At 73.3% G+C, this 56,486-nt stretch carries 49 protein-coding genes, 1 pseudogene and 2 riboswitches (1 of these 52 only partly in view); of the genes and pseudogenes, 15 read left to right on the top strand and 35 right to left on the bottom strand.

The window, feature by feature from the left end; genetic code table 11:
• A protein-coding gene (locus tag ACL02R_RS17605; RefSeq protein WP_412797871.1) for a fibronectin type III domain-containing protein crosses the window boundary here: on the bottom strand, positions 1-1,796 show its 5' end (the start). Its footprint begins 2,122 nt before the window's first position; the window shows 1,796 of its 3,918 coding nt (coding positions 1-1,796); its start codon is at positions 1,794-1,796; its stop codon lies off the left edge, out of view.
• Between the two features lie 108 nt (positions 1,797-1,904).
• A riboswitch (cobalamin riboswitch) is annotated at positions 1,905-2,034 on the bottom strand.
• Between the two features lie 240 nt (positions 2,035-2,274).
• A riboswitch (cobalamin riboswitch) is annotated at positions 2,275-2,422 on the top strand.
• Between the two features lie 190 nt (positions 2,423-2,612).
• Between ACL02R_RS17605 and metE the strand changes: the two genes are divergently transcribed.
• Positions 2,613-4,937: a 5-methyltetrahydropteroyltriglutamate--homocysteine S-methyltransferase gene (gene metE / locus ACL02R_RS17600; protein ID WP_412797870.1), complete on the top strand. Its 2,325-nt coding sequence runs from the start codon at positions 2,613-2,615 to the stop codon at positions 4,935-4,937.
• Between the two features lie 148 nt (positions 4,938-5,085).
• Positions 5,086-6,291: an MFS transporter gene (locus ACL02R_RS17595; RefSeq protein WP_412797869.1), complete on the top strand. Its 1,206-nt coding sequence runs from the start codon at positions 5,086-5,088 to the stop codon at positions 6,289-6,291.
• On the opposite strand, the gene ACL02R_RS17590 is transcribed toward ACL02R_RS17595, so the two are convergent.
• The 7 genes from ACL02R_RS17590 to ACL02R_RS17560 all read right to left on the bottom strand — a co-directional run bounded on the left by ACL02R_RS17590 (position 6,258) and on the right by ACL02R_RS17560 (position 14,145).
• Complete coding sequence (locus ACL02R_RS17590; RefSeq protein ID WP_412797868.1) at positions 6,258-7,016, bottom strand: class I SAM-dependent DNA methyltransferase; 759 nt, start codon at positions 7,014-7,016, stop codon at positions 6,258-6,260. The two genes, ACL02R_RS17595 and ACL02R_RS17590, sit on opposite strands and share 34 nt — an antisense overlap.
• Positions 7,017-7,108: 92 nt before the next feature.
• Positions 7,109-7,570 carry a PPC domain-containing DNA-binding protein gene (locus tag ACL02R_RS17585; protein ID WP_412797867.1) on the bottom strand — a complete coding sequence of 154 codons (462 nt, stop codon included), beginning with the start codon at positions 7,568-7,570 and terminating at the stop codon, positions 7,109-7,111.
• A 108-nt stretch (positions 7,571-7,678) separates the two neighbouring features.
• The gene (locus ACL02R_RS17580) at positions 7,679-9,697 is read right to left on the bottom strand and encodes a TIM-barrel domain-containing protein (RefSeq protein WP_412797866.1); all 2,019 of its coding nucleotides are present in this window, start codon (positions 9,695-9,697) and stop codon (positions 7,679-7,681) included.
• A gap of 82 nt (positions 9,698-9,779) precedes the next feature.
• On the bottom strand, positions 9,780-10,604 hold the full coding sequence (locus ACL02R_RS17575) for a carbohydrate ABC transporter permease (protein WP_412797865.1): 825 nt from the start codon (positions 10,602-10,604) through the stop codon (positions 9,780-9,782).
• Positions 10,598-11,545 (bottom strand): carbohydrate ABC transporter permease, encoded by a 948-nt coding sequence (locus ACL02R_RS17570; RefSeq protein ID WP_412797864.1) that lies wholly within the window; start codon positions 11,543-11,545, stop codon positions 10,598-10,600. The genes ACL02R_RS17575 and ACL02R_RS17570 overlap by 7 nt, the downstream gene beginning before the upstream one ends.
• A 216-nt stretch (positions 11,546-11,761) precedes the next feature.
• Positions 11,762-13,015 carry an extracellular solute-binding protein gene (locus ACL02R_RS17565; protein WP_412797863.1) on the bottom strand — a complete coding sequence of 418 codons (1,254 nt, stop codon included), beginning with the start codon at positions 13,013-13,015 and terminating at the stop codon, positions 11,762-11,764.
• A 119-nt stretch (positions 13,016-13,134) separates the two neighbouring features.
• Positions 13,135-14,145 carry a LacI family DNA-binding transcriptional regulator gene (locus ACL02R_RS17560; RefSeq protein ID WP_412797862.1) on the bottom strand — a complete coding sequence of 337 codons (1,011 nt, stop codon included), beginning with the start codon at positions 14,143-14,145 and terminating at the stop codon, positions 13,135-13,137.
• Positions 14,146-14,497: 352 nt separating this feature from the next.
• Here ACL02R_RS17560 and ACL02R_RS17555 point away from each other — a divergent pair, with 352 nt between their 5' ends.
• Positions 14,498-16,282, top strand: coding sequence for a beta-xylosidase (locus ACL02R_RS17555; protein WP_412797861.1), 1,785 nt, complete (start codon positions 14,498-14,500; stop codon positions 16,280-16,282).
• 44 nt (positions 16,283-16,326) lie between these two features.
• On the opposite strand, the pseudogene ACL02R_RS17550 reads toward ACL02R_RS17555, so the two are convergent.
• A pseudogene (locus ACL02R_RS17550) lies at positions 16,327-17,085 on the bottom strand (tetratricopeptide repeat protein); the annotation flags it as partial.
• Between ACL02R_RS17550 and ACL02R_RS17545 the strand changes: the two are divergent.
• On the top strand, positions 17,057-17,575 hold the full coding sequence (locus ACL02R_RS17545; protein WP_412797860.1) for a TetR/AcrR family transcriptional regulator: 519 nt from the start codon (positions 17,057-17,059) through the stop codon (positions 17,573-17,575). The pseudogene ACL02R_RS17550 and the gene ACL02R_RS17545 sit on opposite strands and share 29 nt — an antisense overlap.
• Before the next feature lie 10 nt (positions 17,576-17,585).
• Here ACL02R_RS17545 and ACL02R_RS17540 read toward each other — a convergent pair whose 3' ends face one another.
• The 3 genes from ACL02R_RS17540 to ACL02R_RS17530 form a co-directional block, all read right to left on the bottom strand.
• Positions 17,586-18,917, bottom strand: a complete 1,332-nt coding sequence (locus tag ACL02R_RS17540) for an MATE family efflux transporter (RefSeq protein ID WP_412797859.1) — start codon at positions 18,915-18,917, stop codon at positions 17,586-17,588.
• Entirely contained in the window at positions 18,914-19,900 is a 987-nt protein-coding gene (locus ACL02R_RS17535; RefSeq protein ID WP_412797858.1) for a phosphotransferase family protein, read from the bottom strand. The genes ACL02R_RS17540 and ACL02R_RS17535 overlap by 4 nt, the downstream gene beginning before the upstream one ends.
• An 84-nt stretch (positions 19,901-19,984) precedes the next feature.
• Entirely contained in the window at positions 19,985-20,356 is a 372-nt protein-coding gene (locus tag ACL02R_RS17530) for a hypothetical protein (protein WP_412797857.1), read from the bottom strand.
• Positions 20,357-20,565: 209 nt separating this feature from the next.
• Between ACL02R_RS17530 and ACL02R_RS17525 the strand changes: the two genes are divergently transcribed.
• Complete coding sequence (locus ACL02R_RS17525; RefSeq protein WP_412797856.1) at positions 20,566-21,777, top strand: MFS transporter; 1,212 nt, start codon at positions 20,566-20,568, stop codon at positions 21,775-21,777.
• Positions 21,778-21,951: 174 nt separating this feature from the next.
• Positions 21,952-22,503 carry an NADPH-dependent FMN reductase gene (ssuE, locus tag ACL02R_RS17520; RefSeq protein WP_362959091.1) on the top strand — a complete coding sequence of 184 codons (552 nt, stop codon included), beginning with the start codon at positions 21,952-21,954 and terminating at the stop codon, positions 22,501-22,503.
• A gap of 74 nt (positions 22,504-22,577) precedes the next feature.
• Here ssuE and ACL02R_RS17515 read toward each other — a convergent pair whose 3' ends face one another.
• The 8 genes from ACL02R_RS17515 to ACL02R_RS17480 form a co-directional block, all read right to left on the bottom strand.
• The gene (locus tag ACL02R_RS17515) at positions 22,578-23,942 is read right to left on the bottom strand and encodes an LLM class flavin-dependent oxidoreductase (RefSeq protein ID WP_412797855.1); all 1,365 of its coding nucleotides are present in this window, start codon (positions 23,940-23,942) and stop codon (positions 22,578-22,580) included.
• On the bottom strand, positions 23,939-24,712 hold the full coding sequence (locus tag ACL02R_RS17510; RefSeq protein WP_412797854.1) for an ABC transporter ATP-binding protein: 774 nt from the start codon (positions 24,710-24,712) through the stop codon (positions 23,939-23,941). The genes ACL02R_RS17515 and ACL02R_RS17510 overlap by 4 nt, the downstream gene beginning before the upstream one ends.
• Positions 24,688-25,542 (bottom strand): ABC transporter permease, encoded by an 855-nt coding sequence (locus ACL02R_RS17505; protein ID WP_412797853.1) that lies wholly within the window; start codon positions 25,540-25,542, stop codon positions 24,688-24,690. The genes ACL02R_RS17510 and ACL02R_RS17505 overlap by 25 nt, the downstream gene beginning before the upstream one ends.
• Positions 25,539-26,609: an ABC transporter substrate-binding protein gene (locus tag ACL02R_RS17500; RefSeq protein WP_412797852.1), complete on the bottom strand. Its 1,071-nt coding sequence runs from the start codon at positions 26,607-26,609 to the stop codon at positions 25,539-25,541. Before ACL02R_RS17500 ends, ACL02R_RS17505 begins: the two co-directional genes overlap by 4 nt.
• A gap of 445 nt (positions 26,610-27,054) precedes the next feature.
• Positions 27,055-28,305 carry a tyrosine-protein phosphatase gene (locus ACL02R_RS17495; RefSeq protein ID WP_412797851.1) on the bottom strand — a complete coding sequence of 417 codons (1,251 nt, stop codon included), beginning with the start codon at positions 28,303-28,305 and terminating at the stop codon, positions 27,055-27,057.
• A gap of 54 nt (positions 28,306-28,359) precedes the next feature.
• Complete coding sequence (locus ACL02R_RS17490) at positions 28,360-29,547, bottom strand: glycoside hydrolase family 64 protein (protein ID WP_412797850.1); 1,188 nt, start codon at positions 29,545-29,547, stop codon at positions 28,360-28,362.
• 101 nt (positions 29,548-29,648) lie between these two features.
• Positions 29,649-30,260, bottom strand: a complete 612-nt coding sequence (locus tag ACL02R_RS17485; RefSeq protein ID WP_412797849.1) for an SMI1/KNR4 family protein — start codon at positions 30,258-30,260, stop codon at positions 29,649-29,651.
• Positions 30,261-30,289: 29 nt separating this feature from the next.
• Positions 30,290-32,512, bottom strand: coding sequence for a DNRLRE domain-containing protein (locus ACL02R_RS17480; RefSeq protein ID WP_412797848.1), 2,223 nt, complete (start codon positions 32,510-32,512; stop codon positions 30,290-30,292).
• A gap of 297 nt (positions 32,513-32,809) precedes the next feature.
• Here ACL02R_RS17480 and ACL02R_RS17475 point away from each other — a divergent pair, with 297 nt between their 5' ends.
• Together ACL02R_RS17475 and ACL02R_RS17470 are read left to right on the top strand one after the other, a co-directional pair.
• Positions 32,810-33,394, top strand: coding sequence for a TetR family transcriptional regulator (locus ACL02R_RS17475; RefSeq protein ID WP_412797847.1), 585 nt, complete (start codon positions 32,810-32,812; stop codon positions 33,392-33,394).
• Between the two features lie 62 nt (positions 33,395-33,456).
• Positions 33,457-35,037 carry an MDR family MFS transporter gene (locus tag ACL02R_RS17470; protein WP_412797846.1) on the top strand — a complete coding sequence of 527 codons (1,581 nt, stop codon included), beginning with the start codon at positions 33,457-33,459 and terminating at the stop codon, positions 35,035-35,037.
• 66 nt (positions 35,038-35,103) lie between these two features.
• Here the strand turns inward: ACL02R_RS17470 and ACL02R_RS17465 are convergent, their stop codons facing one another.
• Positions 35,104-35,934 (bottom strand): arylamine N-acetyltransferase family protein, encoded by an 831-nt coding sequence (locus ACL02R_RS17465; protein WP_412797845.1) that lies wholly within the window; start codon positions 35,932-35,934, stop codon positions 35,104-35,106.
• A gap of 45 nt (positions 35,935-35,979) precedes the next feature.
• Between ACL02R_RS17465 and ACL02R_RS17460 the strand changes: the two genes are divergently transcribed.
• From ACL02R_RS17460 to ACL02R_RS17450, 3 genes are read left to right on the top strand one after another with little or no spacing between them, the layout of a single operon-like run.
• Positions 35,980-36,171 (top strand): hypothetical protein, encoded by a 192-nt coding sequence (locus ACL02R_RS17460; protein ID WP_412797844.1) that lies wholly within the window; start codon positions 35,980-35,982, stop codon positions 36,169-36,171.
• Between the two features lie 35 nt (positions 36,172-36,206).
• The gene (locus ACL02R_RS17455; protein ID WP_412797843.1) at positions 36,207-37,448 is read left to right on the top strand and encodes a sensor histidine kinase; all 1,242 of its coding nucleotides are present in this window, start codon (positions 36,207-36,209) and stop codon (positions 37,446-37,448) included.
• Positions 37,436-38,077: a response regulator gene (locus ACL02R_RS17450; protein ID WP_412797842.1), complete on the top strand. Its 642-nt coding sequence runs from the start codon at positions 37,436-37,438 to the stop codon at positions 38,075-38,077. The genes ACL02R_RS17455 and ACL02R_RS17450 overlap by 13 nt, the downstream gene beginning before the upstream one ends.
• 19 nt (positions 38,078-38,096) lie before the next feature.
• On the opposite strand, the gene ACL02R_RS17445 is transcribed toward ACL02R_RS17450, so the two are convergent.
• From ACL02R_RS17445 to ACL02R_RS17435, 3 genes are all read right to left on the bottom strand, one after another.
• Complete coding sequence (locus ACL02R_RS17445; protein WP_412797841.1) at positions 38,097-38,894, bottom strand: SDR family NAD(P)-dependent oxidoreductase; 798 nt, start codon at positions 38,892-38,894, stop codon at positions 38,097-38,099.
• Positions 38,895-38,992: 98 nt separating this feature from the next.
• Positions 38,993-39,547 (bottom strand): YbaK/EbsC family protein, encoded by a 555-nt coding sequence (locus ACL02R_RS17440; RefSeq protein ID WP_412797840.1) that lies wholly within the window; start codon positions 39,545-39,547, stop codon positions 38,993-38,995.
• 31 nt (positions 39,548-39,578) lie between these two features.
• A complete protein-coding gene (locus tag ACL02R_RS17435) occupies positions 39,579-40,154 on the bottom strand; it encodes a helix-turn-helix domain-containing protein (protein ID WP_412797839.1) in 576 nt (191 codons plus the stop codon).
• A gap of 143 nt (positions 40,155-40,297) precedes the next feature.
• Here ACL02R_RS17435 and ACL02R_RS17430 point away from each other — a divergent pair, with 143 nt between their 5' ends.
• Entirely contained in the window at positions 40,298-41,158 is an 861-nt protein-coding gene (locus ACL02R_RS17430; protein WP_412797838.1) for an EamA family transporter, read from the top strand.
• Positions 41,159-41,171: 13 nt separating this feature from the next.
• Here the strand turns inward: ACL02R_RS17430 and ACL02R_RS17425 are convergent, their stop codons facing one another.
• Both ACL02R_RS17425 and ACL02R_RS17420 read right to left on the bottom strand, forming a co-directional pair.
• Positions 41,172-41,840 carry a hypothetical protein gene (locus ACL02R_RS17425; protein WP_412797837.1) on the bottom strand — a complete coding sequence of 223 codons (669 nt, stop codon included), beginning with the start codon at positions 41,838-41,840 and terminating at the stop codon, positions 41,172-41,174.
• 62 nt (positions 41,841-41,902) lie between these two features.
• On the bottom strand, positions 41,903-42,358 hold the full coding sequence (locus tag ACL02R_RS17420; protein ID WP_412797836.1) for a DUF4442 domain-containing protein: 456 nt from the start codon (positions 42,356-42,358) through the stop codon (positions 41,903-41,905).
• A gap of 149 nt (positions 42,359-42,507) precedes the next feature.
• Between ACL02R_RS17420 and ACL02R_RS17415 the strand changes: the two genes are divergently transcribed.
• On the top strand, positions 42,508-43,521 hold the full coding sequence (locus tag ACL02R_RS17415) for a hypothetical protein (RefSeq protein WP_412797835.1): 1,014 nt from the start codon (positions 42,508-42,510) through the stop codon (positions 43,519-43,521).
• Here the strand turns inward: ACL02R_RS17415 and ACL02R_RS17410 are convergent.
• Complete coding sequence (locus ACL02R_RS17410; RefSeq protein WP_412797834.1) at positions 43,506-44,390, bottom strand: spermidine synthase; 885 nt, start codon at positions 44,388-44,390, stop codon at positions 43,506-43,508. The two genes, ACL02R_RS17415 and ACL02R_RS17410, sit on opposite strands and share 16 nt — an antisense overlap.
• A 191-nt stretch (positions 44,391-44,581) precedes the next feature.
• Between ACL02R_RS17410 and ACL02R_RS17405 the strand changes: the two genes are divergently transcribed.
• Positions 44,582-45,490 carry an undecaprenyl-diphosphate phosphatase gene (locus ACL02R_RS17405; protein WP_412797833.1) on the top strand — a complete coding sequence of 303 codons (909 nt, stop codon included), beginning with the start codon at positions 44,582-44,584 and terminating at the stop codon, positions 45,488-45,490.
• 207 nt (positions 45,491-45,697) lie between these two features.
• Here ACL02R_RS17405 and ACL02R_RS17400 read toward each other — a convergent pair whose 3' ends face one another.
• The 5 genes from ACL02R_RS17400 to ACL02R_RS17380 form a co-directional block, all read right to left on the bottom strand.
• Positions 45,698-46,600 (bottom strand): Gfo/Idh/MocA family protein, encoded by a 903-nt coding sequence (locus ACL02R_RS17400; RefSeq protein ID WP_412797832.1) that lies wholly within the window; start codon positions 46,598-46,600, stop codon positions 45,698-45,700.
• 139 nt (positions 46,601-46,739) lie between these two features.
• Positions 46,740-47,411 carry a uracil-DNA glycosylase gene (gene ung, locus ACL02R_RS17395; RefSeq protein ID WP_412797831.1) on the bottom strand — a complete coding sequence of 224 codons (672 nt, stop codon included), beginning with the start codon at positions 47,409-47,411 and terminating at the stop codon, positions 46,740-46,742.
• A gap of 102 nt (positions 47,412-47,513) precedes the next feature.
• On the bottom strand, positions 47,514-48,275 hold the full coding sequence (gene fabG, locus ACL02R_RS17390; protein ID WP_412797830.1) for a 3-oxoacyl-ACP reductase FabG: 762 nt from the start codon (positions 48,273-48,275) through the stop codon (positions 47,514-47,516).
• A gap of 89 nt (positions 48,276-48,364) precedes the next feature.
• The gene (locus ACL02R_RS17385; protein WP_412797829.1) at positions 48,365-48,751 is read right to left on the bottom strand and encodes a DUF3037 domain-containing protein; all 387 of its coding nucleotides are present in this window, start codon (positions 48,749-48,751) and stop codon (positions 48,365-48,367) included.
• Positions 48,748-49,581, bottom strand: coding sequence for a HipA family kinase (locus tag ACL02R_RS17380; protein WP_412797828.1), 834 nt, complete (start codon positions 49,579-49,581; stop codon positions 48,748-48,750). Before ACL02R_RS17380 ends, ACL02R_RS17385 begins: the two co-directional genes overlap by 4 nt.
• A 346-nt stretch (positions 49,582-49,927) precedes the next feature.
• Here ACL02R_RS17380 and ACL02R_RS17375 point away from each other — a divergent pair, with 346 nt between their 5' ends.
• Entirely contained in the window at positions 49,928-50,773 is an 846-nt protein-coding gene (locus ACL02R_RS17375; RefSeq protein WP_412797827.1) for a class I SAM-dependent methyltransferase, read from the top strand.
• Between the two features lie 514 nt (positions 50,774-51,287).
• Here ACL02R_RS17375 and alaS read toward each other — a convergent pair.
• From alaS to tsaD, 3 genes are read right to left on the bottom strand one after another with little or no spacing between them, the layout of a single operon-like run.
• Positions 51,288-53,933 (bottom strand): alanine--tRNA ligase, encoded by a 2,646-nt coding sequence (gene alaS / locus ACL02R_RS17370; protein WP_412797826.1) that lies wholly within the window; start codon positions 53,931-53,933, stop codon positions 51,288-51,290.
• A gap of 16 nt (positions 53,934-53,949) precedes the next feature.
• On the bottom strand, positions 53,950-54,498 hold the full coding sequence (locus ACL02R_RS17365) for a GNAT family N-acetyltransferase (RefSeq protein WP_412797825.1): 549 nt from the start codon (positions 54,496-54,498) through the stop codon (positions 53,950-53,952).
• A complete protein-coding gene (gene tsaD / locus ACL02R_RS17360) occupies positions 54,495-55,565 on the bottom strand; it encodes a tRNA (adenosine(37)-N6)-threonylcarbamoyltransferase complex transferase subunit TsaD (RefSeq protein WP_412797824.1) in 1,071 nt (356 codons plus the stop codon). The genes ACL02R_RS17365 and tsaD overlap by 4 nt, the downstream gene beginning before the upstream one ends.
• Between the last annotated feature and the right edge of the window lie 921 nt (positions 55,566-56,486).

Here is a 56,486-nt window from a genome sequence, read left to right as displayed (position 1 = left end):
TCGACGGCCAGTGCGGCGGCCGAGCTGAACGAGAACGCGGCCTCCGTCGCGGGCCCGCCGTCGCCGGAGAACCCGGCGCGGCCCGTACCGGCGAACGCGGTGACGACGCCGGTGTCCGGCGCGAGGGCGCGGACGCGCGACGCGTTGGTGTCGCTGACGTACGCCGTCCCGTCCGGGGCGACGGCGATGCCGCTGGGGGAGCCGATCCTGGCCTCGGTGCCGGGGCCGCCGTCGCCGGTGTCGCCGCGCGATCCGGTGCCGAGGACGGTGGTGACGGTGCCGGTGGCGGCGTCCACGCGGCGGACGCGGCGGTTGCCGGTGTCGGCGATCCACAGGTCGCCGTCGGGGCCGATCGCGACGGCGTTCGGGTCGCGCAGGGACGCGTCGGTGGCGGGGCCGCCGTCGCCGCCGTAGCCGCGTGTGCCGTTGCCCGCGACGGTGGTGACGGTGCCGGTGGCGGCGTCCACGCGGCGGACGCGCTGGTTGCCGGTGTCGGCGATCCAGATGTCGCCCGAGGCGTCGGTGGCGACGCCGAACGGGTTGCTGAGCGCCGCGTCGGCCGCCGGGCCGCCGTCGCCGGAGAAGTCCTGGGCGCCGGTCCCGGCGAGGGTGGTGATCCGGCCGGGCACGAGGCGGGGGTCAGCCGCCGTGACGGCGACGGGCGCGGAGGGCGCCGAGGGCGCGGACGCCCCGGCGGCGTTCACCGCCAGGACGGTGAAGGTGTACGCGTCCGCCGGGTCGAGGCCGGTGACGGTGGCCGTGGTGCCGGTGGCCGTGGCGGTGGCGCCGCCGGGGTCGGCCCGGACGGTGTACGAGGTGACGGGCGCGCCGCCGTCGTCGCCCGGCGCGCGCCAGGTGACGGTCGCCTCGCGGACGCCGCCGCGCGCCCGTACCTGGTCGGGGGCGGCGGGGGCGGTCGTGCCCGGCGCGGCGGGGACGACCGGGTCGCTGGGGGCGGAAGCGGCGGACTCGCCCGCGCCGTTCTGGGCGCGGACGCGGAAGGTGTACGGGGTGCCGGGGGTGAGCCTGGGCACGGTGGCGGTGGTCGTGTCGCCGGGCACCTCCACGCGCGCGCCGCCGGGTGCGGCCTCGACGGAGTAGCCCGTCACGGGCGCGGGGCCCGCCGGGGGTTCCCAGGTGACGGTGGCGGCGGCGATCCCGGCGGTGGCGCGGACGTCCGTGGGGGCGGCGGGGACGCTCGCGGGCGGAGCCTGGCAGCACAGGACGTCCCAGTCGGGGGCCTGCCGGGGCTGCGGGGCCTGGGCCTCGGCGCCGCGCGTCTCGACGTAACGCCAGCCGTCCACCGAGCCGTTGGCGAGGCGGCGGGTGCCGGGGCCGACGCCGGAGTAGGCCCAGCCGGGGCCGCGGGAGGCGTCGTGCGCCCAGTAGGACCAGTAGCGGGTGGTGCCGTCCGGGCGGGTCTCGCCGCAGCCGGTGGCGGGGTAGCCGTCGATGGCGCAGACGAGGCCGTTGGTGTGGAAGCGCACGGTGTGGCCGGTCAGCGGGAACATCTCGGCGCCGGTGGGCGGCCGGCCGGTGCCCCCGGCCGCGGTGCCGGCGCAGGACCAGGTGACGGCGGGGGCGGGGCGTTCGCCGGCCAGGGGGTCGGCGACGGTGCCGAAGTCGATCACGAGCCCGGCGCTGCCGGAGGGCGCGCACTCGGCGGCGGTGCCCGTGTCGGCCGTGGCGGGGACGGCCTGCGCGAGGAGGCCGAGCAGCAGCAGGAGGAGGACGGCCGGGAGGGCCCGTCGCCGCGCCGGGGCGCGGTCGAGTCTTCGTGCGGCCGGTCCGTCCATGGGGGTCCCCTCCCGAGTGCGCCGCGCGTGTCCCGGGGAGGAGGGAAGGCATCCGGCGCGGGGGCGGCCGGGCGTCTTCGCTGTCCGCAGTCCACGACGGATGTCGACGAAGCATCACCGCGCCGAGGGCGATCCGACTCGCACCCCGCCGGGACGGCGGGATGCCCACGGTTGCGGGACAGTGCCGGAATTCGACCGGCTTCTCCCACGGCATGGCACCACATGTCCGTTCCGATGGCCGGGCGGCGCCCGGGGGCGACCGTGAACTGACCGTCCCGCGCGCTGTCTTGCGCGGGTCCGATCGTCAACCGACCGTCGAATCGAACGGATGTCACTGTGGCACACTCCGATTCGCAGGACAACCGGCCCTGGCGCCGGGCGGTGTCCGCGATGCGAGCGGTGTGGTGCGCGGCCCCCGGCGGCCCTCTAGGCTGACGGCAGCAGCTGGTCCGCCCTGCCCGCCAGGCAGGCGCGTCGCAAGAGGGAACCCGGTGGGAATCCGGGACTGCCCCGCAGCGGTGAACGGGAACGACCGCCGTCATACAGCACTGGGCCCCCGCGGGCCCGGGAAGCGACGGCCAGTAGGTGTCCTCCCCGTGAGGACGCGCCCGTGAGTCCGAAGACCTGCCCGCTGCCCGTGCGCGGCCCGCCGCGCGCGGACATCCCGGTGACCCCGAGGGCGGGTCGGCGTGCACACCAGGCGGACGGCCGTGCCACGGCGATGGCACGCGGTACACCGTCGCCGCCAGGTCGTCACCCCTTCGCGCCCCTCCCCCGCCGGGATGGTCAGGACACACACTCGCGAAGGAGAGTTCCGTGACATCCGAGTCCGCAGCCGCGGCACCGCAGGCCACCGTCCACGGCTACCCCAGGCAGGGGCAGAACCGGGAACTGAAGAAGGCGATCGAGGGCTACTGGAAGGGCCGCGTCACCGCCGGGGCCCTCCGCGCCACCGCCGGAGAACTGCGCCGTGCCAACTGGCGGCAGCTCGCCGACGCAGGCATCCACGAGGTGCCCACCGGCGACTTCTCGTACTACGACCACGTCCTCGACACCACCGTCATGGTCGGCGCGATCCCCGAACGCCACCGCGCCGCCTTCGAGGCGGACGCGCTGGACGGCTACTTCGCCATGGCGCGCGGCACGCAGGACGTGGCGCCGCTGGAGATGACCAAGTGGTTCGACACCAACTACCACTACCTCGTCCCCGAACTCGCCCCCGGCACCGCGTTCACCGCCGACTCCGCCAAGCAGGTCGCCGAGCTGAAGGAAGCCTCCGCCCAGGGCCTCACCGCCCGGCCCGTGCTGGTCGGCCCCGTCACGTACCTCCTGCTCGCCAAGCCCGCGCCCGGGGTGGCCGACGGCTTCGAGCCGCTGTCCCTGCTGGACCGGCTGCTGCCCGTCTACGCCGAGGTGCTGGCCGACCTGCGGGCGGCGGGCGCCGCGTGGGTGCAGCTGGACGAGCCGGCGCTCGCCGCCGACCGCACGCCCGCCGAACTGGCGGCCGCCGCCCGCGCCTACCAGGTGCTCGGCGGCGCCGCCGACCGGCCGAAGCTGCTCGTCGCCTCCTACTTCGACCGCCTCGGCGAGGCGCTGCCCGTGCTCGCGAAGGCGCCCGTCGAGGGCCTGGCACTGGACTTCACCGGACGGGCCGCCGCGAACCTGGAGGCGCTCGCCGCCGCGGGCGGCCTGCCGGGCAAGCGCCTCGTCGCGGGCGTCGTGGACGGCCGCAACATCTGGATCAACGACCTGGAGAAGTCCCTCACCACGCTCGGCACCCTCCTGGGCCTGGCCGACCGCGTGGACGTCGCCCCTTCCTGCTCCCTGCTGCACGTCCCGCTGGACACGTCGGCCGAGCGCGCCATCGACCCGCAGCTGCTGCGCTGGCTCGCGTTCGCCCGGCAGAAGACGGCCGAGACCGTCACGCTCGCCCGCGCCCTGGCGCACGGCACGGACGCCATCGCCGCCGAACTGGCCGCCAACCGCGCCGACCTGGCCTCCCGCGCCACCTCCCCCCTCACGCGCGACCCGGCGGTACGGGCCCGTGCCGCCGCCGTGACCGAGGCGGACGCGCGCCGCTCCGCGCCGTACGCCGAGCGGGCCGCCGCGCAGCGCGCCGCGCTCGGCCTGCCGCTGCTGCCGACCACGACCATCGGCTCGTTCCCCCAGACCACGGCCCTGCGCACGGCCCGCGCCGACCTGCGCGCCGGGCGGATCGGCACCGCCGCGTACGAGGAGCGCGTCGAGGCGGAGATCCGCGACGTGCTGGCCTTCCAGGAGGAGGCGGGGCTCGACGTCCTCGTGCACGGCGAGCCGGAACGCAACGACATGGTCCAGTACTTCGCCGAACAGCTCACCGGCTACCTGGCCACCGACCACGGCTGGGTCCAGTCGTACGGCACCCGGTACGTCCGCCCGCCGATCCTGGCGGGCGACATCTCCCGGCCCGAGCCGATGACCGTCCGCTGGACGCGCTACGCGCAGTCCCTCACCGCCCGCCCGGTCAAGGGGATGCTGACCGGGCCCGTGACGATGCTGGCGTGGTCGTTCGTCCGCGACGACCAGCCGCTCGCCGAGACCGCGCGGCAGGTCGCCCTCGCGCTGCGGGACGAGGTGGCCGACCTGGAGGCGGGCGGCGCGGCGGTGATCCAGGTGGACGAGCCCGCGCTGCGCGAGACGCTGCCGCTGCGCGCCGCCGACCGCCCGGCGTACCTCGCCTGGGCCACCGAGGCGTTCCGCCTGGCCACCTCGGGGGTCGCGGCGGCCACGCAGATCCACACGCACATGTGCTACGCCGAGTTCGGCGACATCGTGGGGGCCATCGACGACCTGGACGCCGACGTCATCAGCCTGGAGGCCGCCCGTTCCCACATGCAGGTGGCCCGCGAGCTGGCCTCGCACGGCTACCCGCGCGAGGCGGGGCCGGGCGTGTACGACATCCACTCGCCGCGCGTCCCCGGCGTCGAGGAGGCGGCGGCGCTGCTGCGCGCGGGCCTGGCCGCGATCCCGGCGGAGCGCCTGTGGGTCAATCCGGACTGCGGGCTGAAGACGCGTGACTGGCCGGAGACCCGCGCGTCGCTGGTGAACCTGGTCGCCGCCGCCCGCGCCGTCCGCGCCGGACTGCCGGGGCGCGGCGCCTGACCGGCGGCCGGGGGCCGGACTGCTCGGGGTCCGGTTCCCGGCGCGCCACCACCGCCGTTCCGTCGCACCCGGGAACTCTCCGCCCGCCCGGCGCGACAGGTGCGGTGGCGGAACTCCCCTTCCCGGGGGCGGGACGAACGGAGGCGGGATGAGTGCGGGCACCGTCACGGGGACGCGGGCCGCGCTGACGGGACCGCACATCGCGCTGCTCGTGGGCGGCTTCCTCGTGAACACCGGCACGTTCGCGGTCTACCCGTACCTGGCGGTGCTGCTGCGGGAGCGCCTGGGCATCGGCATGGCGGCGGTCGGCGTCGTCCTCGGCGCGGCGACGCTGGCGCAGTTCGCGAGCGCGCCGTTCACCGCCGCGTTCGCCGAACGGGCCGGGCTGAAGCGGTCCCTCGTGCTCGCCACCTGCCTGTACCTCGCGGGCGCGGTGACCTACCTGGCGGCGGTGGGACGGCCGGTGCTGATGGTGCCCGCGCTGTTCCTGAGCTGTCTCGCCGGCGCGCTCTACTCCCCCGCCTACCGCGCCTACCTCGTGCACTCCGCGTCCGCCGCGCAGCGGCCGCGCCTGGTGTCGGCGGGCAGCGCGGCGGGCAACCTGGGCATCGCGTGCGGCCCGGTGGCCGGGGCGCTGTTCCGCGACGCCCCGGGGACGCTGTTCGCGCTCACCACCGGGCTGTACGCCGCGCTCGCGGTGGGGCACCTGCTGCTGCGCCCCGAACGGCCGGGTGCGGACGGGGCGCCCGTCGAACCGTTCCGGCGGGTGCTGCGCGGGCTGGCGCGGGTGCCGTTCGCGGTGACCGTGCTCACCCACTACCTGTACATGCAGTTCTACCAGTACCTCGCGCTGTTCACGGAAGGGCGGCTGGCCACGGCCGTCTTCGGCGTGATCATGATGGGGTACTCGCTGGGGCTCGCCGTGCTCCAGCCGCTGCTGGCCGGGTGGGTCGGCCGGGCGCGGCACACGGTGGCGATGGCGGCCGGCTTCTCCTGCATGGCCGCCGGGACGGCCGCGTGCGCCACCGGGCACGCGGCCGGTGTGGCGGCCGGTGCCCTGGCGATGAGCGCGGGGACGGCCGTGCTGTTCCTGAAGAACGACCTGGCGGCGCTCGCGCTGTCGCGGCGGTCGGCGGCGGTGACGTTCGGACAGCAGCGCCTCGCCGTCGGGGTGGGGGCGATGCTGAGCGGCGTGGCCGGTGGCGCGGTGTACGGGGCGTTCGAACGGGCGGGCGCGCTCCCGGGGTTCTGGCTGGCCGTCGCCGCGCAGTGCCTCGTCCTGCCGCCGCTGGTGCTCGCGGCGCTGCGCGGCCGGGGCGGTCAGGAGGGCGGGGGCGGCGCGGGCTTCTCGTAGACGGTCACGTACATGCCCTCCGCGCGGAACGGCTCGCGCCGCCAGCCGCCCCACCGGTCGCGGCGCTCCAGACCCGCCAGGCGGGCCATCAGGTCCAGTTCGCTCGGCCACGCGTAGCGCATGAACGCCGGTGCCAGGCGGAAGCCCTCGGCGCTGATCAGCACGTGCTGCCCCTCGAAGCGCTGCTCCACGGGGTCGTGCCGGACGGCGATGAGCCGTACGTGGCCGAGGCCGACCTGAAGCGCCTCCACGGCCTGGTTCCTGCCGTACCGCGCGACGTCGGGCATCGGGCACTCCAGCACGAACCGGCCGCCGGGCACCAGCCGTTCGGCGGCGTTGGCGAAGCAGCGGACCTGCTCCTCCTGCGTCATCAGGAAGAAGAAGGTCGAGAAGACGACGAAGACCATGGCGAACCGGTCGCCGCTGTCGGGGGCGACGTCCGCCATGTCGCCGATGGTGACCGGTATCTCCTCGCCACCCGGCTTGGCGCGCATCCGCGCCACCATCGCCTCGGACGCGTCGATGCCGTGCAGGTCCACGCCGCGCGCGGCCAGCGGGAGCGTCACCCTGCCGGTACCGACGGCGAGTTCGAGGACGGGGCCCGGCGGCCCGTCGGCGATCAGGTCCGCGAGGAAGTCAACGGCCTCGGTCGGGTCGTGCGTGTGCCACTCGTCGTAGACGTCGGCGTTCAGCTCGCCGTAGGTCTCCGGTCCGTGGTCTTCCATGGGCGTCCCTCCCGGTGGCGGCGTGCCGTGCGGCGGCACACTCCACTGGTCGGGCGGGGCGGCGGCGGAGTTCCCGGCACCGCCCGTGCCGGTCAGTCGGCCGGGCCGTCGGAGGATGCGTGAGGGGCGATCAGCGCGAGCCCTGTCTCGGGATCGACGCGTTTGCGCAGGTGGGTGGGGGTCTCGGTGACGATGACCTCCATCGTCGGGAAGACGACGGCCCGCAGCAGGTGGCCGCCGATGGCCGAGGAGTCCCGGCGCCCGAGCACGATGTGGGCGTGCAGCGCGGGCCGGTCGTCCTGGAGGGCGATGTCGCCGAGCAGGGAGAGCACCTCCATCTGCTCGGTGAACGAGGTGGCGCGGTAGTCGGCGGCCTCCGGGTCGAACCAGCCGAGCGTCGCCTCGCGGCAGGCCCCGACGGCGGTGAGGCCCGCGCCGGTGACGCGCTCGGCGCGGGCGAACGCGGAGATCTCCGCGAACGCCTCGTCGCCCTCGGCCAGGACGAGCAGGTACGTCCGCAGCCCGTTCGCCTCGAAGATCTTCCTGGTCTGCATCCGGTCCTCGCCTCCGCGGCCCTGGTCGTCCCCGCCACGGTAGGACGGCCCCCGGCGGCGCGCACGGCGGGCGCCGCCGGGCGGGCGTGCCCGCCCGGCTCCGGCCCGTCAGTCCCCGGCGGGGGCGCGCAGCGGCAGGTCCGCGCCCTCGGTGATGAACACCGGTATGCGCTCGAACGGCGCGGCGGCCGTCGGTGTCGTGCCGCCCGCGTGCGTCTCGCCCGTCCACGCGTCGGTCCACGTGCGGCCCAGCGGCAGCCGCACCGTGCGCTCCGTCACGCCCGGCTCGGTGACGGGGGCGACGAGGATGTCGGGGCCGAACATGAACTGGTCCTCCACCTCCCACGCCGCCGGGTCGTCGGGGAAGTCGACGAACAGCGGGCGCATCGGCGGGACGCCCTCGGCGGCGGCCACCCGCATCTGTTCCTGGATGTACGGCCGCAGCCGCTCGCGCAGGCGGAGCTGCTCGGCGATGACGCCGTACGCCCGCTCGCCGTACGACCACACCTCGTTGGGGCCGCCGGTCTGCGTGTGGCCGGTGGGGGTGCGCGGCTCGCGGTCGCCGTGCAGGCGGAACAGCGGGCAGAACACGCCGTACTGGAACCAGCGGACCATCAGCTCCTGGTACGCCGGGTCGCTCGCGTCGCCGCCGTGGAAGCCGCCGATGTCGGTGGTCCACCACGGGATGCCGGAGACGGCGACGTTGAGCCCCGCCCGGACCTGGACGGCGAGGGACTCCCAGGTCGCGGGGATGTCGCCGGACCAGACGGCCGCCCCGTACCGCTGCGAACCGGCCCATGCCGAGCGGCTGAGCAGCACGGTCGGCGCGCGCCCCGCGGCGGCCATGCCCTCGGCGAACAGGCGGGCGTTCTCGCGCGGGTAGATGTTGGCGACCTCGGCGCCGGGACCGGCGTGGAGGACGAGGTTGCCCGGGTGGGAAGGGGCGAGTTCGGGCTCGGAGGCGTCGAGCCAGAAGACGTCGATGCCGTGCTCCAGGTAGTTGCGGCGGACCAGGTCCCAGACGAACGCGCGGGTGTCCGGGTTCGTCGGGTCGTAGAACGCGACGGGCATCGGCGTCGCCATGCCCTTGTCCTGGATCATCTGGTGCACCTCGACGCCCTGGTCGGTGCCGGTGAGCAGCCCCCGGTCGCGGTACTCGGCGAAGTGCCGCGACAGCGGGGAGACGGTCGGCCATATGGAGACCATCAGCTTGACGCCCAGCTCGGCCAGTTCGTCCGCCATCGCGCGCGGGTCGGGCCACTCGGCGGGGTCGAACGCGTAGTCGCCCATCGCCGTCCAGTGGAAGTAGTCGGCGACGATCACCGACATCGGCAGGCCGCGCCGCCTGTGCTCGCGGGCGACGCCGAGCAGTTCCTCCTGATCGAGGTAGCGCAGCTTGCACTGCCAGAACCCGCTGGCCCACTCGGGCAGTTCGGGGCTGTGGCCGGTGGCGTCCGCGTACCGGCCCAGGATGCCGCGCGGCGTGTCCGCGGCCGTCACCCAGTAGTCGATCTCGCGGGCCTGCCCGGCGTGCCAGCGGGTGGCGTCCGCGCCGAACTCGACGCGCCCGACGGCCGGGACGTTCCACAGGAAGCCGTAGCCCCTGCTGGAGAGGACGAACGGGATGTTGACCTCGGCGTTGCGCTGCACCAGGTCGAGCCCGAGGCCCTTGACGTCGAGCCGCCCGTGCGTGCGCTGGCCGAGGCCGTACAGCCGCTCGCCGTCGTACGCGGCGAACTGCGCGGTGATCCCGTACGCGCCGGAGCGGTTGCCCTGGTAGGAGCGGGCGCCCGGGGCCCAGAAGTGCTGGCGGCTCTCGGCGAGCAGCGTCTCGCCGGTCGCGGTCCTGCTGAACGTGAGCAGCGGCTCCGGGTAGGCGGCCGACGTGTCGTGCTCGACGGTGACGGTCAGGCCGCCGTTGACGAGCGTGGCGCGGTGCGCCTCCGCGGTGATCACGGGCGACCCGCCGGGCGGCGGGGCGTCGTCCAGGGCGCCGTGGCTCTCGGCGGGTATCCGGTACTGCGCGGCCCTGACCCGGACGCTGTCGGCCCCCCAGGCGGCGATGCGCAGGACCTCGTGCCGGTGCCTGACTTCAAGGACGCCGTCGGTGGTACGGAAGGTGACCACGGAACTTTCTCCGAACGTGTGCGTGGTGGAACGGGCGGTACGGCCTCGTACCGCCTGGCGGGGTGGAAAAGGTGACGATTCGTCAGTTCTTGACGGCCCCGGCGGTGACGCCCGCCGCGACGTAGCGCTGCGCGACGACCAGGAGCACGGCGGCCGGGATGGACGCGACCACGGCGGTGGCCATGATGGAGTTCCACTCCTGGTTGTTGTTGCCGATGTACCGGTAGATGCCGAGCGTGATGGGCCGGCTGTCGCCGCCGCCGTCGAGCGTGCTGGCGAAGATGAAGTCCGACCACGCCCACAGGAAGGCGAACAGCGAGACCGTCACCATCGCGTTCCTGCTGACTGGCAGGATCACCGAGCGGAACGTCCGCCAGGGCCCGGCGCCGTCGATCTTCGCGGCCGAGATCAGCTCCTGCGGGATGCCCGCCATGAACGCGGTGAAGATCAGCACGCCGAACGGGACGGCGATCGTGGAGTCCGCGACGATCAGGCCCCACCAGGTGTTCAGAATGCCCAGGTTGAGGAAGATCCCGTAGAAGCCCATCGCCATGATGATGCCGGGGATCATCTGCGCGATCAGCAGCAGGAAGCTGAGCAGGCCGCCGCCGCGCGGGCGGAGCTTGGCCAGCGCGTACCCCGCCGGGGCGGCGATCAGCAGGGTCAGCGCGACGGTGCCGAAGCCGATGAGCAGGCTGGTGCGCAGGTACGGCAGCTGGTCGTCGAGGACCGCCGTGTAGCCGTCGAAGGTGGGGTGCAGCGGGAACCAGTCGGGCGGGTCCTTCCGCATGTCCCGTGACGGGGTCAGCGAGACGTTGACCATCCAGTAGACCGGGAAGAGCATGACCGCCGTCAGGACGAGGCCGACCGCGGTCCGCCAGGAGGAGCGCCGTGTCGTGTTCACCATTCCTCCTGGCGCTTCTGCACGCGGATGTAGACCAGTCCGAAGACCAGCGCGATGACGATGAGCAGGTTGCCGACCGCGGCACCCGGGCCGAAGTGCGGGAGCAGCGAGCCGAAGCCCAGCTCGTAGGACCAGGTCGAGAGGGTCGTGGACGAGGTGCCGGGGCCGCCCCGCGTCATGATCCAGATGATGTCGAACACCTTGAGCGTGTAGACGAGCCCGAGCAGCACGGTGATCGCCGACACCGGGCGCAGCAGCGGGAACGTGATGCGCCGGAACTGCTGCCAGGCGGACGCGCCGTCGAGCGACGCGGCCTCGTACAGCTCGTGCGGGATGTTCTGGAGGCCGCTGTGGAGCAGCACGAGGTTGAACGGGACGCCGATCCAGATGTTCGCGACGATCACCGCGACCAGCGACCAGTGCGGCGACGTCAGCCAGTTGACCTGGCCGATGCCGAACGCCTCCAGGGCGGCGTTGACGACGCCCGACTCGCTGTTCATCATCCAGGACCACACGGACCCGGACACGATCAGCGGCAGCAGCCACGGGACGAGGAACAGCGCCCGCAGTGTCCCCGCGAGGCGGAAGTTCTTCTGGAAGAACACCGCGAGCGCCAGCCCGATGCCGTACTGGAAGACCAGGGACGCCAGGGTGAAGACGAGGGTGTTGCGCAGCGCCGGGCCGAGCGTGGGGCTGTCGAGCACCTCCGCGAAGTTGTCCCAGCCGACGAACGGGGCGTCACCCCGGACGAAGGACGCGACGGTGTAGTCCTTGAAGCTCAGCTCGATGTTGCGGTAGAGCGGGTAGGCGTAGAACGTCACCAGGTAGATCACCAGCGGTGCCAGGAAGCACCAGGCGACCACGCCCGTCGCCGTGGGGCCGCGGCGCTGTCGCCCGTTCCCCCGCCTGTCTCGCCACCTTCCGGTGGCCGGTACGGCTGTCATGGGTCTTTCCTCGCTGTCGTGCGCCGTCGTGCGCTGTCCGGCCCGCGGTGTCAGGGCGCGTCTTTCGGGTCTTGTCGGGTCAGGCCGCGTTGTCGGATGCGGTGCATCGCAAGGCGGAGCATCGCAGCTCGTACTCGGTCGTACTCGCGCGATGCGACAACGCAGCGAGGGGCCGTAGCCGGCAGCGCGGCCCCGGCAAGACCCGGAAGACGCGCCCTAGTCGCCGGTACCGGACGCGGCGGCCTGCTGGGCGGCTTCGAGAGCGTCCCGCGGGCTCTGGCTGCCGGAGAGCGCGTTCTGCACGGCGGTCCACAGCTGCTCGGATATCACCGGGTAGTCGGTGCCCAGGTCGGTGGTGCGGCCGCGGGCGGCGCCGACCGCCTCGACCCAGGGGGCGAGGGCCGGGTTGTCCTCGACCTGCCGGGCGCGCAGGTCCTCGATCGGCGCGATGTAGGAGAGCGCCGTGTCGGTCTCCAGCAGGTTGTCGGGGTTCACCAGGCAGTCGATGATCGCGGCGGTCGTCTCGTACCGGCCGTCGTCGCCCTGGACCGGGGCGGTGACGAACTCGCCGCCGGTCGCGCCGGGGGCGGGGCCGCCGGCGGCGGACGGGATGGTGAGGACGCCGTAGTCGATGCCGGACGCCTCGGCGGCGGCGAGCTGCCAGGTGCCGTTCTGGGCGAACGCGTACTCGCCGGTCTCGAACTCCTGCCAGCTGACCTGCTGGCTGTTGCTGATGACGGAGTTGGGCGCGTAGCCGGCGTCGAGCCAGCCCTTCCACAGCTCCAGCGCGGAGACGGCCTCGGGCGACGCGATGTCGTGCAGGTCGGCCCCGGCGCCCCACAACCACGGGAGGAACTGGAAGGAGCCCTCCTCGGTACCGATGCCCGCGAAGGTGATGCCCTTGTGCCCGGCCGCCGTGACCTGCTCCAGCGCGTCCGTGAGGGACGCCCAGTCGGTGACCGAGGCGGGGTCGACACCGGCGTCGGCGAGGACGTCGGCGTTGTAGTACAGGGCGGTGGTGTTGGCGCCGATCGGCACGCCGTAGGACGCGCCGTCGGTCCGGCCGGGCGCGAGCAGGTTCTCCGCGAAGGCGGAGGTGTCCAGGCCGAGGTCGTCGGTGCTCGTCAGCAGACCCGCCTCGGCGAGGGTGGAGACGACCGGGTTGTCCAGCACGATGATGTCGGGCGAGTTGCCCTGCTGGCCGGCGAGCAGGGCCTGGGTGGTGAGGTCGGACGTGTCGTAGCCGGTGCGGTCGATCGTGACGCCCGTCTCTTCGGCGCAGTGCCGGACCTGCTGCCCCCACGCGCTGTCCTCGTCCCACTGCGGGTAGGGGTCCCAGAACGTGAAGGTGCCGGACGCGGAGTCCGAGCCGCCGCCCGAGCCGGAGTCGGAGCAGGCGGTGACGCCCGCGAGCACGCCGATGGCGATGGCGGTCGCCCCGGCGGAGCGGAAGGTGAGGTGTCGTCTCATGACGGGTGTCTCCGAACGTTCGTGGTGCCAGTGGTGTGTGTCGAACCGGTTCGACGGCCAGGGAAGGACCGGCGGCTCCTCCGGTGCGGTGGGATCGTGCGGCGTTGGGGGCGCGGGGGTCAGACGCGTGCGGTGCTGGCCCGGTCGGTGAGGTGCGGGGCGGCGAGGTGGACCCCGTACGGGCCCGCCCGTTCGCCGTCCTCCATGCGCTTGACGAGCCGGTGGATCGCCAGGCGGCCCAGCTCGGCGGGCGAGGTGTCCACGGCCGTGTACGGCAGGGAGAACGCCCGGCCGAACGCCCGCGAGTAGAGGCTGACGACGGAGAGCCGCTCCGGCACGGACACGCCGTGCTCGTGCAGCGTCATCGGCAGGGGTGCGGCCGAACCGTCGTTGTGGACGACCAGCGCGGTCGCGTCCGGGTGCGCGTCCAGCACGGCGCGCAGGGCGCGTCCGCTGGAGGGCTGCTCGTTCTCGCCGTAGTGGGTGTGGATCTCGACGCCGAGCCGCGCGGCGTGCTCGACGGCCGCGTCCCGGAAGCGCCAGCTGTAGGAGACGCCCCGGTCGAAGACCTCCTGCGCGGGGGTGATCAGCGTGATCCGGCGGTGGCCGAGCCCGTGGAGGTGGTCGAGCAGGACGCGCGCGGCGGCGGCGAAGTCGAGGTCGAACACGTCGAGTCCCGCCGGGTCGTTCGGCAGGCCGACGAGGACGCCGGGTTTCCCCGAGGCGCGCAGCGGTTCGAGGCGGGGGTCGTCGTGCGTGACGTCGAGGAGGACGACGCCGTCGACCATGCCGGTCTTGGTGACGCGCCGCAGCGCCTCGGGGCCGTCCACGTCCGTGACCATCAGGATGTCGTAGCCCAGTTCGCGGGCGGTGTCCGTGATGGGCAGCAGGTACTGGAGCACGGCGGGGGCGAACTCGTCCTCGTGGAAGTGCAGCATCAGCCCGATGACCTTGGTCCTGGACGTCGCGAGCGCCTGCGCCCCGGCGTTGGGGGTGAAGCCGAGGGTGGTGATCGCGTGCTCGATGCGGCGGCGGGTCTCGTCGGAGATGGCGCGCTTGCCGGAGAGTGCGTACGACACGGTGCTGCGGGAGACACCCGCCGCCCGTGCCACGTCCCCGATGGTCGCCATCTGTGTGCCCTCGCTCGTCGTCGAACGTTCGTCGAACCGGTTCGACGGAACCTAGCACCGCCTCCCCGGAAGCACAACACCCTTGCGCCGGCTTGTGCCGACGGGCCGGAGGCGGACGGCCCCGGCGCGGCGAACCGGTCCCGTCATCCCTCTTGACCGCCCTCCCGCCGGGCCCTTAACTCTCTCATCGAACCGATTCGCGAACCGGTTCGACAGCGCCGCCTGCCCGTGAGCCGCCGGGCAGGACGGCCGGCGCGCCGCCGCGTACGCCCGGCGGTCACGCGCCCACGATGGCGGCCCGACTCGTGCGTCCCCGCCGCAGCGCCGGGGCGCCGCCGGAAGGGATGACGTCTTGCCGCGAACACCAGCGAGAAAGCGACGACTCCGTGCCACCACCACCCTGCTCACCCTGCTGTCCACCGCGCTGGCCGTCGCCGTGAGCGGCCCCGGCACCGCGCAGGCCGCGGCACCGCGGTCCGTCACCGTCGACTTCGCCGCGTCGCGCGGACCGGCCGAGGGTGTGGGCTCCGGCTTCCTGTACGGGCTGACCGAGGACGGCGCCGGCCCGGACGACAGCCTGCTCGCGCCGCTCGCGCCCCGCTCGGCGCGCGGCGGCGGCGCCCGGCTCGGCGGCGGCGGCTGGGCCGGGGACGGCTACACGGCCGGGTCCGGCTACCAGCGGCGCGCCGAGTCGGCGCTCGACCAGGCGCGGCGGCTGAGCACGCCGCCGTACGACGCGACGTACGACCTGCTCGTCAGCGACGTGTGGGGCGCCGACACGACCCAGGCCGCGAACACCGTCTACCCGTGCACGGACGGGGACTGCGCGAACTGGGAGCAGTTCGTCGAACGCCTCGCCCACGACGTGGAGGCCTCGGGGCTCGACGTGCGCTTCGACATCTGGAACGAGCCGGCGGGCGCGTTCTTCCCGCCGGGCTTCAACACCGAGCAGTACTACCGAATGTGGGACAGCGCGGTGCGGACGCTGCGCCGCGTCGTGCCGGACGCGGAGATCGTCGGCCCGTCCCTGTGGGACTTCAGCCCGAACAACATCGCGCCGTTCCTCGACCACACGAAGGCGGCGGGCACGCTGCCGACCATCCTCAACTGGCACTTCAGCAACGACCCGGTCGCCGACGCGCAGGCGGCCCGCGGCCTGCTGTCCGAGCGCGGCATCACGGGCGTCGGGCTGACGATGAACGAGTACATCCACGCGCACGAGCAGCACGCCGGGTTCTCCGCCTGGTACCTGGCCCGCATCGCCAGGTCGGGCATCGACTCGGCGTCGCACGCGATCTGGGACGAGTGCTGCGCGGCCGGTCTGCTCGACGGCCTGCTGACGCGCGGCGGCGACGGCGCGCTGCGGCCGACCGGCCGGTGGTGGGTGTACCGGTCGTACGCCGAGCTGACGGGTGACCTGGTGCGGGCGGACGGTTCCGGCACCACGGACGCGGTGGCCGCCGTGGACCCGGCGCACCACCGGGCCGCTGTGCTGATCGGCGACTCGGGCGGTGACGTCCCCGCGGTGGACCTGACGCTCGACGGCCTGTCGGCGACCGGCGTTCCGGGTGCCCTCCAGGTGACGGTGCAGCGCATCCCCGACGCGTCGCCGCTCGGCCAGCCGGAGACGGTCTCCTCGCAGACGCTGCCCGCCGGGACGAACTCGGCGCAGCTGTCGATCGCCGGGCAGGACGCGCAGGACGCGTTCTTCGTGACGGTGACGCCCGCCGGTCAGCAGGCGACGGTGGACGCGGCGGTGACCTCGCCGGGAAACGCCGCTGACTTCGCGTACGGCGCGGGCTGGGGCCGTACGAACGGCGTGCCGGACATGTACCAGTCCACGGCCAACTGGAGCTACACGCCCGGCTCGACGGCCGTCGTCCGCTTCACCGGGACGCGGCTGGCGCTGCACGCCGTCCGCGACCGGGACCAGGGCCGGATGCGCGTCAGCGTGGACGGGTCGGCGCCGGTGCTGATCGACAACTACGCGCCGTCGCGGCAGGCTTCGTCGTCCGTCTGGACGAGTCCGGTGCTGCCGCGCGGCCCGCACACGGTCGTCGTGACGGTGGCCCAGGGCACGAACCCCGCCAGCTCGGGCGGCAACATCGCGCTGGACAGCGTGGTGGTGACCCGCTGACCCACCGGCGCCCCGCAGCCGATCCCGCTGCGGGGCGCCGCTCCTCACCCGGCGACCTGCCGCGCACGGTCATAGGTGTCCCGCGCCGTCCCGTTCCCCAGATAAGGCCGCAACAGGCCTTTCATGCGCGCGACTTGCTCGTCCACCCGGCCGGAATGGACGGTCGGGTAATCGTCGAGTGCGCGGTTCCACGACGCGCACGCCCATTCGAGACTGCCCATTTCGAGTTGGCGCTCGGCGAGCATCGCACGGAAGCGCACGGCCGATCCTCTGCTGTCGCTCGGAAGACGCAGCCGGAAGTGCGCCCGCAGCGAGTCCACGCTGCCGGCCACGTCCCCGAGCCCGTAGCGCACCTGCGCCACGTGACAGGCCAGGGTCGCCGGGTCGTAGCCCCCGAAGGTGTTCGACTGGCTCTCCGCCTTCTCCAGGGCGGCCTCGGTGACCCGGATGCTCCGCATCGCACTGTGCCGGTCTCCCGCGACGGCGTAGGAATGTGCCTGCTGTCCCGCCAGGAAGGCACGCATCCGTGGACCGGCGTGGGGCGACGCGGCCGCTGCCGCGTCGGCGAGCCGGGTGGCGGTCACGCCGTGGCCGAGACCCACGGCCTGCACCGACACGCCGCGGAGGATGTGGCAGTACGTCATGTGATCGCCGCCGGCGCCCGCGAGTTCGAGCCCTTTGACGTACTAGCGCTGCGCCAGTCCGTGCAGGGCCTCGTCCACGGCCATCCAGCCGGTCATGTAGCAGAGCAGGGACGCTGCCGACAGCATGGACTTGCGCACGCCTTCCGGCGCGTCCGTACGGGAGATCGCCAAGCGGGCGGGCGTCAGCCACGCCGGACTGCTCCACTACTTCCCCGGCCGCGAGGCCCTGCTCGCGGCCGTGCTGGGACGCCGGGACGAGCGGGACGCCGCACGGTTCGGCCCCGGGGACGCCTCGCCGACGGCCCTGGTGGAGCGGTTCCTCGACCTGGCGGGCCACAACGCGCGGAACCCGGGGATCATCGAGCTGTACGTGCGCCTGTCGGCCGAGGCGTTCGCGCCTGACCATCCCGCGCACGGGTACTTCACGCGGCACTACGCCGACGTACGCCGCTTCGCGCACTCGGCGCTGCTGGGACTTGAGCGGCAGGGGCTGCTGCGCCGGGGGATCGACGCGTGGGCGGCGGCGGTCAGTGTCGTGGCGCTGATGGACGGGCTCCAGGTGCAGTGGCTGACCAGTCCCGCGGAGGTGGACATGGTCGGTTCGCTGCGGTTCTTCGCCGGGCAGTTGATGGTGGCGCCGACGGAGTAGCGGGCGGTGGTCAGCGCAGCACCCGCAGCAGGACGAGGGCCACGGCCGCCGTGGCGACCTCCCCGGCGGCCAGGCCGGTCCACACGCCGGTGGGGCCGGTGGGGCCGAGCGCGGCGACCAGCGGCGCCTTGATCAGCAGCAGGGTGCCGATCGACAGGACGTACGCGGGCCGGGGGCGGCCGAGCGCCTGGAAGTACGCGGCGGCGAGGGGCGCGATCCCGGCGACCGCGAGGCCCGCCGCGATGATCCGCAGGGCGTCACCCGCCTCGGCGGCGGTGGCGGGGTCGTTGAGGAACAGTCCCACGAGCGGGTCGGCGAGCAGCGCGAACACGGCGGCGGTGGTCAGCCCGTACAGGAGCGAGCCGCGCAGGGCGAGGGCGCGGGTGCGGGCGACACGGGCGGTGAGGCCGCTGCCCGCGTTGAAGCCGACGATGGGCTGCATGCCCTGGCCGATGCCGGTGTGGGGCATCATCGCGAACGTCTGGAGGCGGGCGCAGACGGCGTACGCGGCGAGGGCGGCGGCGCCGGACGCGGCCAGCGTCGCGTTGACGAGGACGGCGAGCAGCGTGACGCCCGTACCGGCCAGGAAGGACGGCAGGCCGACGCCGGCCAGGGCGCGGAGCGTGGGGCCGTGCGGGAGCAGCGCCCGCGCGGGGACGCGGTAGGGACGGTCGCGCTGGAGGAAGAAGAACCACAGGGTCATGGCGACGGACACGGCCTGCCCGCCGACCGTGCCCAGCGCGGCGCCCCGCACGCCCATGCCGAGGCCGAAGATCAGCAGCGGGTCGAGGAGGATCTGCACGGCCACCGCGACGACCCACACCATCATCGAGTAGCCCATGCGTCCTTCGGCGCGCACGAGGCTGGAGAAGCCGGTGGACACCAGCGCGCCGCACAGCAGGATGGACGCGTAGTCGCGGGCGTCGTCGCGCAGCGGGCCCTGCGCGCCGAGGAGTGTCAGCAGCGGGTCGAGGAAGAGCAGGCCGAGGAGGGTCGTGGTGGCGGCGGTGGTCCAGAAGAGGGTGAACGCGTTGCCCGCCGCGCGGGCGGCGGCCCGGTGGTCGCCCGCGCCGAGGGCGCGGGAGACGAGGGAGGCGCCGCCCGCGCCGACCGTGGTGGACACGGCGCCGAGCAGCAGGAGCAGCGGTGCGGCCAGGTTGACGGCCGCCATGGCGGTGTCGCCGGCGCCGCGGCCGACGAACCAGGCGTTCGTCAGCGCGTAGACGCCGTAGACGCCGACGGCGGCGGTGGTCTGGAGGCAGTTGCGCCACAGCAGTTGGCCGACCGGCCGGGTGCCGAGGCGTGCGGCGTGGTCGGCGGGGGCGGGGGTGAGCGTCCTCACGGGCGGGCGCGGCCGAGCAGCTCCATCGCCTCGGTCAGCCGCTCGCGCGCCCAGTCGTACTGCGTGCTGTCGGTGTGGCCCCGGTAGACGGTCTCGATGACCATGATCAGGGCGAGGTGCAGGCAGTAGAGGCGGCGGCGCACGGTCTCGGTCTCCGTCAGCGTGCCGTGCCCGTAGCCGCGCATGAAGGCGGTGGAGTCGCCGAACGCGCCGAGTTGCGTGGCGGTGAAGCCCGCCTCGATCAGCGGGTCACCGTAGAAGGCCCGTTCGTGGTCGATCACGCACGCCATCCGGCCGTCGCGGATCAGCACGTTGCTGTCCCACAGGTCCCACTCGACGAGGCGCGGCTCGGTCACCTCGTCCAGGCTGTCCGCGTGCTCGGCGAGGACGGCGCGCACGGTGTCGGGGTCCCGGCCGAGGTCCACGGCGCGGCGTTCGCCGTCGCGCAGCACGGTCTCCACCATGCCGGTGAACACCTGCCGCCAGCTGGGGTCGCCGGGGCCGGCGAGCGGGCCGAACGCGTCGCCCTTGATGCCGTTCAGCGCGCGGTTGGCGGCGCCGACCTGCTCCATGTACGCGGCGCGCTCCGCCTCGGGCAGGCTGTCGCCGACGACGCCGAGGTTGTCGCCCTGGACGAACGGCATGAAGAACCAGTCGGCGTCGCACAGTTCGCGGCTGGTGTCGGCGAAGTGCACGGCGGGGACGGGGACGTCCGTGTGCTTGCGGATGAGGTCGAGCGTGGCCAGCTCGATGCGCATGGCGCCGCGTTCGTACGTCATCACCTCGACGCCGGGCGGTGGGGCGATCTTGAGGACGACGTCCTCGCCGTCGCGCAGCCGTATGCGGTAGGCGACGTTGAACCAGCCGTGGCCCAGCTCCTCGGCCCAGCCCTCGCCGTCCGGGACGCGGGCGGGCCCGTAGGCGCGCTCGGCCATCGCCCGCAGCGCCTCCGGCGTCTGCCGGTTCTTCGTGATGCTCTCCACGCCCTGCCCCTCTTCCCGACTCGCCCCGAGCGAGTTTCTACCAGGCGGCCGAAATCGGGGCCATACCCCCGGTCGCGGTGGCGGTCACGCGATCACCTGGGCCAGGTCGTCGTCGGAGACGGTGTAGGGAGCGGCGACGACCTCGACCCAGGCCCGTCGCGCCTCGGCGTCCAGAGAGTCCCAGTCGGGGTGACGCCGCACGAACTCCCGTACGAACGACAGCCGTTCCTCGTGGCCGCCCAGCCGGTAGAGGCCGAGCCAGCGCTGCGCCGTCCCCGCACGGCCCGCGGCGCGGTGCGCGTCGGCCACGGCCGCCAGCAGCCGGCGGACGGCGTGGGCGTACGGCGGGCTGCCCGCGTACGGCTCCGCGTCGCCACCGCCGTCGAACTTGAACAGGACGGCCGCCCGGAGCAACGCCTCGGCGGCGACCGGCGTATCGAAGGAGACGGTCGTCATCAGAACGGATTCCTTCCGGCGAAGAGGGGGACGGCTCAGTCATCGGGCTGCCCGCCTTGCCGGAAGCGGGCGGCCTCCGGCCTCCTCCGGACCATCATGCGGTCTGCCCGCACGCGTCGTGGTCCACGTCGGCCTGCCCCCGAACGGGTGATGCGGCGATGCAGGAGGCGCGTACCGTGGCGGGTGTGACAGAAGGGGACGGGAGAGGTGTGAGGGCCGAGCCGGGCCGCGGGGTGATACGCGCGCGGGTCGCGGTGGCGGCGCTGTTCTTCGGGAACGGCTTCGTGTTCGCGAACGTCGTGCCCCGCTATCCCGAGATCAAGGCCGGGCTCGACCTGTCCAACGCCCAGCTCGGCACCGCCATCGCCGCCATGCCGCTGGGCGCGATCATCGTCGGCCTGCTGGCCAGTCCCCTGATCAAACGGTTCGGCTCCGCGCGGACGTCGACGATCGCGCTCGCCCTGATGGGCGTGAACGTCGTCTTCATCGGCACGGCGCCCGGCTTCGGGCTGCTGTGCGGCGCGCTGTTCGTCGCGGGCAGCCTCGACGCGGTCACCGACGTCGCGATGAACGCGCACGGCCTGCGCGTGCAGCGGCGCTACGGGCGCTCGATCCTCAACTCGTTCCACGGCGTGTGGAGCATCGGCGCCGTCCTCGGCGGCTTCGCGGGCGCGGGCGCGGCGCAGGCGGGCCTGTCGCTGACGGCGCACCTCGTGGTGACGGGCGCGCTCACGGCGGCGGCCGCGCTGGTCGCGCTGCGGTACCTGCTGCCAGGCCCCGAGGACGCCGAACGGGCCGAGGGCGCCGGCGGGGAGGCGGAACGGGACGGGCGCGGCGCACGGCGGCCCGTGCTGCGCGTCGCCGGGTTCCTCGCGCTGCTCGGCCTGGTGAGCGCCGCCGCCGCGTCCGTCGAGGACGCGGGCGCGTCGTGGGGCTCGCTGTACCTGCGGGACGAGCTGGGGGCCAACGCGTTCGTCGGCGGCCTGGCGTTCGCCTCGCTCCAGGGCGCGCAGACGGTCGGCCGCCTGCTGGGCGACCGCGTCGTGCGGCGGCTCGGCGACCGGCTGACGGCGCGGCTCGGCGGCGCGCTGGTGCTGGCGGGCATGGGCGCGGCACTGCTGTGGCCCTCGGTGCCCGGCACGGTCGCGGGCTTCGGACTGGCCGGTCTCGGCATCGCGACGGTGATCCCGGCGGCATTCCACGCGGCGGACGAACTGCCGGGCCTGTGGCCGGGGGCGGGCATCACGGTGACGGCGTTCCTGCTGCGCATCGGTTTCCTGCTGCCGCCGCCGCTGGTCGGCCTGGTCGCGGACGCGGAGTCGATCCGGCTCGGGCTGGTCGCGGTGCCGCTGGCGGGCCTGGTGATCCTGCTGACGGCGGGGGTCCTGGAAGGCCGGGCGGCGTCCGCCGCGCCGAGGTGACATACGACCGACACGGATGGACGGGTGCCGTCAATGTTCGGCTGCCAGCATGGCTGGGTGAGCGGCGGCGTCCATGGCCGCCGTGCCCTGGACCGTGACCGGCCGCCGTTTCCGGTGCCGCTCTCCGACGACGCGGCGCGGTCCTCACCCGACCACCGAGACCCGAGGTGACGCATGTCCGTCGTCCTGTCCCTCTCCGGCAGCCCCTCCCCCACCTCCCGTACGGCCCGCCTGCTCCGCCACCTGGACGCGCGGCTCGCGCTCCAGGGCCACGACGTCATACCGCTCGACGTGCGGTCGCTGCCGCCCGAGGCGCTGACCGGCGCGGACGTGCGGCATCCGGCGATCGTGGAGGTGGCGCGGCTGATCGAGCGGGTGGACGGCCTGGTGATCGGCACGCCCGTCTACAAGGCGGCGTACTCCGGGCTGCTCAAGTCGCTGCTCGACCTGCTGCCGCAGTACGCGTTCGCGGGGAAGACCGTCCTGCCGCTGGCGACGGGCGGGACGGTCGCGCACGTGCTGGCGATCGACTACGCGCTGCGGCCCGTTCTGTCGTCGATGGGTGCCTCGCATGTGACGCCCGGCTGGTTCGTGCTGGACCGCGACATCGTCGTGGGCGCGGACGGCGCGGTGGCCGTGGAGGCGGGCGCGGCGGGGCCGCTTGAGGAGATCGTGGACGGTTTCTCGGCGCAGCTGCACGCGGGGTTCCAGCGCGCGGCGGCCTGAGGTCTGACCCGACGGCGCCGCCCGCCGTCCCCGTCAGCAGGGTGACGGGGACGGCGGGCGGCGCTCCGCGCGTCCTAGCGAGCGGTGGCGGGTTCCGGCAGCTGGGGCGACGGGGGGCTGAACGAGCTGCGCGGGCGTGGCAGTCCGTAGTGCTCGCGCAAGGTGGTCCCCGTGTACGCGGTGCGGAACAGGCCGCGCCGCCGCAGGATCGGCACGACCTCGTCGGCGAACACGTCGAAGCCGCCGGTCAGCCAGGGCGGCATGATGTTGAAGCCGTCGGCCGCCCCGTTCTCGAACCACTCCTGCACGCGGTCGGCGATCTGCTCCGGCGTGCCCCACACCACCTGGTGGCCGCGCGCGCCCGCCAGGCGGTGCAGCAGCTGCCGGACGGTGGGCCGTTCGCGGTCGATGATGTCGAGGATCACCTGGAAGCGGCTGCCGGCGCCGCGTTCCCCGCCGGTGTCGATCAGCTCGCGCGGCAGGCGTTCGTCGAGCCGGTCGGCGGTCAGCCGCAGGCCGAGCATCCGCTCCAGCAGGTCGAGCGAGTAGGCGGGCTGCGTCAGCTCGTTGAACTCGTCGTGCAGCGCCCGCGCCTCGGCCTCCGTGGAGCCGATGAACGGGCTGATGCCGGGCAGGATCAGCAGGCCGTCCGGGTCGCGGCCGAGGGCGGCGGCGCGGCGTTTGAGGTCGGCGTAGAACTCCTGCGCCGACGCGAGCGTCTGGTGGGCGGTGAACACGGCCTCGGCGTGCCGCGCGGCGAACGCGCGCCCGTCGTCCGACGACCCCGCCTGCACGTACACCGGCCTGCCCTGCGGTGTGCGGGGCGTGTTGAGCGGTCCGCGTACGCGCAGGTACGGCCCTTCGTGGTCGATGGGGTGGATGCGGTCGGTGTCGGCGAAGACGCCGGAGGCCTGGTCGGCGACCAGCGCCTCGTCCTCCCAGCTGTCCCACAGGCGCGTCACGACGTCGAGGAACTCGTGGGCGCGCGCGTACCGTTCGGCGTGCGGCGGGTGCTCCTCCAGGCCGAAGTTGCGGGCGGCCTGGGGCGCGCCGGTGGTGACGATGTTCCACCCGGCGCGGCCCTTGCTGAGGTGGTCGAGCGACGCGAAGAGCCGGGCGAGGTTGTACGGCTCCAGGTAGGTGGTGGAGGCGGTGGCGATCAGGCCGATGCGGGAGGTCGCGGCGGCGAGCGCGGACAGCCAGGTGAAGGGTTCGAGGCGGAAACGGCTGGCGTAGCGGACGTTGTCGGGCAGGGAGGGGCCGTCGGCGAGGAAGACGCCGTCGAACGTCGCGGCCTCGGCGCGGCGGGCGAGGTCCTGGTAGTAGCCGATGTCGAGGAGCCGGGCCGGGTCCGAGCCGTGGTGGCGCCAGGCCGCCTCGTGGTGGCCGCCCGGGTAGATGAAGAGATTCAGGTGCAGTTGGCGGGCGGGGGTGGTCATGCGGGGCCTCCCGGGGCGGCGGTGGCTGGCTGTTCGTCGGTGACGCCGAGCAACGTCAGCAGGCGGGCGCGCAGTCCGGTGTACGCGGGGCTGCCGGGCGAGCGCGGGGCGGGCAGTTCGACGGGCAGGTCGGCGGCGATGCGGCCCTCCTCCAGCACGAGCACGCGGTCGGCGAGCGCGATCGCCTCGTCCACGTCGTGTGTGACGAGGAGGACGGCGGGCTGGTGCAGGTCCCACAGGCGGCGCAGCAGGGTGTGCATGCGCATGCGGGTGAGCGCGTCGAGGGCGCCGAACGGCTCGTCGGCCAGCAGGAGTTGCGGGTCGCGGACGAGAGACCTGGCCAGGGCGACGCGCTGCTGTTCGCCGCCGGACAGCTCGGTGGGCCAGGCGCGTTCGCGTCCGGCGAGGCCCACCTCGGCGAGCGCCGTCCTGCCGCGCGCGGCGGCGTCGGGCGCGGTCAGGCCGAGCGTCACGTTGTCCAGCACGCGTTTCCACGGCAGGAGGCGGGCGTCCTGGAAGACGACGGAGATGTCCTCGGGCGCGGACAGCGTCCCGGCGGCGCCGGTGCCGTGGTCGATGCCGGCGAGGGCGCGCAGCAGCGTGCTCTTGCCGGAGCCGCTGCGGCCGACGAGGGCGGCGAACTCGCCGGGCGCCAGCGTCAGGTCGAGCCCGTCGAGCACGCGCCGCCCGCCGTACGTGCGCGTGAGCGCCTCGGCCCGGACGGCCGGGCCGCGCCGGGTGCCGGTCAGTCCGCCAGGGTGCGGCGCCATGTCAGGGCCCTCCTCTGCACGAGCCGGACGAGGCCGTCCGAGACGAGGCCGAGCAGCCCGTAGACGACCAGGCCGACGACGATGACGTCCGTCTGTCCGTAGGTGCGCGCCAGTTCCATCATGTAGCCGATGCCACTGGTCGCGTTGACCTGCTCGACGACGACGAGGGACAGCCACGCGGTGGTGACGGCGAAGCGCAGCCCGAGCAGGAAGCCGGGCAGCGCGCCGGGCAGGACGACGTGCCGCAGGAACGCGGCGCGGCCCAGCCGTACGGTCTCGGCCAGCTCGACGTAGCGGGTGTCGATGGTGCGCAGGCCGTTGTGCGTGTGGATGTAGACGGGCACGAGGACGCCCAGTGTGATCGTGATGATCTTCATCGACTCGCCGATGCCGAACCAGAGGATCAGCAGCGGGATCAGCGCGAGCGACGGGATGGACCGCTTGATCTGCACGGGCCCGTCGATGACGCCCTCGCCGAGGCGGCTGAGGCCGGATACGACCGCGAGGACGAGTCCGGCGGCGATGCCGATGGCGAGTCCGGCGAGTGCGCGCCTGGCGGAGGCCCACAGGTGCTCCTGGAGACGGCCCTCCCCGATCAGGCCGGCGGCGGTGCGCACCACGTCCCAGGGCGCGGAGAGGTTGCGCGGGTCGATCCAGCCCGTGGCGGAGCCGATCGACCAGACGGCGAGGAGGAGGACGGGGCCGATGGCCCAGCCGAACGGGATGGGCCGTCCGGGGCCGAGGCGGCGCGCGCGGCGCAGGGGTGGCGGCGGCGCGGTGGCCTCGGCGGGCGTGGGGGCGGCGGCGCGCGGGGCGTCGGTGGTCGTCACGGCGTGTCACCGCCTTCGCCGTCCGCCAGGGCCGCCTGTGCCGCGTCGGCCGCGACGCTCTCGAAGCGGCGGTCGAAGAGGGACGCGGCGTCGAAGGGCTCGTTGCCGAGTTCGGCGGCGAGCAGGTCGACGGTCTGCTGCTGGCGTTCGATGGCGCCCGACCAGTCGGCGGGGATGTCGGGGATGCCGCTCTGCTCGACGAGGTAGGCGCCGTCCTCCTCGGTCAGGCCCTGGTCCTCGACGTAGTACCCGGCGATCCACTCCTCGGGGTGCTCCTCCACCCAGACGAGGGCGCGCGCCCACAGCTCGACGAACTCCCGTACGGCGGCGGCCTTCTGGGGGTCGGACACGGCGGAGACGGGCACCCACAGGTGCGACGGGTCGTCGCGCAGGCCGTGTGCGATGACGGTGCCGCCCGCCGCGCCGTACTGCTCGGCGTAGCGGCGGATGTTGACGCCGCCGATGGGGGCGACGTCCACCTGTCCGCTGCCGAGGGCGGTGGGGTAGACGTCGCCGGTGCTGGGCAGTTCGACCAGCTCGACGTCGTCCCTGGTGAGCCCGGCGGCGTCGAGGACGCGGAGGATCAGCGCGCCCTGGGCCTGTCCGGGGCTGAAGGCGATGCGCCTGCCGCGCAGGTCCTCCAGCGTCGCGACGTCCGCGCCCGGCGCGATGCCGAGCTGGTAGATGGGGTGCGCCGTGGGGTCCTGGCGGAACGCGGCGGCGACAAGGCGGGTCTCCAGGCCCGTCCAGTGCGCGTGGATCGACGGGATCTCGGCGGCCGAGCAGATGTCGAGCGCGTCGGCGCGGAACGCCTCGGAGCACTGCGGCCCGCCGCTGAGGTTGGCCCACTCGACGCGGAACGGTATCTCGTCGATGAGGCCGGACAGTTCGAGGGCCACCTGTATCTCGGGCGTGCCGATGGTCAGGGTGGTGTCGGGGTCGACGGCCTCCGGGATCCCGGCGGCGGCGAGTTCGGCGTTGTCCGTGGGGCTGTCCTGGTCGGCGCAGGCGGTGAGCAGCAGGGGCAGGAGGAACGCGGCGCCGAGGAGGCGTCTGTACCGGGTCATGGGCATTCCTGGGACGTCGGGAGCGGGGACGGGAAGTCCGGGAAAAAGGCGCGGCACGGCGTGCCGGAATGGCGCAGTGGGAAAGCGCGGAAAAGAAGCCGCGCGTACGGACAGGGTCCGGCGCGGTGGTTATCGATTCACCATCGGGGAAATGCGTGGGTCAGCGACAGAGCGCGACGGCGCCCGGCACGGCGGTTTCCGTGCGGCGCGGGAAAGGGAATGGCGTGGCCCGCATGCACCGAACGTAGCGAACACGCGGACGAGCGGTCAACGGCGGCCGCACGCCCCCCGACACGGACGGAAGCGCGCCCGTAACGCGGCTTCACGAGCCGTCATCAGGCCCGGCGGCGCGGCGCAGGTGGGAACGGTCCGCGCCCTTTCGGAGAACGCGCCGTTAATTCCTCGGTGCGCACCTTGCGCCGCGTGAATTCGGCGGCGTTCTCCGTCAGGCGGGGACGAGGCGCTTCTCCAGCAGCGTGACCGCGTACGGGCTGCCGCCGAGGCCGCCGTCCTTCGCGGCCTGCTCGCCCACGACCCGGTATCCGGCGGCGAGGTAGTACGCGCGCAGCCGCTCGTTGCCGGCGAGGCAGTCGAGGCGGCACAGTTCGCGGCCCGCCTCCGCGATCCGCCGCTCGGCCTCGGCGAGCAGCTGCCGGCCGGTGCCGGGCGGCGCGGCGCTGCGGTCGGTCATCAGGCGGTGCACGTACCCGGCGACGGGCGGCTGCGGCCCCCAGGCGGCCGGGTCGTCCCACCACAGCTCCCAGGCGCCGACGGGCGGACCGCCGGGCGCGGCGGAGGCGAGCCAGACCTCGCCGTCCGTGAGGGGCCGCCTGAAGTGGTCCTCGCCGAGCTGGCCGGGCCGCCACTGGTCGATGCCGTGGGCGAGCTGCCGGCGGGCGGCGTCGTCCCGCAGCCGTACGAGCGCCGGCAGGTCGGCCGTACCGGCGCGCCGGAAGACGGGCGGGGCGGGGGCGAGGAGCCGTTCGCGCAGGGCGTGCACCAGGTCGCCGCCGACGCCGAGCACTGTCTCCGCGTAGGCGCCCACCGAACCGTACTTCCGCGTCAGTCCGTCCAGGAACAGCCGCATCACCTCGGCCGGCGCCCGCCCGTAGCCGGGCCAGCCGGGGCTTCGGCCGCCGTGCGCCGCGCGCCAGTCGGCGAGCAGGCGGTCCCTGGCGAGGCCGGTCAGGGCGAAGTCCGCGACGATGTCGTCGTCGGGGACGCCGAGCAGCGCCAGCACGAGGGCGGCGAGCAGCCCGGTGCGGTCCTTGCCCGACATGCAGTGGATCACCACGGGCCCCGCGCCGGGGTCGGCGATCACCTCCAGGGCCCGGCGCAGTTCGGCCGCGCCGTCGTGCGCCACCTCGCCGTACCGTTCGACGAGGTAGGGGGCGGGATCGACATCGGGGCCGAGGCCCGGCTGGTCGTAGGGCCGGTGCTCGACGCTCAGGTGGTGCCAGGCCAGGGACGGGTGGTCGGGGACGCGGCCCGCGCCCTCGATCTCCCAGCCGTACCGGAGGTCGATCACCGTGCGCACGCCCAGGTCGAGGAACCGCTCCCAGTCCTCGCCCGCCAGCTTCCCGAGCGAGTCGGACCGGTAGAACCGCCCCCACCGGACCGTCCGGCCGTCCGCCGCCGGATACCCGCCCGTGTCACGGAAGTTGTGTACCCGGTCGAACGGTATGTGTCTGCCCATGCCGGGACCCTACGCGCGGCCCGCAGACGGATGGCCTGCGGGCCGCCGGTGGGGTCAGTCGTAGGGCTGGAAGGTCATGAACGCCTCGGCCGGGTTCCCGTCGTGCACGAGGGACTCCTGCGCCGTGACGTCGTCGAAGGCGAACGCGTACGCCCTGCCGTCCTCCATCTGCCCGTGGATGAGGCGGGCGTAGTGGTTGGTCACCGGGTCCTGGTAGAAGGAGCCGGGGTCGGCGTCGGGCTGCTGCGCGTTGGTGAGCAGTGTGGTGCGGTTGAAGCCCGCGCACAGCGTGCGCGAGATGGGGCCGCGCACCTGGTCGTTCGGCGCGTCGAGGAACTTGTGGCAGCCGAAGACGCTGTCGGAGTCCGGCTTCTGGAAGCTGGTGACGACGGCGCCCGAACTGTTCGTGAAGTTCATGACGTTGCCGGAGACACGCCCGAAGTACTGGGTGTTCGGCTCGTGGGCGAACGGCGTGACCGTCAGCGTGTGGGAACTGTAGTGACTCCACACGCGGTTGATGTAGTCGTCCATCACGTTGGCGGGCACGCCGCCGACGCCGATGCCGTGGCCGGGCGAGAGGGCGCGCAGCGGGGTGCCGCCCGGCCCGTTCACGATGAGGCCGCCCCAGCCGGCGGCGCGCAGGCCGTCGAACACGGCGCCGTAGCCGCCGGGCCTGAGCGTCCCCGTCGTCCGCACCGCGCCGTCACCGCCGCGCACACCGACCGAGTAGGGGGACGAGAACATGTCCACCTGCGTGCTGTTGATCCACAGGCCCGCGTCGTTGAGCGTGTACTCGGACCAGTTGAACAGCACGTCGCTGTTGGGATCGGACGGGTTCTGCACCGCGGGCTGCACGAGCCCGCCGGTCGTCAGGAAGAACTCCAGCTTCTGCCCGACGGAGAAGTACACGCGCCCGGAGAACTTGGGCAGTTGGATCGTCAGCGACTGCCCGGGTGCCGGGCCCTGGATCGAGGCGTCCGGCGCGGGAGTGGGCGGACTGCCCCCGGCGGGCCAGGCGTGGAACGCGCCGGAGGCGTCGGCCCAGCCCTGCTGGCCGCTGCTGAGCTGGGTGCCGAGGTTGTAGAGGTACACGGGCTCGCTGCGGCCCGAGTCGTTCGTGATGGTGAGCGGGATCGTGTCGGGCACGGCCTGCGCGGCGGGCGCGGGCCCCAGGACGGTCAGCCCGGTCGCGGCGGCCACCGCCGCGACCAGCGCCGCCAGTCGTCTCGGTACACGGAACACCGTTGTCCTCCTCTGCGGCTGAGAGCGCTCTCACCGTCCCGACCCGCCCCGCACATGTCAATCCACCCGACACCGACCCCCACGCCCACCCCGCATCCCCCTCACATCCCCTCCCCGAACATCCCGGCAAAAGGATCAGGCTCACCGGTCCACGGATCGATCCCCTGCGCCAGCAGTATCTTCTCATCACGCTGATGAAGAAATTTCAGGGTTCGCTTGCCCCAAAGATCATCACCGCTGAGAGGATTCTCTTCCAGCTCACCAAGGAATATTTTTTTCAAAAAATCCAGCATACCACATTCATAGCGAGTCCAATGCGGATATCCTTGACGTCGAAATACTACCACCGGCCAAGTATTGGGATCGTCCCGCTCCGACGCGTCCCAGCAGAGCATGTCGGCACCAGCGTCCGTTCCCCAAGCGATCAGTCGCCCTCGCACCTGGTCTCCACCGCGCCGACGCGCGTAGTCGGACCATGCCTGCCGGATGTTCTCCGAGTGCGAAACCATGTCGAATCCCTCCGGGAGCCGCCCCGGCTCCGGAATGAATACAACCAGAAATTGCTCGACGGTGCCCCATCCGTAGACCTCAACGAAGCGGCGATAGTCGTCTGGAAACTCCACACCCCAACTCTCTGCGATCTGCACCCAGTTCAACGCGTCACCCGCGTTGGCCGACGGGGGCATCATCTGAAGAATCTCTTGATCGAACACCTTCCACGCCCTTCACTTGCCTGAGATATCTAGCGCGTAGCCCCCGTAGGCACAGGGACGCCCGTTTTGTGGTCGTTGACGAGCCCAAGATTGCGCCAACCTTTTCCGCTACTCCACAGCGAATTGGGCACAATTGTATGGATATAGATACCAGGCGATCCATCTTCATAGACGCCTCTGGCCAAGAGCTCTATGGAAACTGGCACGGTCCGCTCACCCGCATACCTTGGCGTCACAACGTAGTGGACTACCTGCCCGTCCTCTTTCACGGCATCGGATATATCACTCTCGAAAGAGAACATGTGATCGGGCACATGCCCCAGGCCAGAGACGGAGTAATTAGCCTGCCGCGAGCATGTGACCAGATTTCGGAGATCAGTTCCCGAACCGCCGAGGTCTTTGCCGATAAGATGACAGTTATTAATGGCATCTGGCGGGTTAAGTCCCATGTAACCAGCGAAGCGTGTCGCCCACTGATACCCCGGAGGTCTGATCTTCTCCGTCGTACGAGAACCCCCGTTTGCCGCGAGATACGCTTGGTCGAGACAAGTTTCCATGCCGACAGCCCGGTTCCCATGGGCGGGGTCGGTTTCGGATGCCTCTGTCCATCCTCTTCCGTCGCGTCGGCAGTCCGATCGACGCTCATACTTTGTCCAGGTGACGTCGAGACTGGGCGTGCCGTTGGGGTAGCGGGTCGAGCCGAACTGCTTCCAGCCGCCGGAGTCGGAGGTGGACGCGGTGAGGGCGAGGCCGTAGTTCTTCTTGCGTCCGTGCGTCCAGTCGTCGACGAGCTGGCGGCCGTTCCCGCCCAGGGGAATGGTCTCCCAGGCGGGGCCGCAGTTCCACGGCACGCTGCCGTTCGGCCGCCAGCCGTGGGCGAAGCTGTCCGTGGCGAGGGCCGCGCCGGTCGAGGGGCCCGGATAGTCCTCCAGGGTGCCCGCCGACCAGTTCTGGGTGATCGGCCGGACGGCAACCGGCTTTGCGGTGCAGGAGTACGACCATGTGTTGTAGATGGCCAGCCGGGCGTCGAGAACCCAAGCGTTCCGCAGGCTCGACTCGACGCCGGAGAAGCGCAGGAACGCGGCGGCGGCGTGGGGGCCACCGTCGTACGTCCCGACCTTCAGCACCGTGTCGGTGGAGAAGTTGACGTTGTAGGGACGCTGTACGTAGGTGGAGGAGGAAGCTTCGACGCGGGTGACCGAGGGGTCTACCCGCACGGGGAACACGCGCTCGGGGGCGGTGAGCCACTCCTCGTCCAGGGTCACGGTGAGGACCTGCATGCCGGAGGTGTCCTCGCCGAGTGCGTAGGCGACACCGCCGGATATGGCTCCGTCGCCGGAGCGTTCGTCCGTGGCGGCGTCTTCCATCCACCCGGTCGGCATGTAGGCGTGCGCCTGCTCCTCAGGGTCGACGAACGCGATCCCGCCGGTCTCGTCCTGTACGGCGGTCAGTCCGGTCAGGTGCAGCGGGAACCGCCATTCACTCGGTGCTTCTGGGGAGTTGAGCACCAGTGTCTCTTTGACGGAGTCGTTGCCCCCGATGAACTCAATGTCCGCGTCAGGACCCACTCCCCGGTAGGTGATCAGCGGCCCGTCCACTGTGCCGGGAACGGGCGCGGCGCCGTCCAGCGCATAGCCGACGGCGTGTCCGGCGTCCAGTTCCATGCGCACCAGGGGCTGTTCGTCGGCCCGCGCCGCGAAGGCGATCGGTGCCTCGGTCGACTCCGTGGACCACGCCTCGCCGGTGCTCGCGCGTGCGAGTGTCGGGTCGATGGGGGCCCAGCCGTCCGCACCGATGTCGTAGTTGACGGGTTCGTTGTAGTAGCGCGTGGTGTAGGTGCCGTCTGTGTTCAGGAAGGTGCGTGACTGCTCGTCGCGCTCCTCGGGCAGTTCGACGCTGGTCTCCTCGTCGAATCCGGTCGGCTCCTCGGCGGGGAGCGATTCCAGCGCATCGGGATCGACGGGTTCCACCTCGCCCTGGGTGTCTCCCAGCCCGGTGGGGGCCGTCTCCCCCACGTCGAGGGGAAGTTGGTCGGGGGCACGGCCCGGGGGCTCTCCCGTGGCGTCCGCGTCGGCCGTGGTCTCGTCGGCCGATGCGCTGTGCGGAAGCCCGTCGGCGCTTCCCCATGCCTGGTCGGGAGACGGTCCACCGGCCGACGTTCCGCCGGGGGGCGAGTCGTCGGCGGTCGCCGTGGGTTCCATGGCCGTGAGACCTGCGACCAGCAGAGCCACCGACAACACCAGCGAGCGCACGCGGTACACGTTTCCCCCACACCCCAAGCGAACGAGACGTCACATTCTTGAGGTCGTCACACGTTCACCACAAGATCACAATACGGACACCTGATCGCCGGTACGCGACACCGGGGGTGCGCTTTCCGACACAGACGGTCTCCATCCGGGTAAAGGCTCCCAGCCGGGAGCACGCGCCTGAAGCCAGGGGGATCAGGGGAAACCGGGGAGCCTACCCGTGGGCGGGGTGGGCACACATAAATATTTTGCAGTCGCAGGAAAAAATGCATAGCATCCAACGCCATGTGCCCTGGGGAGATGCCGCTCGGACTGCGGGAGCGCAAGAAGCTCGCGACGCGTGAGGCGCTTGCGGATGCCGCGCTGCGGATGGCCGCCGACCACGGCATGGAGCAGGTCACCGTCGAGGCCGTCACGGCCGCGGTGGGTGTCTCCGTCCGCACGTTCTTCAACTACTTCCCCACCCTGGAGGACGCGTTCGTCAGGCCCGATCCGGACACGCACGAGCGGACCCTGAAGGCGGTCCGCGAGGCGCCCGCCGGGCTGAGCACGCCGGCGGTACTGCGCGAGGCCATCGGACGGCAGCTCGCGCACATCGAGGAGGACCACGACCGGTGGCAGCTCCAGGTGTCCGTGCTGGACCGCAACCCCTCGCTCCTCCCCAAGTTCCTGGCGGCCAGGGGCGCCGACGAGACGGTGCTGATCGAGACCGTCGCCGCCCGTGAGGGGTGCGACGCCTCGGACCTCTACCCGAGGCTGGTCACCCATGTCGCCATGGCGGCCGTCCGCGCGGCCGTCGAGACGTGGGCCGCCGACCGGTCCGCGTCCTTCCAGGACGTCTTCCGCCGCGCGTTCGACCTGATCGCCGCCGGGCTCGCCCGCTGAGCTCACCGACGCTGAGCACTCCGACAACACCGAGCACACCGAGAACTGAGGACCGCACCTTCATGACCGCCACCGCGCCGCCTGCCGACCAGGCGGCTCCCCCGATGACGCACCGGCAGGTGCTTGAGGCCATGTCCGGGCTGATGGCCGGCATGTTCGTGGCCATCCTCGCCTCCACGGTCGTCGCCAACGCGCTGCCCCGCATCATCTCCGACCTCAACGGCTCGCCCTCGTCGTACACCTGGGTGGTGACGTCCGAGCTGCTCGCGATGACCGTCACCGTCCCGTTGTGGGGCAAGCTCTCCGACCTGTACGACAAGAAGCTGCTCATCCAGCTGTCGCTGTCCATGTTCGTCGTCGGCTCGCTCGTCGCGGGCTTCTCCCACGGCGTCGGGCTGCTGATCCTCAGCCGCGTCGTGCAGGGCATCGGCGCCGGCGGCCTGACGGCGCTGGCGCAGGTCGTGATGGCCGCGATCATCCCGCCGCGCGAACTGGGCCGCTACTCCGGCATCTTCGGCGCCGTCTTCGCCGTCGGCACGGTGGCGGGCCCGCTGATCGGCGGCGTCCTCGTGGACACCTCCTGGCTCGGCTGGCGCTGGTGCTTCTTCATCGGCGTGCCGTTCGCCCTGCTGGCCATCTTCCTGCTCCAGCGCACGCTGCGGCTGCCGGTGCAGCGCCGCGAGGTCAAGGTCGACTACGCGGGCGCTCTCCTCATAGTCGCGGGCGTCAGCGCCCTTCTCCTGTGGATCTCCTTCGCCGGCAACGAGTTCGACTGGGGCTCGTGGCAGACCGCCGCCCTCGTCTCGCTGGCCGTGCTCCTGCTCGCCGGCGCCGTGCTCGTCGAGTCGAAGGTGGACGAGCCGGTCGTCCCGCTCTCCCTCTTCCGCAACCGCACGGTGACGCTGAGCGTGGTCGCCAGCGCCCTCGTCGGCGTGGCGATGTTCGGCGGGACGGTCTTCCTGTCGCAGTACTTCCAGATCTCGCTGGGCAACAGCCCGACGGTCGCCGGCCTCATGAGCCTGCCGATGATCCTCGGCCTGATGGTGTCGTCCACCGTCGTCGGCCAGATCATCAGCAGAACGGGCCTGTGGAAGCGTTACCTGGTCATCGGCGGTGTGCTGATGACGGTCGGCCTGGCGCTGCTCGCCACCATCGGCGCCGACACGCCGTTCTGGCAGCTGGCCGTCTTCATGGCGGTCATGGGCGCGGGCGTCGGCATGCTGATGCAGAACCTCGTGCTCGCCGCCCAGAACGACGTGGCCGCCGCCGACCTCGGCGCCGCCACGTCGGTGGTCTCCTTCTTCCGCAGCCTCGGCGGCGCGATCGGCACCAGCGCCCTGGGCGCGGTGCTCGCCAACCGGGTGGCCGGCGAGACCGAGAAGGGCCTCGGCACCTCGGCGGACGGCGGCGGCTCCAGCCACGCCATCCCCGACATGAGCACGCTGCCCGACGCGGTGCGCGAGGTGATCGAGAACGCGTACGGCGTGGCGACGGCCGAGACGTTCCTCGTCGGCGCGCCGGTCGCGCTGCTGGCGCTGGTGGCCGTCCTGTTCATCAAGGAGAAGCCGCTGAAGACGCGCAGCGGCCTGGAGCGGCTCGCCGACGAGGCGCAGCCGCAGCCGCAGGCGGGTCCGGTGCACTGATCCGCTGCCGGTGATCCCGGACGGCCCGCCCCCCGGGGGGCGGGCCGTCCGCGTACGCGGCGCGTCTCAGGCGTCTGCGGGCAGGCCCATCTCGGTGGCGACGACCTTGCGCACCTCTTCCTCGTCGGCGAGCATCCGGCGTTCCACCGAGCCGTCCTCGCGGGTGACGGTGTACTCCCGCCCGGAGAGTGAACGGTGCACGCCCTCGCCCGTCCGCTGGACGAAGACGCGCTCCCTGAACGGGGACCTGGGGTGCGCGGCGACGTACCAGTTGGCGACGGTCTGGTCCACGGGCATGGCGGGCTCGGTCGTGAAGACGTACTGGTCCTCCCAGCCGTCCGCCCCGTGGAACTGCATCACCCAGGCCCGCTCGTCCCCGGTGTCCAGCCCGTCCATGACCGGCGCGGTGCGCAGCAGCCTGTGGCGGCGCCCTCCGGCGGTCTGTTCGGCGCCCTCGGTGAGCGGCAGGGGCGCGAGCGGTGCCCCGACGGTGCCGAACCCGGCGTCCGCGAGGAACGGCAGCGGTTCGCCCGGGACGCCCACCAGCAGCGTCATGTGGGTGCGCGGGCGGTCGCCGTGCCGCTCCGCGCCGAGGACCACGCGCGCGGCGACGGGCCGCACGGCCAGCCCGGCTGCCCGGAGCGCGGCGGCGAGGAGGCGGTTGTGCTCGAAGCAGTAGCCGCCCCGGCGGCGCCGGACGATCTTGTCCTGGAGGTCGGCGAGTTCGAGGGACGGGACGACGCCCCGCACGGCGTCGAGGTTCTCGAAGGGTACGGCGGTGATGTGGGCGAGCTGGAGCGCGCGCAGCGTGGCGAGGTCGGCGGCGACGGGCCCGTCGTGGCCTATGCGGTCGAGGTACGCGGCCAGGTCGAGGCCGTCCTGCTGGTGCGGGTTCATGGGGCGAACTCTACGGCCGCGCCCGCCCCGCGTACGGTCCTGTCCATGCCGGCCGACGACGACGCGTTCCTCACCCTCGTGACCGCGCGGCTCGCCGGGCTGCGCGGCACGGACGCCGTCCTCACCGGCCTCACCCCCGACGCGGACACCCTCCGCCACGCGCTCGACCGCGCGGACACGCTGCCGGCCGCAGCGGTCGAACGGGCAACGGCCGGCGAGGACTACAGCCCCCCGTAGTGCGGCGGCGCCCGGCCCTCCGGGAGACTTCCCCCATGCGCGAACGATGGGCCCACGTGCGGCGGGGCGGCGGCTACCTGCTGACCAGCCTCCTCTCCGCCATGGCGACACTCCTCACCCTGCCGCTGCTGCTCCTGAGCCTCGCGACGACGGCGCTCGGCGGCCTCGGCCTGGTCCTCTTCCCCCGGGCGCTCCTCGGCCTGCGGTGGTGGGCGGAGTGGCACCGGCACCGCGCCGCCCGCCTGACCGGCGCCGAGGCCGCCCCGCGCCGCACCGACCTGCCGCACGGTGTCCGCGCGCAGTGGCGCGGCATACGCGATGACCCCGGCGTACGGCACGACCTGCGGTGGGCGGCGCTGCACTTCCTCGGCGGCTTCGCGGCCGGTTCTGCGGCGCTGGTGTGCCTGGGCGGCGCGGCGGGCAGCGTGGTGGCGGCCGCGCTGTGGTGGGTCTTCCCTGAGGGCGACGGGTTCACGGCCTTCGGGTACGCGGTCGACGGGTGGGGCACCGCGCTGTCCCTCGGCCTGGCGCAGGCGGCCGTCATGGCGGGGGTCGCGTTCCTGTGCGTCCCCCGGCTGGCGCGCGCCCACGCCGGGTTCACCGTGCGCGCGCTGGAGCCGTCCGCGCGGGAGCGGCTGGCGGAACGCGTCGGCGAGCTGACGGAGAGCCGCGCCGGTGTCCTGGACGCGCACGGCGCCGAACTGCGGCGCATCGAACGGGATCTGCACGACGGCACGCAGGCCCGGCTCGTCGCCATCGCGATGCGGCTCGGCGTGGCGCGCGAGGCCCTGGAGGACGACGCGTCGGGCGCGCTCGCGCGGCTGCTCAAGGAGGCGCACGAGGGCGCGGAGGAGGCCATGGCCGAACTGCGGCAGGTGATCAGGACGATGTACCCGCCGATCCTGGCCGACCGGGGCCTCGACGGCGCGCTGGCGGCGCTGGCCGCGCAGTCGGCGGTCCCGGCCGAGGTGGAGACGGGCGAGCTGGGGCGGTTGCCCGCCGCGGTGGAGGCCGCCGCATACTACACGGTCGCCGAGGCGGTCACCAACGCGGCGAAGCACAGCGGCGCCTCCCGCGTCGCGGTGCGGCTGAACCGGTACGGCGACAGGCTGCTCGTCGAGGTCACGGACGACGGCCTCGGTGGCGTGGACGAGAGCCGCGGCAGCGGCGTCACGGGCATCCGGCGCCGGGCGGCGGCGCTCGACGGGACTCTGCTGGTGTCCAGCCCGCCGGGCGGACCGACCGCGGTGACCGTGGAGCTGCCGTGCGGGTCGTGATCGCCGAGGACAACGTGCTGCTGTCCGCCGGGCTCGAACTGATCCTGGCCGCCAAGGACATCGGGGTCGCCGAGGTCGTCACGGACGGCCCCGGCCTCGTCGCGGCGGTGGAACGGCACGCGCCGGACGCGGTGATCGCCGACGTGCGGCTGCCCCCGTCGTTCCGCGACGAGGGGGTGCGGGCGGCGCTCGCCGTGCGCCGGGCGCGTCCCGGCCTGCCGGTGCTGGTGCTGTCGCAGTACGTCGAGAGGGTGTACGCGCGGGAGTTGCTCGCGGACAGCGCGGGCGGCGTCGGGTACCTGCTGAAGGACCGGGTCAGCCGCGTGAGCCTGTTCGTGGAGGACCTGCGGCGCGTGGCGGCGGGCGGGACGGTCATGGACCCCGAGGTGGTCGGGCAGTTGATGGCGGGCGCGTCCGGCCGCGGCCTCGCGTCCCTGACCGGCCGGGAGCGCGAGGTGCTGTCGCTGATGGCGCAGGGCCTGGACAACGGGGCGATCGGCAGGCGGCTGGTCGTGACGGACAACGCGGTGCACAAGCACGTCGGGAACATCTTCGCCAAGCTCGGCCTGCCGGTCGCGGACGGCGGGCACCGCCGGGTGCTCGCCGTGCTCGCGTACCTCGGCGCCTGACCGCCCGGGGCGCGCCGCGTCAGGGCAGGATCGCGTCCACGTAGCCGCCGTCCACGCGCAGCGCGCCGCCCGTGGTGGCGGACGCGAAGTCCGAGGCGAGGTAGACGACCATGTGGGCGATCTCCTCCGGCTCGATCAGGCGCTGGATCAGCGACTGCGGTCGGTGGCGCAGCATGAACTCGCGCTGCGCCTCCTCCCAGGGCAGGTCGCGGTCGACCAGCTGGTGGACGAAGTCCTCGACGCCGCCGGTGTGGGTGGGGCCGGCCATCACGCAGTTGACGGTGACGCCGGTCCCTGCCGCCGCCTTGGCGAAGCCCCGGCTGACGCCGAGCAGCGCCGTCTTGCTCACGCCGTAGTGGATCATCTCGGCCGGTAGGACGACGGCGGAGTCGCTGGCGATGTACTGCACGCGGCCGTGGCCCCGGCCGGTCATGCCGGGCAGGTAGGCGCGGGTGAGGCGGACGGCGGTGAGGACGTTGACCTCGAAGTAGCGCCGCCAGTCGTCGTCGGTGATCTCCAGGGCGGGCTGCGCGCCGAAGACGCCCAGGTTGTTGACCAGGATGTCGACGTCCGGGACGAGTTCGAGGAGCCGGGCGGTGCCGTCCTCGGTGGAGACGTCGGCGGCGGCGGGCACCGGCTCCGGCGCGTCGGGGACGTCCTCCGTCAGCCGGGCGACCGCCGCGGCGACCCGGTCGGCGCTGCGGCCGTTGACGGCGACGCGCGCCCCGGCGCGGGCGAGGCCGGTCGCGATCGCCGCGCCGATGCCCTGGGTCGAGCCGGTGACGAGGGCCGTCCTGCCCGCGAGGTCGATGTTCATCCCGGTGTACCGCCTTCCCTGTCGTGAGGGTCACCACCGCGACCCATCACATCATCACCACGGCGCTCGGCGCGGGAGGGCGGCCAGCGCGCCGGGGGTCAGCGCGCGAGGTCCTCGACGACCTCCGCGCCGGGCAGGTCCGCCAGGGCCTTGCCGGGCAGGATCAGCTTGCCGCGGCGCGCCCCGCTGCCGACGAGCACCCAGGGCAGCGCGGTCAGCGACGCGTCGACCAGCAGCGGCCAGGCGGCGGGCAGGCCGACCGGCGTGATGCCGCCGTACTCCATGCCCGTCTCCCCCACCGCCGTCTCACGCGGGGCGAACGACACCTTCCGCACGTCGAGGCGGCGCCGCGCCACCCCGTTCACGTCGAGCCGCGCCTGCGAGGGCACCAGGCAGGCGGCGAGCCGTACGTCCCCGCCGCGCTTGCCCGCGAGGACGACGAGGTTCGCCGAGGTGGACGACAGGTCCTGCCCGTACGTCGCGACGAACGCGGCGGTGTCCGCCACCTCGGGGTCGCTGTCCACGTACACCACCTCCCCGGCGGGCACCGGGCCCTGCCAGGCGCGGAGGGCGGCGGCCACCGGCGCGGGGAGGAGATCGAGGCATTCGATGGCGGGTCGGGCGTCGTCGAAGTCGCCGAGGGGAGCACGCATGGCGCGCACCGTACCAGCCGCCGCCGGTGCGTCAGCGGCCGGTGCCCGGGACCGAGACGGCCATGGACATCTCGGCGGGCTCGGTGCCGTCGTTGCGGTAGCCGTGCGGGACATGGGACTCGAACGCGGCCGACGTCCCGGCCGGGAGGGTGTGCTCCACGCCGTCCACGGTGAGGACGACCGTGCCTGCCGTGACGTGCAGCAGCTCCGAGGTCCCGACCGGGTGCGGGTCCGACTGGTGGCCCTCGCCCGGCATCAGCCGCCAGTGGAGCAGTTCCAGCGGGCCGGGCGCCTCCGTGCCCGCGAGGAGGGTGCCGTGGCTGCCCGCGTCGGTGTCCCACAGGCGCACGGCGCGCTCGGGCGGGAAGAGCCGGACGGCGGGCTCCTGGTCGAAGTCGAGCAGCGTGGGGATGCCGACGCCCAGCGCGTCCACGATCTTGACGACCGTGCCGATGCTGGGGTTCGTCCTGGCCTGCTCGATCTGCACGATCATGCCCCTGCTGACCCGGGCGCGTGCGGCGAGCGCGTCGAGGGTGAAGCCCCGTTCGGTGCGCAGCCGCTTGAGGTTGCGGGCCAGCGCCTGGGTGAGCTGGTCGATGTCGGTCACACAGGCCCTCTCGTGGGATTAATATTTTGTCAGCGGTAGTTCAGTCTGATGGACTGCGTACCGGCGGCCGGACGAGACCACGCGTCCCCGGCAGGAGCCGCGACGACCCGACCCGACCCGGCGAACAGTGAACGAGGTACCCGATGCTTGCCCTTGCCCTGGCCACCAGCCTCCTGTGGGGACTGGCCGACTTCGGCGGCGGACTGCTGACCAGGCGCATGCCCGCGCTGACCGTCGTCGTGGTCTCGCAGGCGCTGGCCATGGCCGTGCTCGGGGCGATCGTAGTGGCCACGGGCGCCTGGAGCGAGGCGGGCCCCCGGCTGTGGTTCGCCGCGGCGGCGGGCGCGGTCGGCCCGGTGGCGATGCTCTGCTTCTACCGCGCGCTCGCGCTCGGCCCGATGGGGGTCGTCTCGCCGCTGGCCTCGACGGCGGTGGCGGTGCCGGTGGGCGTGGCGCTCCTCGCGGGGGAACGGCCGGGCCTCGTGCAGTATTCCGGCATCCTGGTCGCCTTCGTGGGGATCATGCTCGCGGGCGGCCCGCAGCGCGGCGGGCCCTCGGTCCAGGGCCGCACCATGGGGTACACGCTGGTGGCCGCGCTGGGCTTCGGCGCGGTGCTGGCGCTGATCGCCGAGGCGTCCGAGACGACGACCGGGCTGTTCCTCGCCCTGTTCGTCCAGCGGGTCGTGAACGTCGTGGTGGGCGGCGGCGCGCTGCTCGCGGGCGCGCGCCGGGGCGGCCCCGTCCTGCCGCCCGGCGGCCGCGCGGTGGTGACGGCGGCCCTGCCGTCGCTCGCGTTCGTCGGCCTCGCCGACGTGGCGGCCAACGCGACGTACGCCCTGGCCGCGCGGATCGGGCCGGTCACGGTCGCGGCGGTGCTGGCGTCGCTGTACCCGGTCGTCACCGCGCTGGCGGCGCGCGGTGTCCTGCGGGAACGGCTGCGGCCCGTCCAGACGGCGGGCGCCGGCCTGGCGATGGCCGGCACGCTGCTGCTGGCGACCGGCTGACCGGCCCGGCGGGTCAGGGGCACTCCTCGCCGAACTTGACGGCGTCGAGCACCGCCGCCACCCCTTCGAGGGGCAGGCCGGGCGCCGGAGTCTGGGCGCAGACCTGCCAGTTGGACTCGACGAGGATCATGCGCCCGGCCCCGGACACGTCCCGCGCCGTCACGTCCGCGGCGCCGGCGAGCGCGGCACGGGCCACGTTGACCGACTCGCCGACGAGGTCGGGCGCCGTGGTCGTCGCACCGGGCAGCGCGGTGGAACGGTCCTCCGCCGGGCACTCCTCCTCGGACTTCACGACGCCGAGGTCCACCTCGGCCGCCCCCGGCCGCGGCCCCGGCGCGGGCGCCTGGAAGCACACGACCCAGTTGCCGTCCACGAGCTGCGTGCGGTCCCTGCCGAGGGCGTCGTGCGAGGCGGAGCCGGGGAATCCGGCGGCGTCCAGCGTCTCCTGGGCCGTCGTGAGCGGCAGCCCGGTGACGTCCGGCAGTTCGCCGGCGCCCGCGGGCCGGTCGTGGGGCGCGGGGGTCTTGGCGCTGCCCGCGGGCGGCTGCCCGTCCGCGGCGGGCCCGCCGCAGGCGCAGAGCAGCACGGACGCGGCCACCCCGAGGACGGCTCCGGCGCGGCGGCCGGTGGCGCGCATGCGGCCCGCGGGGCCCGCGGGTCCTGAGCGATGGCCGACGGTCAACGGGTCCCCCGTATGGACGTGCGGTCGGTGTCGGCGGAATGCTACGCGGCGGCGCGGGGGTGTCAGTCGTTGGGCCGCAGCGTCCAGCGCACGGTCATCTCGCTGGTGACGGCGCCGTCCGCGCGCCGGACGGCGACGGTGACGGGGAACTCGGGCCGTCCGCCCGCCGCCAGTTCGGCGGCGATCTCACCGGCCGGGCGGTCCAGTTCGGCGGTGGCCGTGACCTCGCCCTTCGCCACCTTGCGGTAGGCGACCTCGGCGTGGACCGGCAGCGGCACCATGCGGTCGAGGAGCCCGCCGAACGCGGCCAGGACGACGGCGCCGGTCGCGGACTCGGCCAGGGTGAACATCGCTCCGGCGTGCGGCCCGCCCAGGTGGTTGTGGTATTCGGGCCGGTCGGGCAGGCGCAGGACCGCCCGCTGAGGCCCGGCCTCCAGGAACTCGAAGCCGACCGTGCGGACCATCGGGACGAGGGAGGCGAGCAGTTCGCCGGCCGCCGGGGTGCCTGAGTCGGTCATGGCGGTGATATTACCAGTGGGTAACGCGATGGCCAGGGGGTGTCCGGCACCGGTGCGGGCGGCGCGCGGAACGGGCTTTCGTCCCAGCACGGCAGCAATCCGGCGGCCGGTGTCCCGGCGCGGGCCCGGCGGCTTTAAGGTCACCTCCCATGGGACCAGGAGAGCAGCGGCACGGGGGCGACGCCACCCCTTCGTGGTCGAACCCCTATCAGCAGCCGGGTTATCAGCAGCCGAATCCGTACCAGTCGCAGCAGGGCGCGTACCCGCCGCACGGCCCCGGGCCGGCGACCGGCGGCGGCACCGGGTGGAACCCGCCGGGCCCGCCCGCGCCGGTGGACGAGCCGGGCGGCGGGCGGCGCGGCGGGCGGCGCGCGGCCGCCGTCGTCGCGGGGGTCACGGTCGTGGCCGCGCTGGTGGTCGCCGGTGTGTACGTCCTCGGCGGCGACAGCGGCGGGGACGAACCGGCGGCGCACGGCGGCAGCGCGGAGCCCTCCGGCGGGGAACCGGAGGAGGAGCGCTCGATCGCGCCCGACGACCCCCGCCAGGGCGTCCTCCAGGTGCCCGACCCGGTCGTCGCCCCGGACTGGCAGGTCCAGACGAGCGAGAACCGGGGCAGCGCCTTCGACGTCCCGCCCGACGACTGGTCCGTAGGCCCCGAGGACACGTACATCGGCTACCAGGACGACCGGCCGGACAGCGAGGACCCCGGCTCGCCGCTGGTGACGATGACGGCCGTCGCGATCTACCAGAACGGCTGGTGCCCGGAGGCCGATGGCGGCAGCGAGCGCGCGCTGGCGGGCACCAAGGGGGCCCAGGGCGCGACGGGCACGGCCGAAGCCGCGGAGAACGAGGCACGCAACTGGGTGCTCGCCGCCTACGACCAGGCGCAGGAGGGCACGCTCGACGTCTCGGCGGCCGAACCGTTCGAGAGCGACCACGGGCTCAGCGGCCATGTCGTGCGGGCGACCGTCACCGGCGTGCCGGAAGACCCGGAGCAGCCCTGCGGCACGCCGGACGGGAAGGTCGTCGCGTTCACCTACCTCAACGAGCGCAACGACCTCGCCACCTGGGTGCTGGTCGCCGACGCGGGCGTCCCCGACGAACTGGACGACGAGACGATCGACACCATGATGCGCAGCCTGCGGCCCTACCCGGCCGAATGATCCGTGCCCCCCGCCGACCCGACGCGCGGCGTGCCGAACGTCCCGGCGGGCGGCCGGGGCGAGGGCACGGCGGCCTCGTCGGCGACCGGCCGCGCGTCGCCCGTCAGCCCGGCGAGCGCCGGGCCGTGGACCGTGCGGGCGGGGAACGGGTCGGCGGCGGCCCGGCGCGTCAGCGCGGCGAGCGGCAGCGGGGCGTGCCCGGCGACGATGACGGCGTTTCCGAAGCGGCGCCCGCGCAGCATCACCGGCTCGGCGATCAGGCAGACCTCCGCGAAGGCGGCGGCCAGCGTCGCGAGCTGGGGCCGCAGGAAGCCGAACGGGGCGGTGTCCGCGACGTTCGCCGCGTACAGGCCGCAGGGGCGCAGGACGCGGGCGGCGGCGCGTGCGTAGCCGAGCGAGGTGAGCCGGGCCGGGACGCGGGCGCCGCCGAAGACGTCGGCGACGATCACGTCGGCGGAGGCGGCGGACGCGCGGGTCACCGCGTCCCGGGCGTCGGCCGTCACGACCTCGATGCCGGCGCCGCCGGGCAGCGGCAGCCGTTCGGCGACGAGCGCGGCGAGCGCGCGGTCCGCCTCCACCACGCGCTGACGCGACCCGGGGCGGGTGGCGGCGGCGTAGCGGGGCAGGGTGAGCCCGCCGCCGCCGAGGTGGAGGACGTCGAGCGGGCGGCCGGGTGACGCGGCGGTGTCGAGGACGTGAGCGATCCGGCGCACGTACTCGAACTCCAGGTGAAGAGGATCGTCCAGATCGACGTACGACTGGGCCGTCCCGTCCACGGTGAGCAGCCAGGCGTTCGGCCTGTCGAGATCGGGCAGGAGGCGGGCGGTGCCCAGGTCCACGGCCCTGACGACGGGGATCGGCTCGGTCACGGCTCCATTGTCCCGCGCGTCCCGGCGGCCCCGCGGGCGGGTGGGCGCGGCGGCGTCCGCTGTGCGGAGCGGCCGGACGTCTGGCTTAGAGTGATCTCCGCTTGCCGACCTTGCCAGCCTTGCCCCGTCCTGCTCAGTCTTGCCCAGCCCGCCCTCCGCCTCCGCCACACTCACGGGATGCCGCAGAGTCCATGTCTTGGTTCGAATCGTTGATCCTCGGGCTCGTGCAGGGGCTGACGGAGTTCCTGCCGATCTCGTCCAGTGCCCATCTGCGGCTGACGGCGGTCGCGTTCGACTGGGCGGACCCGGGCGCGGCGTTCACGGCCGTCACCCAGATCGGCACCGAGGCGGCGGTGATCATCTACTTCCGCAAGGACATCGCCAGGATCGTGGGCGCGTGGTTCCGCTCGCTCACCGACCGGGCCGCCCGCGCCGAGCCGGACGCGCGGATGGGCTGGCTGGTGATCGTCGGCTCGATCCCCATCGGTGTGCTCGGTCTGACGTTGCAGGACGCGATCGAGGGCCCGTTCCGCGACCTGCGGCTGATCGCCGTCAACCTGATCGTGCTCGGCATCGTCCTCGGGGTGGCGGACCGGCTGGCGATGCGTGACGCGACGGGCGGGCGGCACCGCGCCGTCCGGGAGCGGAAGACCCTCGACCAGCTCACCGTGCGGGACGGCCTGGTCTACGGGCTGTGCCAGGCGATGGCGCTGGTGCCCGGTGTGTCGCGGTCGGGCGCGACGATCACGGGCGGCCTGTTCCTCGGCTACCGGCGGGAGGCGGCGGCGCGCTACTCGTTCCTCCTCGCGATCCCCGCGGTCGTGGCGTCGGGGGCGTACGAGCTGACGTCGATCGGCGAGGAGGGGTCGCACGTCCGGTGGGGGCCGACGATCTTCGCGACCGTGATCGCGTTCGGCGTCGGGTACGCGATCATCGCGTGGTTCATGAAGTACATCTCGACGCGCAGCTTCATGCCGTTCGTCTGGTACCGCATCGTGGTCGGCGTCGTGCTGCTGGCGCTGATCTGGTTCGGCGTCGTGGAGCCGCACGCGGGGGACGACATCGGCACCGGGGACGAGACGTCCCAGGTGGAGGGCTGAGGCCGGCCCCGGCCGCGCTCGGCCCCGGAGGTGCGGGTACGCGCCGGTGACGGTCTGGCGCACCTGTTCCCTCGTCGTCTCGGGCGGTGCCCCGCAGCGTCCCCGGCACGCCGCCCCGTACGCCGCGCGGGCGTCCGATGACGGGCGCCGCGACGAGAACCCAGCTCGCGTGGCCGGCCGCGCGGAAGAACCTGCTCCGGAGCGCGTTCACCGGTCCCGTGCGGCGGCCCGGACGATCCGTTCGCACAGCTCGTGGGTCAGCAGGGCGTCGCGCGCGTCGAGCGTGCGGCCCGCGCGGACGGCGTCGAGGAACCCCACCGCGACCTGTTCGATGCCGCGCTGGCGTGCGACGGACACCCAGTCGCCCCGGCGGCGGACGCTCGGCTGGCCCTTGTGGTCCACGATCGCGGCCAGGTCGCGTACCTCGCGCTTGGCGTCCTGCCCGGACACCTCCAGGATCTCCTCGGCCGACCCGGAGAGCCTGTTCATGGCGCCGACGGCGGTGAAGCCGTCGCCGGACAGCTGGAGGACGACGTGGTGCAGCAGACCGTCGCGGACGCGGGTGGTGATGTGCGTGTCCTCGACCGGGCCCGGCACGAGGAAGCGCAGCGTGTCGGCGACGTGGATGAAGTCGTCGAAGACCATGCGCCGCGGGTCCTCCGGGAGGCCGCGGCGGTGCTTCTGAAGGATGATCAGATCGCGCGGGTGGTCGAGGCAGTGCGCGTACGCGGGGGCGTGCCGCCGGTTGAAGCCGACGGTGAGGCTGATCTCGCGGGCCTCGGCCAGGTCGGCGAGGCGCTTGGCGTCGTCCAGGCGGAACGCGAGGGGCTTGTCCACGAACGTCGGTATGCCCGCCGTCAGCAGCCGCGTCACGATCTCGGGGTGCGCGGCGGTCGGGGCGTGGACGAACGCCGCGTCCGGGCGGGCGGCCAGCAGCGCGTCCAGGTCGGCGTGGCGGTGGGCGTCGGGGACGCGGTAGGCGCCCGCGACCCGTTCCAGCGTGGCCGGGGTGCGGGTGTACAGGTGGGGTTCGACGCCCGGCTGGGTGGTGAGCACCGGCAGGTACGCCTTCTGGGCTATGTCGCCGAGCCCGATCACGCCGACTCTCACGCATGCTCCTCGCTGTCCATGTCTCGGGTCCGCGCGTCGCGGCCGGCGGGCGCGCGGTGGGGGGAGGCGGTGCCGTGGAGCGGAAGCATACGCGGACGGCGGTGCCCCTCCGCGCGCCGGGAGGGGCACGGTGCGCGGGTCAGGCGCCGAGGTCCGGGATGCGCCAGTCCACGGGGCTGTGGCCCTGCGCCTCGATCGCCGCGTCGATCTGCGTGAACGGCCGCGAGCCGAAGAACTTCTTCGCCGACAGCGGCGACGGGTGCGCGCCCTTGACGACGGCGTGCCGTTCCGTGTCGATCAGGGGCAGTTTCTTCTGGGCGTAGGCGCCCCACAGGACGAAGACGGCCGGGTCGGGGCGGTCCGCGACGGCGCGGATCACCGCGTCGGTGAACTTCTCCCAGCCCTTGCCCTTGTGCGAGTTCGGCTCGCCCGACCGCACGGTCAGCACCGCGTTGAGCAGCAGCACGCCCTGCTCGGCCCACGGCATGAGGTAGCCGTTGTCGGGGACGGGCAGGCCCTTCTCGGTGTGCAGCTCCTTGTAGATGTTCCGCAGCGAGGGGGGCGTGCGGACGCCGGGGCGCACAGAGAAGCACAGCCCGTGGCCCTGGCCCTCGCCGTGGTACGGGTCCTGGCCGAGGACGAGCACCTTCACCCGGTCGAAGGGGGTCGCCGCCAGCGCGGCGAACACCTCGTCCCGGGGCGGGTAGACCGGCCCGCGCGCCCGTTCCTCCTCGACGAACTCGGTCAGCTCCTTGAAGTAGGGCTTGCCCAGCTCGTCGCCAAGAACGTCCTGCCAGGACTCGGGCAGCATGCCGATCACCTCTGTGTTGGGTCCAAGATCCGTAGTGGGCCCAACGTACCGGCCGCCACTGACAACGGCGCGCCGCTCCCCCGAAGTCCCGTGCGGGCGCGGTCAGTCGAGCGGTCCGCCCGCGACGTACAGGACCTGTCCCGAGACGAAGCCGGCGTTGTCGCCGGTGAAGAAGGCGATCGCGTTGGCGACATCGTCGGGGCGGCCGACACGGCGCACGGGGATGCGCTCGGCGGCGGCCTGCTGGAAGTCGTCGAAGCCGACGCCGACCCGGGCGGCGGTGGCGGCCGTCATGTCGGTGGCGATGAAGCCGGGCGCGACGGCGTTGGCGGTGATGCCGAACTTGCCCAGCTCGATGGCGAGCGTCTTGGTGAAGCCCTGGAGGCCCGCCTTGGCGGCGGAGTAGTTGGCCTGGCCGCGGTTGCCGAGGGCGGAGCTGGACGACAGGTTCACGACACGGCCGAAGCCCGCCTCCACCATGTGCGCCTGGCAGGCGCGGGCCATCAGGAACGCGCCGCGCAGGTGGACGCCGAGCACGGTGTCCCAGTCGCTGTCCGTCATGCGGAACAGGAGGTTGTCGCGCAGGACACCGGCGTTGTTGACGAGCACGACGGGCGGCCCGAGTTCGTCCGCGACGCGGGCGACCGCGGCCGTCACCGCGTCGGTGTCGGCGACGTCGGCGCCCACCGCGACGGCGGTGCCGCCGTCCGCCCTGATGCGGTCCACCGTCCCGGCGCAGGCGGCCTCGTCGAGGTCGAGCACGGCGACCGCGCGGCCCTCCGCCGCCAGCCGGACGGCGGTGGCCGCGCCGATGCCCCTGGCCGCGCCGGTGACGATCGCCACGCGCTGCTCGCTCCGCACCATGGATGTCCCTCTCCTCGCCCGGTGGACGACCGGTGACTACCGGCCGGTAACTCCCTCGGCGACGACGCTAGGAGGCACGTACCGCTCTGTCAACGGACCAGTATGTCCAGCAGCCGGTCCGTCTCGGCGGCGGGATCGCCCGTGAGCCCGGTGTGCACCGGCCCCGGCTGGACGACGGTGCTGCGCGGGGCGACCAGCCAGCGGAAGCGGCGGCCCGTCTCGTCCCCGGCCGCCGCGCCCGCGGCCGCACCACCGCGGCAGACGCACTCGGCGGCGTGCAGCGCCGCGCGCACGCCGGTCGTGTCGGCGCCGGGGTCGAGGGCGCGCAGGCGGTCCTCGTCCAGGTGCGTGCGGGCGGCGAGGAACGAGCGCGCGCGGCAGTAGACGAGCACCCCGGCGTTGATGAACTCCCCGCGCTCGACGCGGGGGACGACGCGCAGCACCGCGTACTCGAAGACGTCGCGGGCGGCGTTCATCGGGCGCTCCCGTCGGTGGTGCGGTGGAGACGGCCGGTCAGCCAGCCGGGGGCCTGGGAGGGCCGGTCGGGGGTGGGGGCGCCGAGGGTGATCCGCTCCGGAAGCCCGAAGGAACGGGCGACGAGCGCGGCGGCGTACGAGTCGCGCACGGCGTCGGGACCCGTGAATCCGGGCTCGTCGGCGAGCCAGGCGTCGGGGACGTCGGCCACGGCCGCGGCGATCACCTCGGGGGTGAGGCGGGGCTTCAGTTCGGCGGACGCGGCGGCGAGATCGGGGCCGAAGGGGGCGAGCGCGTGGTCGGACGCGTCGTAGGGCCGGACGGCGGACGTGGTGGCGCCTGGCCAGTTGTGGTGCCAGATGAGGGCGGCGCCGTGGTCGATCAGCCACAGGTCGCCGTGCCAGACCAGGAGGTTGGGGTTGCGCCAGGACCGGTCCACGTTGCCCACGAGGGCGTCGAACCAGACGACGCGCCCGGCCTCCAGCGGGTCCACGGCGTAGGCCAGCGGGTCGAAACCGAGGGAGCCGGGCAGGAAGTCCATGCCGAGGTTGAGCCCGCCGCTGGCCTTGAGAAGCTGCTGCACCTCCTGGTCCGGCTCGCCGAGGCCGATCACCGGGTCGAGCCACATCGCCACCAGGTCGGGCACCCGCAGCCCGAGGCGCCGGGCGAGCCCGCCGCAGATCACCTCGGCGACCAGCGACTTGCGGCCCTGCCCCGCGCCGGTGAACTTCATGACATACGTGCCGAGGTCGTCCGCCTCCACGATCCCGGGCAGCGATCCCCCCTCCCGCAAGGGGGTGACATAGCGGGTGGCGGTGACTTCTGTCAGCATTTCGCCAGGCTATCCGACTCCCCGGCCTCACATTCCACGACCGCCTCCCGGACTGTTCCCGGAGCGGGGTCTCCCGGGACCAGCCATGGGGGGAATTCGGGGAGTTCGGTTCGGCGCCACGGGCCGCGTCCGCCTCGACGGCTTCCTGGCCCTGCGCTCGGTGCTGAACGCCCCGTACGTCGGGCGCCACGGCTACCGCTACAGCCGGCCGCTCCTCTCCCACCTCCGAGGAACCTCACACAGGCGACGCGACGCCGATCATCATTCCCATGTGGCGCCCAGGGAATCACCGTTCGACGGCACCCCACCTCTCAAATGAGAATGATTGTCATTTACACTGCCGTCCATGACGGATGTTGACGAAGAACGACTGGTCACGTATCTGAAGAGCAACCGCGCCTTCTTCGCCCCTGTGATCGAGCGTGCGGTCGGCCTGCTCGGCCTCGACGGCCGTGCCCGCATCCTCGACGCCGGCACCGGAGGAGGAGGCGGGCTGGCGGCCCTCGCCCGCGCGGCCGGCCCCGAGGCCCGGGTCCTGGGCGTCGACCGCGATGCCGGAGTGCTCGAACTGGCGCGGAGCCACGCCGAGTCGGAGGGTGTCGCGGCGCAGGTGACGACGGAGTGCGGCGAATTGCTCGACATCCTGGCGGCGCGCGCCGGGCAGGGCGCCTTCGACGTGATCTGGGCCGGTGACGTGGTGTGGCCCGGGAACTTCGACGACCCGGCCGCGGCCGTCGCGCTGCTGGCCGACACCCTCGCGCCCGGCGGGCTCCTGGCCCTCTTCACCAGCAACTACTACCAGTCGATGTTCCTGCCAGGCCACTCCCGGCTGGAGCGGAAGCTGCGCACCGCCTCGGAGCTCAACTGGGGCATCCCCGGGGACGGGCCGACCCATTACGAGCGGTACCCCCACTGGATGATCGCCGCGGGACTGGGCGACGTACAGTTGCACGTCCTGCCACGGACCGCCTTCCCCCTGGACGAGGACCCCGCCGCACGCGCATACCTGGAAGGCGTCGTGTGGCCGGAACTGCTCGCCGCGGTACGCTCCCGCGGAGCCGAGGCGGGCATGGACGACGGGGAGATCGCCCAGGCCGAGGCCCTGCTCACACCCGGAGGTCCGGGTTACGTCCTGGACGAGCCCGGTCATTACCTGGTCCACCCGGCCGTCCTGGTCACCGGCCGACGCTGATCCCGTCACCGCGCCTGCTCCTTGCGGACCCTTCGGGCGGCGGGACCGGTCCGATCGTGGACACGGCTTCCCGCACGAGCCCGAGGGGCCGCACGCGTTCCCCTCGCCCGAAGCGCCCCGGCGACCGGACGATCTCATCGCTCAGCGCGCGTACCGCCCGGAGGACGGGCGCCGGCCCGTTCCCCCACCGGCTCCCGCGTACCGCAGGGCACTTCGGACACCGGTGAACGCCCCGCGTCCGGCCGGAAGGCGCATCGTGTGGGCGCTCGGGCGCCCGCTCGAAGGTCTGCTCCACACCGCAGTTGTCGATCGTGACCGGATAACCCGCGGCAGGCCCGGCCGCCGCCGCGGCGTTCTCACCGCTGTCCGCGCCCTGCCCCCGCACCCCGCGGCGAGCTGGCAGACGGACGCCAGCAGGACACCGGCGTTTCGTTTATGGGACATGCGTACCTCTTCGTCGGAACGGAAGTTCCGGCGTCGGGGGCCGGTGCGCGGGAGGAGGTCTGGCGACAGGTCAGGGGCCGGTGACCAGCTTCGGGAGGCCGGCGAGTGCGGCCGTGATCCGGTCGGGGGAGAGTCCGCCGCCCTGGGCCACGGCCGGCGAGCCGCCGCCCCGGCCGTCGAGGAGCCGCTTGACGAGGGCCGCCGCGTCGAGGCCCGCCTCCCTGGCCGGCTGGTTCACGGCCACGACGACGACGCCGCTGCCGGTCGCCACGCCGACGACACCGGCGGTGCGGGCGGGAAGACGGTCGCGGACTGCGGTGGCCAGGGCGCGTGCCTCGTCGGCTCCGCTTTCGACGGTGGTGGTGACCACCCGCACGCCGCCCGCGTCGACGGCGCGGTCGGCGAGCCCGGCGGCCCGCGCGGCGGTGGCCTCGTGCCTGAGGCGGGCGTTCTCCCTGTCGGTGGCCTTGAGCCGGTCCAGCAGGCCGGCGATCCGCTCGGGCAGTTCGGCGCGCGGCGCGCCGAGGTGCTCGCTCAGGCGGGTGACCAGGTCGCGTTCCCTGGCGAGGTACCTGAAGCCCTCGATGCCGACGGCCGCCTCCAGGCGGCGCAGACCGGCGCCGACCGACCCTTCGGAGGTGAGGGCGATCGTGCCGATCTGCGAGGCGTGGGCGACGTGCGTGCCGCCGCACAGTTCCCTGGACCAGGCACCGCCGATCTCGACCACGCGCACCTCTTCCCCGTAGGTCTCGTCGAACAGCGCGAGCGCGCCGATCTCCCGGGCCTCGGAGAGCGGCATCCAGCGCACGCCGACCGGCAGGTCCTGGCGCAGGGCGCGGTTGGCGGCCTCCTCCACCTCACCGCGAACGGTCCCCGACAGGGCGGTGCGCCAGGGGAAGTCGAGCCGCAGGTGGCCCGGCCGGTTGTACGAGCCGGACTGGAGCGCGGTAGGCCCGAGGACCTCGCGGAGCGCGGCGTGCAGCACGTGCGTGCCCGAGTGCGCCTGGCGTGCGCCGAGACGCCAGTCGGGGTCCACCGCGGCCTGGACGCGGGCGCCCGCCGCGAGTTCGCCCGAGACGACGCGCAGCTGGTGGGTGATGAGGCCGGGCAGGGGGCGCTGGACGTCGATGACCTCGGCTTCGAACGCGGCGCCGGTGAGCCGTCCGGCGTCGCTGTCCTGGCCACCGGACTCGGCGTAGAAGGGAGAGCGGTCCAGCACGGCGGTGACGATCTCGCCCTCCCGCGCGGCCGGCAGCGGGCCGGTGGGACCCAGCACGGCGAGCACCGTCGACTCCGTGGTCAGCGTGTCCCAGGCGCGCCAGTCGGTCGGACCGTGCGTGTCCAGGACGCGCCGCAGGTCCCTGGTGTCGGCTGTCCCTCCCTGCTTGCGGGCACGGGCGTCGGCGCGGGCCCGTTCACGCTGGAGTTCCATCAGGGCGGTGAAGCCCGCGCGGTCGACATCGACTCCCTGTTCGGCGGCCATCTCCAGGGTGAGGTCGATGGGGAAGCCGTAGGTGTCGTGGAGGAGGAACGCCTGGGTGCCGGGGAGGACGCGTCCGCCCGCGTCCCTGATCTTCGCGACGGCCGTGTCGAGCACGGTGGTGCCCTGCCTGAGTGTGCTGCGGAAGGCGTCCTCCTCGCCGGCCGCCTGGTCCGCGATCCGGGCGAAGCCGTCGGTCACCTCGGGGTGGCCGGGCGCCATGCAGTCACGGGCGACGGGCAGCAGTTCGGGCAGTGCGGGGTCGTGGACGCCGAGCTGCCGCATCGAGCGCACGGCGCGGCGGAGGATGCGGCGCAGGACGTAGCCGCGGCCCTCGTTGGCCGGGGCCGTGCCGTCCGCGAGGAGCATCAGCGCGGTGCGGACATGGTCGGCGACCACCCGGAGGCGTACGTCGGACTCCGCGTCGGCCCCGTACCTGATCCCGGCGAGTTCCGCGGCCCGGCTCAGGATGGGACGGGTCTCGTCGATCTCGTAGAGGTTGTCCTTCTCCTGGAGCAGGGTGGCCATCCGCTCCAGGCCCATGCCGGTGTCGATGTTGCGGCGCGGCAGCTCCCCCAGCACGGGATAGCCGGTCTTGCCCGGCCCCTCGCCCCGCTCGTACTGCATGAAGACGAGGTTCCAGAACTCCATGTACCGGTCCTCGTCGACCGCCGGGCCGCCCTCTCGGCCGAGCGCCGGGCCGCGGTCGTAGTAGAGCTCCGAGCACGGACCGCACGGGCCGGGGACGCCCATGGACCAGAAGTTGTCCTCGTCACCGCGCGCCACGATCCGCCGTTCCGGCAAGCCGGCCACCGCACGCCAGAGGTCACGGGCCTCGGCGTCCGAGTGATGCACCGTGACCCAGATCCGCTCGGGGTCGAGACCGTAGCCGCCCTCGGCGACCGGTGTGGTGGACAGCTCCCAGGCGAAGGCGATGGCTTCCCGCTTGAAGTAGTCGCCGAAGGAGAAGTTGCCGTTCATCTGGAAGAACGAGCCGTGCCTGGTGGTCCTGCCGACCTCCTCGATGTCCAGTGTGCGGATGCATTTCTGCACACTGGTGGCGCGCGGCCACGGCGCCTGCTGCTCGCCGGTCAGGTAGGGCTTGAACGGGACCATCCCCGCGTTGACGAACAGCAGCGTCGGATCAGGCGTGGGCAGCGGCGCGCTGGGCACGACCGTGTGGCCGCGTGCGGCGAAGAAGTCGAGGAATCGGCGGCGGATGTCGGCGGTGAGCAACGGGGCCTTCCAGGGGTCAGCGGGGACGTACGAGGGAGCGGGCGGGGTGGGCGGGGCCGAGGAAGACGACGGAACCGGCCTCCTCCGGGGCGGGACGGTTCACCTGTGTCCAGCCCGCACGGCGGTAGAAGGCGATACCGGCGGGGTTGCGCGCCGAGGTCAGCAGCCAGCACTTGCCTCGGGCGGCGTCGGCGACCGCGGCGAGCAGTGCGGCGCCCGGACGCACGGCCAGTTCGTCTGTCTCCCTGGCTCCGCACAGCCAGGGCGCGACCCGGGTCGCGCCGACGGCTTCGGCGGCCCGGGGGTAGCAACGGCCGCCGGGGAAGGGACTCGGGGTGGTCCACGCGGTGGCGAAGCCGAGCACCGAGCCGTCGGCGTCCTGGGCGAGTGCCGCCGTGAAACCGGGGCGGGCGGTGTCGGCGGTCAGACGCCGGGCGTAGGCGTCGGCGCGCTCAGGTGTCTCGTTCCAGGGCGGGGTGCAGAACGCGTCCCGGTACACCTGCCGTACCCCCTCCGTCTCGGCGAGCAGCCGCGCGGCGGACACCTGGCGGACGACCGCGCTCATGCGGCGGCCGCCTGGAGCGGGTGGGTGGGGTGCAGGGCGGCGCGCTGGAGCGGCGCGGACGGATCGACGGACATGTCGAGTGGGGCGGGGCGGGCTCCCGCGCGGACCAGCAGGTCGCCGACCGCGGCGATCATCGCCCCGTTGTCGGTGCACAGTGTCAGCGGGGGAATCCGCAGTGCCACGCCGGCGGCGGCGCAGCGCTCCTCGGCCAGGGCGCGCACCCGGGAGTTGGCCGCCACGCCGCCGACGACGACGAGCGTGCCGACTCCGTGGTCCCGGCACGCGGCGAGCGCCTTGCGCGTCAACACGTCCGCGACGGCCTCCTGGAGAGATGCGGCGCCGTCGGCCAGCGGAAGCTCCTCGCCCCGCAGGCGGTACCCCTCGGCCCATCGCGCGGCGCTCGTCTTGAGTCCGGAGAAGGAGAAGGTGTAGGGGGCGTCGCCCGGCCCGGTCAGCGGGCGGGGAAACGTCACGGCACGCCGGTCGCCGCCCCGTGCGGCGCGGTCGACGGCCGGACCGCCCGGATACGGCAGTCCGAAGGCGCGCGCCACCTTGTCGAAGCACTCGCCCGCCGCGTCGTCCAGGGTGTCGCCCAGATGAACGACCGGATCGCGCACCAGGTCCCGCACCAGCAGGAGCGAGGTGTGCCCGCCCGACACGATCAGCACCACGCACGGGTTCGGCAGCGGCCCGTGCTCCAGCGTGTCCGCCGCCACGTGCCCGGCCAGATGGTGCACGCCGTACAGCGGCAGCCCTCGCGCGTACGCCAGCGCCTTGGCGCCGGCGAGCCCGACCTGGAGCGCGCCCGAGAGGCCGGGACCTGTCGTCACCGCCACGGCGTCGATGTCCGACAGCCGCAGTCCCGCCTGGGAGAGCGCTTCACGGACGACAGGGTTGAGGGCGTGCAGGTGGGCACGGGCGGCGATCTCCGGCACGACGCCGCCGTAGCGCGTGTGCTCGTCCATGCTCGACACCACCGCATGGGCCAGCAGCCGACCGCCGGACACGATCCCCGCCCCGGTCTCGTCGCACGAGGACTCGATACCGAGTACCACCGGAGAATCCATCACTCCCCATCCCGCAACAGCTTCCTAGTTGCAATATATGTGCAACAAGGTACCCGGGCTCAGCCGCAGGCTCTTCTCACGCGCCGCCGGGCAGACCGGGCCGATGCTCGTCCGCGTTGCTGCTGCTGATGGAGCGGGAGCCGGTCGGCGGATCGACGAGGGGACGCTCGAACACCCCATGGTCGATGAGGTCCCCGGCTGCCTGCGCCGACGAGAAGGGAGCCCGAGCCGGAGCGAACTCGGCGCATGCGATCACCGCAGCCCTCACAGCGGGCCGGATGCCGACAGATCCGGACCGGGACGTGCGGGTGGGCTCCTATCGGTCACTCATCGGCATTCGATCTTTCGCTCGCCACGGACGCCGCCGATGCGTTCGGTCCGGTCTCCGGGAGCGGCGAGGAGGCCGAGAGCTGATCCGGGACGCCGGTCACGAACGTCCACCGCACCGCCGGCCGGCCGTCCAGGACACCCTCGCCCGTGTCCTGCACGCCTCCCATCTCCTGCGCGGCAGCAAGCGTCACCACTACCAACCGGGATCTCCAGTCATCAGGCTGCCGCGTAGCCGAGCTGGAGAGAATCGGTCGCGCGCCCCAGATCCTGGTTCGAGGGCACGCGGATCGGCGACGGTCGCCTTCCATGTCCGCCGGACCGCCCGGCTCCACTGCCGTGCCGCAGGTCATGCCCCTCTTCTCCGGGGAGAACATGGGAAGTATCCACTCCGCCGGAGAGCGCGTGGGGAGGGCCGATCGCACGAGACGACCCGGCCATGAAAGACGCCGAAAGACAGAAACTCGCAGGTCAACAACGAACAGCGGTGCATCTCCGCAGGTCACCGCCGCCCGCTACGTCACCCCCCTCCGGGAGGGGGGTGACGTAGCGGGCGGCGGTGACTTATATCAGCATTTCGCCAGGCTGTCCGGC

The organism is Streptomyces sp. MS19 (assembly GCF_047200595.1).
In the GTDB taxonomy this organism is placed as follows: Bacteria; Actinomycetota; Actinomycetes; order Streptomycetales; family Streptomycetaceae; genus Streptomyces.
The sequence above is the reverse complement of the archived record's forward strand: the minus strand, read 5'-3'. Positions and strand labels throughout refer to the sequence as shown.

Coding starts and splice junctions, on each gene's coding strand:
- ACL02R_RS17495 (WP_412797851.1), bottom strand. CDS start 28,305: ATGGGCAGACACATACCGTTCGACCGGGTACACAACTTCCGTGACACG.
- fabG (WP_412797830.1), bottom strand. CDS start 48,275: ATGGTGCGGAGCGAGCAGCGCGTGGCGATCGTCACCGGCGCGGCCAGG.
- ACL02R_RS17415 (WP_412797835.1), top strand. CDS start 42,508: ATGGGACCAGGAGAGCAGCGGCACGGGGGCGACGCCACCCCTTCGTGG.
- ung (WP_412797831.1), bottom strand. CDS start 47,411: ATGCTGCCCGAGTCCTGGCAGGACGTTCTTGGCGACGAGCTGGGCAAG.
- ACL02R_RS17430 (WP_412797838.1), top strand. CDS start 40,298: ATGCTTGCCCTTGCCCTGGCCACCAGCCTCCTGTGGGGACTGGCCGAC.
- ACL02R_RS17405 (WP_412797833.1), top strand. CDS start 44,582: ATGTCTTGGTTCGAATCGTTGATCCTCGGGCTCGTGCAGGGGCTGACG.
- ACL02R_RS17440 (WP_412797840.1), bottom strand. CDS start 39,547: ATGCGTGCTCCCCTCGGCGACTTCGACGACGCCCGACCCGCCATCGAA.
- ACL02R_RS17385 (WP_412797829.1), bottom strand. CDS start 48,751: ATGAACGCCGCCCGCGACGTCTTCGAGTACGCGGTGCTGCGCGTCGTC.
- ACL02R_RS17595 (WP_412797869.1), top strand. CDS start 5,086: ATGAGTGCGGGCACCGTCACGGGGACGCGGGCCGCGCTGACGGGACCG.
- ACL02R_RS17475 (WP_412797847.1), top strand. CDS start 32,810: ATGCCGCTCGGACTGCGGGAGCGCAAGAAGCTCGCGACGCGTGAGGCG.
- ACL02R_RS17510 (WP_412797854.1), bottom strand. CDS start 24,712: ATGGCGCCGCACCCTGGCGGACTGACCGGCACCCGGCGCGGCCCGGCC.
- ACL02R_RS17455 (WP_412797843.1), top strand. CDS start 36,207: ATGCGCGAACGATGGGCCCACGTGCGGCGGGGCGGCGGCTACCTGCTG.
- ACL02R_RS17590 (WP_412797868.1), bottom strand. CDS start 7,016: ATGGAAGACCACGGACCGGAGACCTACGGCGAGCTGAACGCCGACGTC.
- ACL02R_RS17530 (WP_412797857.1), bottom strand. CDS start 20,356: ATGACGACCGTCTCCTTCGATACGCCGGTCGCCGCCGAGGCGTTGCTC.
- ACL02R_RS17445 (WP_412797841.1), bottom strand. CDS start 38,894: ATGAACATCGACCTCGCGGGCAGGACGGCCCTCGTCACCGGCTCGACC.
- ACL02R_RS17575 (WP_412797865.1), bottom strand. CDS start 10,604: ATGGTGAACACGACACGGCGCTCCTCCTGGCGGACCGCGGTCGGCCTC.
- ACL02R_RS17470 (WP_412797846.1), top strand. CDS start 33,457: ATGACCGCCACCGCGCCGCCTGCCGACCAGGCGGCTCCCCCGATGACG.
- ACL02R_RS17365 (WP_412797825.1), bottom strand. CDS start 54,498: ATGAGCGCGGTCGTCCGCCAGGTGTCCGCCGCGCGGCTGCTCGCCGAG.
- ACL02R_RS17460 (WP_412797844.1), top strand. CDS start 35,980: ATGCCGGCCGACGACGACGCGTTCCTCACCCTCGTGACCGCGCGGCTC.
- tsaD (WP_412797824.1), bottom strand. CDS start 55,565: ATGGATTCTCCGGTGGTACTCGGTATCGAGTCCTCGTGCGACGAGACC.
- ACL02R_RS17560 (WP_412797862.1), bottom strand. CDS start 14,145: ATGGCGACCATCGGGGACGTGGCACGGGCGGCGGGTGTCTCCCGCAGC.
- ACL02R_RS17465 (WP_412797845.1), bottom strand. CDS start 35,934: ATGAACCCGCACCAGCAGGACGGCCTCGACCTGGCCGCGTACCTCGAC.
- ACL02R_RS17570 (WP_412797864.1), bottom strand. CDS start 11,545: ATGACAGCCGTACCGGCCACCGGAAGGTGGCGAGACAGGCGGGGGAAC.
- ACL02R_RS17500 (WP_412797852.1), bottom strand. CDS start 26,609: ATGACCCGGTACAGACGCCTCCTCGGCGCCGCGTTCCTCCTGCCCCTG.
- ssuE (WP_362959091.1), top strand. CDS start 21,952: ATGTCCGTCGTCCTGTCCCTCTCCGGCAGCCCCTCCCCCACCTCCCGT.
- ACL02R_RS17375 (WP_412797827.1), top strand. CDS start 49,928: ATGACGGATGTTGACGAAGAACGACTGGTCACGTATCTGAAGAGCAAC.
- ACL02R_RS17420 (WP_412797836.1), bottom strand. CDS start 42,358: ATGACCGACTCAGGCACCCCGGCGGCCGGCGAACTGCTCGCCTCCCTC.
- ACL02R_RS17515 (WP_412797855.1), bottom strand. CDS start 23,942: ATGACCACCCCCGCCCGCCAACTGCACCTGAATCTCTTCATCTACCCG.
- ACL02R_RS17585 (WP_412797867.1), bottom strand. CDS start 7,570: ATGCAGACCAGGAAGATCTTCGAGGCGAACGGGCTGCGGACGTACCTG.
- ACL02R_RS17380 (WP_412797828.1), bottom strand. CDS start 49,581: ATGCTGACAGAAGTCACCGCCACCCGCTATGTCACCCCCTTGCGGGAG.
- ACL02R_RS17565 (WP_412797863.1), bottom strand. CDS start 13,015: ATGAGACGACACCTCACCTTCCGCTCCGCCGGGGCGACCGCCATCGCC.